At 68.2% G+C, this 55,695-nt stretch carries 51 protein-coding genes and 1 other RNA gene (2 of these 52 running past the window's edge); 38 read left to right on the forward strand and 14 right to left on the reverse strand.

What is annotated here, in order from left to right:
* Positions 1–635, forward strand: partial view of an AlgP family protein gene (locus ACTWJ5_RS01975; protein WP_444437364.1) — the 3' portion only. The gene continues 598 nt to the left of window position 1, outside the view; 635 of the gene's 1,233 nt are visible here — the last part of the coding sequence; the start codon falls outside the window, past its left edge; the stop codon is at positions 633–635.
* Here ACTWJ5_RS01975 and ACTWJ5_RS01980 read toward each other — a convergent pair.
* Entirely contained in the window at positions 632–1,105 is a 474-nt protein-coding gene (locus tag ACTWJ5_RS01980) for a TIGR02444 family protein (protein WP_444437365.1), read from the reverse strand. The two genes, ACTWJ5_RS01975 and ACTWJ5_RS01980, sit on opposite strands and share 4 nt — an antisense overlap.
* Positions 1,106–1,152: 47 nt before the next feature.
* Between ACTWJ5_RS01980 and ACTWJ5_RS01985 the strand changes: the two genes are divergently transcribed.
* From ACTWJ5_RS01985 to ACTWJ5_RS02010, 6 genes are all read left to right on the forward strand, one after another.
* Complete coding sequence (locus tag ACTWJ5_RS01985; protein WP_444437366.1) at positions 1,153–3,066, forward strand: ATP-binding cassette domain-containing protein; 1,914 nt, start codon at positions 1,153–1,155, stop codon at positions 3,064–3,066.
* Positions 3,066–3,626, forward strand: coding sequence for a mechanosensitive ion channel family protein (locus ACTWJ5_RS01990; RefSeq protein WP_074978026.1), 561 nt, complete (start codon positions 3,066–3,068; stop codon positions 3,624–3,626). The genes ACTWJ5_RS01985 and ACTWJ5_RS01990 overlap by 1 nt, the downstream gene beginning before the upstream one ends.
* 39 nt (positions 3,627–3,665) lie before the next feature.
* Positions 3,666–4,424, forward strand: coding sequence for a TerC family protein (locus ACTWJ5_RS01995; RefSeq protein ID WP_074978023.1), 759 nt, complete (start codon positions 3,666–3,668; stop codon positions 4,422–4,424).
* A gap of 366 nt (positions 4,425–4,790) precedes the next feature.
* Positions 4,791–5,420 (forward strand): LysE family transporter, encoded by a 630-nt coding sequence (locus ACTWJ5_RS02000; protein ID WP_249918110.1) that lies wholly within the window; start codon positions 4,791–4,793, stop codon positions 5,418–5,420.
* A gap of 77 nt (positions 5,421–5,497) precedes the next feature.
* Positions 5,498–7,393 (forward strand): FTR1 family protein, encoded by a 1,896-nt coding sequence (locus tag ACTWJ5_RS02005; RefSeq protein ID WP_444437367.1) that lies wholly within the window; start codon positions 5,498–5,500, stop codon positions 7,391–7,393.
* A 68-nt stretch (positions 7,394–7,461) separates the two neighbouring features.
* Positions 7,462–7,914, forward strand: a complete 453-nt coding sequence (locus tag ACTWJ5_RS02010) for a YaiI/YqxD family protein (protein WP_074978018.1) — start codon at positions 7,462–7,464, stop codon at positions 7,912–7,914.
* A 113-nt stretch (positions 7,915–8,027) separates the two neighbouring features.
* Here ACTWJ5_RS02010 and elbB read toward each other — a convergent pair whose 3' ends face one another.
* On the reverse strand, positions 8,028–8,681 hold the full coding sequence (gene elbB / locus ACTWJ5_RS02015; RefSeq protein WP_074978017.1) for an isoprenoid biosynthesis glyoxalase ElbB: 654 nt from the start codon (positions 8,679–8,681) through the stop codon (positions 8,028–8,030).
* A 142-nt stretch (positions 8,682–8,823) separates the two neighbouring features.
* Between elbB and ACTWJ5_RS02020 the strand changes: the two genes are divergently transcribed.
* Positions 8,824–10,062 (forward strand): sterol desaturase family protein, encoded by a 1,239-nt coding sequence (locus ACTWJ5_RS02020; RefSeq protein WP_444437368.1) that lies wholly within the window; start codon positions 8,824–8,826, stop codon positions 10,060–10,062.
* Here ACTWJ5_RS02020 and ACTWJ5_RS02025 read toward each other — a convergent pair whose 3' ends face one another.
* Positions 10,063–10,626, reverse strand: coding sequence for a DedA family protein (locus ACTWJ5_RS02025; RefSeq protein ID WP_099049022.1), 564 nt, complete (start codon positions 10,624–10,626; stop codon positions 10,063–10,065).
* 244 nt (positions 10,627–10,870) lie between these two features.
* Here ACTWJ5_RS02025 and hemB point away from each other — a divergent pair, with 244 nt between their 5' ends.
* Together hemB and ppk1 are read left to right on the forward strand one after the other, a co-directional pair.
* On the forward strand, positions 10,871–11,884 hold the full coding sequence (gene hemB, locus ACTWJ5_RS02030) for a porphobilinogen synthase (protein WP_074978014.1): 1,014 nt from the start codon (positions 10,871–10,873) through the stop codon (positions 11,882–11,884).
* 22 nt (positions 11,885–11,906) lie between these two features.
* Positions 11,907–14,117: a polyphosphate kinase 1 gene (gene ppk1 / locus ACTWJ5_RS02035; protein ID WP_074978012.1), complete on the forward strand. Its 2,211-nt coding sequence runs from the start codon at positions 11,907–11,909 to the stop codon at positions 14,115–14,117.
* 463 nt (positions 14,118–14,580) lie between these two features.
* Here ppk1 and ppx read toward each other — a convergent pair whose 3' ends face one another.
* Positions 14,581–16,083: an exopolyphosphatase gene (gene ppx, locus ACTWJ5_RS02040; protein ID WP_074978009.1), complete on the reverse strand. Its 1,503-nt coding sequence runs from the start codon at positions 16,081–16,083 to the stop codon at positions 14,581–14,583.
* Positions 16,084–16,278: 195 nt separating this feature from the next.
* Here ppx and trxA point away from each other — a divergent pair, with 195 nt between their 5' ends.
* The 4 genes from trxA (at position 16,279) to ACTWJ5_RS02060 (ending at position 20,736) form a co-directional block, all read left to right on the forward strand.
* Positions 16,279–16,605 (forward strand): thioredoxin TrxA, encoded by a 327-nt coding sequence (gene trxA / locus ACTWJ5_RS02045; RefSeq protein WP_009615069.1) that lies wholly within the window; start codon positions 16,279–16,281, stop codon positions 16,603–16,605.
* A gap of 246 nt (positions 16,606–16,851) precedes the next feature.
* On the forward strand, positions 16,852–18,114 hold the full coding sequence (gene rho / locus ACTWJ5_RS02050; protein ID WP_009615070.1) for a transcription termination factor Rho: 1,263 nt from the start codon (positions 16,852–16,854) through the stop codon (positions 18,112–18,114).
* Between the two features lie 116 nt (positions 18,115–18,230).
* On the forward strand, positions 18,231–19,697 hold the full coding sequence (gene ubiD, locus ACTWJ5_RS02055) for a 4-hydroxy-3-polyprenylbenzoate decarboxylase (protein WP_074978007.1): 1,467 nt from the start codon (positions 18,231–18,233) through the stop codon (positions 19,695–19,697).
* 70 nt (positions 19,698–19,767) lie between these two features.
* The gene (locus tag ACTWJ5_RS02060; RefSeq protein WP_043316391.1) at positions 19,768–20,736 is read left to right on the forward strand and encodes a CDP-6-deoxy-delta-3,4-glucoseen reductase; all 969 of its coding nucleotides are present in this window, start codon (positions 19,768–19,770) and stop codon (positions 20,734–20,736) included.
* A 386-nt stretch (positions 20,737–21,122) separates the two neighbouring features.
* Here ACTWJ5_RS02060 and ACTWJ5_RS02065 read toward each other — a convergent pair whose 3' ends face one another.
* Positions 21,123–22,022: a LysR substrate-binding domain-containing protein gene (locus ACTWJ5_RS02065; protein WP_444437369.1), complete on the reverse strand. Its 900-nt coding sequence runs from the start codon at positions 22,020–22,022 to the stop codon at positions 21,123–21,125.
* A 218-nt stretch (positions 22,023–22,240) separates the two neighbouring features.
* Here ACTWJ5_RS02065 and ACTWJ5_RS02070 point away from each other — a divergent pair, with 218 nt between their 5' ends.
* From ACTWJ5_RS02070 to ACTWJ5_RS02100, 7 genes are all read left to right on the forward strand, one after another.
* Complete coding sequence (locus ACTWJ5_RS02070) at positions 22,241–23,359, forward strand: ABC transporter ATP-binding protein (protein ID WP_249918102.1); 1,119 nt, start codon at positions 22,241–22,243, stop codon at positions 23,357–23,359.
* Between the two features lie 10 nt (positions 23,360–23,369).
* Entirely contained in the window at positions 23,370–24,296 is a 927-nt protein-coding gene (locus ACTWJ5_RS02075; RefSeq protein WP_444437370.1) for an ABC transporter permease, read from the forward strand.
* Positions 24,296–25,102: an ABC transporter permease gene (locus ACTWJ5_RS02080; RefSeq protein ID WP_444437371.1), complete on the forward strand. Its 807-nt coding sequence runs from the start codon at positions 24,296–24,298 to the stop codon at positions 25,100–25,102. The genes ACTWJ5_RS02075 and ACTWJ5_RS02080 overlap by 1 nt, the downstream gene beginning before the upstream one ends.
* A gap of 26 nt (positions 25,103–25,128) precedes the next feature.
* Positions 25,129–26,163, forward strand: a complete 1,035-nt coding sequence (locus tag ACTWJ5_RS02085) for an ABC transporter substrate-binding protein (protein WP_444437372.1) — start codon at positions 25,129–25,131, stop codon at positions 26,161–26,163.
* A 156-nt stretch (positions 26,164–26,319) separates the two neighbouring features.
* The gene (locus tag ACTWJ5_RS02090) at positions 26,320–27,777 is read left to right on the forward strand and encodes an amidase (protein ID WP_444437373.1); all 1,458 of its coding nucleotides are present in this window, start codon (positions 26,320–26,322) and stop codon (positions 27,775–27,777) included.
* Between the two features lie 23 nt (positions 27,778–27,800).
* Positions 27,801–29,102, forward strand: a complete 1,302-nt coding sequence (locus tag ACTWJ5_RS02095) for a malonyl-CoA decarboxylase (protein WP_444437374.1) — start codon at positions 27,801–27,803, stop codon at positions 29,100–29,102.
* Positions 29,103–29,110: 8 nt separating this feature from the next.
* On the forward strand, positions 29,111–30,634 hold the full coding sequence (locus ACTWJ5_RS02100) for a malonate--CoA ligase (protein WP_444437375.1): 1,524 nt from the start codon (positions 29,111–29,113) through the stop codon (positions 30,632–30,634).
* Between the two features lie 515 nt (positions 30,635–31,149).
* On the opposite strand, the gene ACTWJ5_RS02105 is transcribed toward ACTWJ5_RS02100, so the two are convergent.
* Complete coding sequence (locus ACTWJ5_RS02105) at positions 31,150–32,130, reverse strand: NADPH:quinone oxidoreductase family protein (RefSeq protein WP_444437376.1); 981 nt, start codon at positions 32,128–32,130, stop codon at positions 31,150–31,152.
* A 157-nt stretch (positions 32,131–32,287) separates the two neighbouring features.
* Here ACTWJ5_RS02105 and ACTWJ5_RS02110 point away from each other — a divergent pair, with 157 nt between their 5' ends.
* The 4 genes from ACTWJ5_RS02110 (at position 32,288) to ACTWJ5_RS02125 (ending at position 37,772) form a co-directional block, all read left to right on the forward strand.
* Positions 32,288–32,692 (forward strand): flagellar basal body-associated protein FliL, encoded by a 405-nt coding sequence (locus ACTWJ5_RS02110; RefSeq protein ID WP_058072639.1) that lies wholly within the window; start codon positions 32,288–32,290, stop codon positions 32,690–32,692.
* Between the two features lie 137 nt (positions 32,693–32,829).
* Complete coding sequence (locus ACTWJ5_RS02115; protein WP_444437377.1) at positions 32,830–33,903, forward strand: HlyD family secretion protein; 1,074 nt, start codon at positions 32,830–32,832, stop codon at positions 33,901–33,903.
* Positions 33,900–36,644 (forward strand): ribosome-associated ATPase/putative transporter RbbA, encoded by a 2,745-nt coding sequence (gene rbbA, locus ACTWJ5_RS02120; protein WP_444437378.1) that lies wholly within the window; start codon positions 33,900–33,902, stop codon positions 36,642–36,644. The genes ACTWJ5_RS02115 and rbbA overlap by 4 nt, the downstream gene beginning before the upstream one ends.
* Before the next feature lie 3 nt (positions 36,645–36,647).
* Positions 36,648–37,772 carry an ABC transporter permease gene (locus ACTWJ5_RS02125; RefSeq protein ID WP_074977977.1) on the forward strand — a complete coding sequence of 375 codons (1,125 nt, stop codon included), beginning with the start codon at positions 36,648–36,650 and terminating at the stop codon, positions 37,770–37,772.
* 374 nt (positions 37,773–38,146) lie between these two features.
* Here ACTWJ5_RS02125 and ACTWJ5_RS02130 read toward each other — a convergent pair whose 3' ends face one another.
* Positions 38,147–38,602 carry an EVE domain-containing protein gene (locus tag ACTWJ5_RS02130; protein ID WP_058072643.1) on the reverse strand — a complete coding sequence of 152 codons (456 nt, stop codon included), beginning with the start codon at positions 38,600–38,602 and terminating at the stop codon, positions 38,147–38,149.
* A gap of 187 nt (positions 38,603–38,789) precedes the next feature.
* Between ACTWJ5_RS02130 and ACTWJ5_RS02135 the strand changes: the two genes are divergently transcribed.
* Positions 38,790–38,921, forward strand: coding sequence for a hypothetical protein (locus ACTWJ5_RS02135; protein WP_009615095.1), 132 nt, complete (start codon positions 38,790–38,792; stop codon positions 38,919–38,921).
* A gap of 34 nt (positions 38,922–38,955) precedes the next feature.
* Here ACTWJ5_RS02135 and ACTWJ5_RS02140 read toward each other — a convergent pair whose 3' ends face one another.
* The 4 genes from ACTWJ5_RS02140 to ACTWJ5_RS02155 form a co-directional block, all read right to left on the reverse strand.
* On the reverse strand, positions 38,956–39,564 hold the full coding sequence (locus tag ACTWJ5_RS02140; RefSeq protein WP_009615097.1) for a 5-formyltetrahydrofolate cyclo-ligase: 609 nt from the start codon (positions 39,562–39,564) through the stop codon (positions 38,956–38,958).
* Between the two features lie 10 nt (positions 39,565–39,574).
* Positions 39,575–39,753: non-coding RNA, 6S RNA (ssrS, locus tag ACTWJ5_RS02145), on the reverse strand.
* 31 nt (positions 39,754–39,784) lie between these two features.
* Positions 39,785–40,099 carry a cell division protein ZapA gene (locus ACTWJ5_RS02150; RefSeq protein ID WP_009615099.1) on the reverse strand — a complete coding sequence of 105 codons (315 nt, stop codon included), beginning with the start codon at positions 40,097–40,099 and terminating at the stop codon, positions 39,785–39,787.
* The gene (locus tag ACTWJ5_RS02155; RefSeq protein ID WP_009615100.1) at positions 40,096–40,305 is read right to left on the reverse strand and encodes a TIGR02449 family protein; all 210 of its coding nucleotides are present in this window, start codon (positions 40,303–40,305) and stop codon (positions 40,096–40,098) included. Before ACTWJ5_RS02155 ends, ACTWJ5_RS02150 begins: the two co-directional genes overlap by 4 nt.
* Before the next feature lie 172 nt (positions 40,306–40,477).
* Between ACTWJ5_RS02155 and ACTWJ5_RS02160 the strand changes: the two genes are divergently transcribed.
* The 10 genes from ACTWJ5_RS02160 to gcvP all read left to right on the forward strand — a co-directional run bounded on the left by ACTWJ5_RS02160 (position 40,478) and on the right by gcvP (position 52,815).
* The gene (locus ACTWJ5_RS02160) at positions 40,478–41,032 is read left to right on the forward strand and encodes a UPF0149 family protein (RefSeq protein WP_061560486.1); all 555 of its coding nucleotides are present in this window, start codon (positions 40,478–40,480) and stop codon (positions 41,030–41,032) included.
* 9 nt (positions 41,033–41,041) lie between these two features.
* A complete protein-coding gene (gene pepP / locus ACTWJ5_RS02165; RefSeq protein WP_444437379.1) occupies positions 41,042–42,376 on the forward strand; it encodes a Xaa-Pro aminopeptidase in 1,335 nt (444 codons plus the stop codon).
* 1 nt (position 42,377) lies between these two features.
* Positions 42,378–43,562, forward strand: coding sequence for a 2-octaprenyl-6-methoxyphenyl hydroxylase (gene ubiH, locus ACTWJ5_RS02170; protein ID WP_444437380.1), 1,185 nt, complete (start codon positions 42,378–42,380; stop codon positions 43,560–43,562).
* 9 nt (positions 43,563–43,571) lie between these two features.
* On the forward strand, positions 43,572–44,054 hold the full coding sequence (locus ACTWJ5_RS02175) for a DUF4442 domain-containing protein (protein WP_074977965.1): 483 nt from the start codon (positions 43,572–43,574) through the stop codon (positions 44,052–44,054).
* Positions 44,055–44,076: 22 nt separating this feature from the next.
* On the forward strand, positions 44,077–45,294 hold the full coding sequence (locus ACTWJ5_RS02180) for a 2-octaprenyl-3-methyl-6-methoxy-1,4-benzoquinol hydroxylase (RefSeq protein ID WP_444437381.1): 1,218 nt from the start codon (positions 44,077–44,079) through the stop codon (positions 45,292–45,294).
* 117 nt (positions 45,295–45,411) lie between these two features.
* Positions 45,412–46,413, forward strand: coding sequence for an extracellular solute-binding protein (locus ACTWJ5_RS02185; protein WP_444437382.1), 1,002 nt, complete (start codon positions 45,412–45,414; stop codon positions 46,411–46,413).
* Positions 46,414–46,594: 181 nt separating this feature from the next.
* Positions 46,595–48,241, forward strand: coding sequence for an ABC transporter permease (locus ACTWJ5_RS02190; RefSeq protein WP_301500528.1), 1,647 nt, complete (start codon positions 46,595–46,597; stop codon positions 48,239–48,241).
* A gap of 73 nt (positions 48,242–48,314) precedes the next feature.
* The gene (gcvT, locus tag ACTWJ5_RS02195; protein ID WP_074977956.1) at positions 48,315–49,397 is read left to right on the forward strand and encodes a glycine cleavage system aminomethyltransferase GcvT; all 1,083 of its coding nucleotides are present in this window, start codon (positions 48,315–48,317) and stop codon (positions 49,395–49,397) included.
* Positions 49,398–49,448: 51 nt separating this feature from the next.
* Complete coding sequence (gene gcvH / locus ACTWJ5_RS02200) at positions 49,449–49,838, forward strand: glycine cleavage system protein GcvH (protein ID WP_009615120.1); 390 nt, start codon at positions 49,449–49,451, stop codon at positions 49,836–49,838.
* 100 nt (positions 49,839–49,938) lie between these two features.
* Positions 49,939–52,815, forward strand: a complete 2,877-nt coding sequence (gene gcvP / locus ACTWJ5_RS02205) for an aminomethyl-transferring glycine dehydrogenase (protein ID WP_444437383.1) — start codon at positions 49,939–49,941, stop codon at positions 52,813–52,815.
* A 631-nt stretch (positions 52,816–53,446) separates the two neighbouring features.
* Here the strand turns inward: gcvP and ACTWJ5_RS02210 are convergent.
* Positions 53,447–53,773, reverse strand: a complete 327-nt coding sequence (locus ACTWJ5_RS02210) for a DUF2388 domain-containing protein (RefSeq protein ID WP_074977952.1) — start codon at positions 53,771–53,773, stop codon at positions 53,447–53,449.
* Positions 53,774–53,894: 121 nt separating this feature from the next.
* Here ACTWJ5_RS02210 and ACTWJ5_RS02215 point away from each other — a divergent pair, with 121 nt between their 5' ends.
* On the forward strand, positions 53,895–54,197 hold the full coding sequence (locus ACTWJ5_RS02215) for a type II toxin-antitoxin system HigB family toxin (RefSeq protein WP_116424725.1): 303 nt from the start codon (positions 53,895–53,897) through the stop codon (positions 54,195–54,197).
* A gap of 6 nt (positions 54,198–54,203) precedes the next feature.
* Positions 54,204–54,569, forward strand: coding sequence for a helix-turn-helix domain-containing protein (locus tag ACTWJ5_RS02220; RefSeq protein WP_074977948.1), 366 nt, complete (start codon positions 54,204–54,206; stop codon positions 54,567–54,569).
* A 69-nt stretch (positions 54,570–54,638) separates the two neighbouring features.
* Here ACTWJ5_RS02220 and ACTWJ5_RS02225 read toward each other — a convergent pair whose 3' ends face one another.
* Complete coding sequence (locus ACTWJ5_RS02225; RefSeq protein WP_444437384.1) at positions 54,639–54,956, reverse strand: DUF2388 domain-containing protein; 318 nt, start codon at positions 54,954–54,956, stop codon at positions 54,639–54,641.
* Positions 54,957–55,056: 100 nt separating this feature from the next.
* Positions 55,057–55,695, reverse strand: partial view of a tetratricopeptide repeat protein gene (locus ACTWJ5_RS02230; RefSeq protein ID WP_444437385.1) — the 3' end only. Its footprint extends 1,731 nt past the window's final position; 639 of the gene's 2,370 nt are visible here — the last part of the coding sequence; its start codon lies off the right edge, out of view; it ends in the stop codon at positions 55,057–55,059.

Consider the following 55,695-nt stretch of genomic DNA (forward strand, 5'->3'; position numbering starts at 1 on the left):
CTGCGAAGCCCGCCGCTAAACCGGCTGCCAAAGCTGCCGCTGCGAAGCCCGCCGCGAAGCCGGCTGCCAAAGCTGCTGCCGCGAAGCCCGCCGCCAAGCCGGCTGCCAAAGCTGCTGCTGCGAAGCCTGCCGCCAAGCCGGCTGCTAAAACTGCTGCTGCGAAGCCCGCCGCCAAACCGGCTGCCAAGGCTGCCGCCGCGAAGCCCGCCGCCAAACCGGCTGCCAAGCCCGCTGCTGCGAAGCCCGCCGCCAAACCGGCTGCCAAGCCTGCCGCTGCGAAGCCTGCTGCCAAACCGGCCGCCAAGCCTGCTGCTGCGAAGCCTGCCGCCAAACCGGCTGCCAAGCCCGCCGCTGTGAAGCCTGCTGCCAAACCGGCCGCCAAGCCTGCTGCTGCGAAGCCCGCCGCCAAACCGGCTGCCAAGCCTGCCGCTGCGAAGCCTGCTGCCAAACCGGCCGCCAAGCCCGCCGCTGCGAAACCCGCGGCCAAGCCCGCCGTCGCCGCCAAGCCTGCAGCTCCGGCCGCTACCCCGGCTGCTCCCGCTGCCCCGGCCGCGTCGACCGCTCCGGTCGCCAGTGCCGCACCGGCTCCGGTAGCGCCGAGCGCTCCGACCGCCACTCCGAGCAGCGCTTCCTAAGACGCCGCTCGCGAAGCCGCCGCGGTGCGCAGCTGTTGCAGCGCACTGCGGCGAGCCTTCCCTGCCTCGCCGGCGCAGCCCTGCAGCCAGGCGTCCAGTTCGTCCCTTCCCGCTTCCGTCCAGTCCAGTCCCGCTTCCGCCAGCCGTTCCAGTTGCAGGCGTTCGGCGCGCAGCTCCAGCGTTTTCAGGGTTTCCCGCAATTCCTCCAGGTGGGCGTCGTTCCGTGCCGCGGTCTTCCACTGCTGGCGTAGCGTCCGCAGCGGCTTCACCACCTCGCGTTGCCAGTTGGCGGAGGCCTTCGCCAGGGTATCCAGGCGTTGTCCGGAGCAGGCCCGGCCACAGGCGGCGAACCAGGCCCCGGCCAGCAGCAGGCAGACGTCGGCGCCGGCTTCCTGCAAGTCCAGGCAGGCCGCCTCGACGCCCGGCTGCGCATAGAGGTCGAGGGCAAACGACCAGATATCTTCTGTCATAGGGCTCCCACAGCGGTTGCGCGGCGAAGCTGATAAACTCCGCCGCCATGATTCGACTACAAAATCTTACGCTACAGCGTGGCCCCCAGCGCTTGCTGGAAGGTGCCGAACTGACCTTGCATGCTGGCCAGAAAGTCGGCCTGATCGGCGCCAACGGCGCCGGCAAGTCGAGCCTGTTCGCCCTGCTGCGTGGCCAGCTCGGCCAGGACGCCGGCGACTACCGGATTCCCGCCGACTGGCGCATCGCGCACATGCGCCAGGAGGTGGACACCCTCGAGCGCCAGGCCGTGGACTACGTCCTCGACGGCGACGTGCGCCTGCGCGAGATCCAGGCGCAGCTGGCCGCCGCCGAGAACGCCCATGACGGCGCCGCCGTGGCGCGCCTGCACACCGAACTGGACAACGCCGACGGCTACACCGCCGACGCGCGGGCGCGCAAGCTGCTGGCCGGCCTGGGCTTCACCGCCGAGCAGATGGAGCGCCGCGTCGGCGACTTCTCCGGCGGCTGGCGGATGCGCCTGAACCTGGCCCAGGCACTGATGTGCCCGTCCGAGCTGCTGCTGCTCGACGAACCCACCAACCACCTCGACCTCGACGCCATCCTCTGGCTGGAGGAGTGGCTGAAGGGCTACCCGGGCACGCTCATCCTCATTTCCCACGACCGCGATTTCCTCGACGCCGTGGTCGACCACGTGGCGCACCTCGAACAGCGCAAGCTGACGCTCTACCGCGGCGGCTACTCGGCCTTCGAGCGCACCCGCGCCGAGCGCCTGGCGCAACAGCAGCAGGCCTACGAGAAGCAGCAGGCGCAGCGCGCCCACATGGAAAAGTACATCGCCCGCTTCCGCGCCCAAGCCACCAAGGCGCGCCAGGCACAGAGCCGCATCAAGGCCCTGGAACGCCTGGAGGAGCTGGCCCCGGCCCATGTCGACTCGCCGTTCGACTTCGTCTTCCGCGAGTCGGACAAGATTTCCAGCCCGCTGCTGGACCTGTCCGAGGCGCGCCTGGGCTACGGCGAGAAGACGGTGCTGGAGAAGGTCAAGCTGCAACTGGTGCCCGGCGCGCGCATCGGCCTGCTGGGCCCCAACGGCGCCGGCAAGTCGACCCTGATCAAGACCCTTTCCGGCGACCTGCCGCTACTGGCCGGGCACCTGGCGCGCGGCGAGAACCTCGCCATCGGCTACTTCGCCCAGCACCAGCTCGACTCGCTGGACGCCAAGGCCAGCCCGCTGCTGCACCTGCAGCGCATCGCCCCGGGCGAGCGCGAGCAGATCCTGCGCGACTTCCTCGGCGGCTTCGACTTCCGCGGCGCGCGCTGCGACGAGCCGGTGCTGAATTTCTCCGGCGGCGAGAAAGCGCGCCTGGCGCTGGCCCTGATCGCCTGGCAGAAGCCCAACCTGCTGCTGCTGGACGAGCCGACCAACCACCTCGACCTGGAGATGCGCCTGGCCCTGACCATGGCCCTGCAGGAATTCTCCGGGGCGGTGGTGGTGGTGTCCCACGACCGTCACCTGCTCAAGAGCACCACCGACCAGTTCCTGCTGGTGGCCGACGGCCGCGTGCAGGACTTCGACGGCGACCTCGACGACTATGCCCGCTGGCTGGTGGATTTCCGCGCGCGCCAGGCGCCGGTCGCCAATGCCGGCGCAGCGTCTGTCGAGAAGACCGACAAGCGCGCCCAGCGCCAGGCCGCCGCCGCATTGCGCCAGCAGCTGGCGCCGCACAAGCGCGAGGCGGACAAGCTGGAGAAGGACCTGGGCGGCATCCACGACAAGCTCGCCGCGCTGGAGGAAAAGCTCGGCGACAGCGCCCTCTACGAGAACGCGCGCAAGGACGAACTGCGTGACCTGCTGGCCCGGCAGGCGAGCCTGAAAGCCCGCGAGGCCGAGGTCGAGGAAGCCTGGCTGGTGGCCCTGGAAACCCTGGAGAACCTCCAGGCCCAGCTCGAAGGGGCCGAGTGATGGAAGACCTGCCGCTGCTCGTCGCCTGGAGCGATCCGTTGCTGCGCGGCCTGCAGATCATCCTCATCCTGCTGCTGGCCTGGGTGCTGCAGCGCATGGTGGCGCGCGGGCTGAACCGCCTGGCCCTGCGCTACCCGATCCCCCACGAACTGCTGCTGCCGCTGCGTGGCGGCCTGCGCTGGCTGATCATGGGCTCGGCGCTGATGATGGTGCTGGAGCGCCTGGGGGTTTCCGCCCAGGTGCTGTGGACCGCGCTGACCGGCTTCGTCGCGGTCGCCGCGGTGGCCTTCTTCGCCATCTGGAGCGTGCTCTCCAACCTGTTCTGCGCGGTGCTGATCTTCACCGTCGGGCCGTTCCGCCTGGGCGACCTGGTGGAGGTCATCGAGTCGGCCGACAAGCCCGGCGTGAAGGGCCGCGTCAGCGCCATCAACCTGCTCTACACCACCCTCGAGGAAACCTTCGAGGACGGCACCAGCGCCCTGCTGCAGGTGCCCAATAGCCTGTTCTTCCAGAAGGCCATCCGGCGCTGGAAAGGGCCCGGGCTGAGCAGCGGAAGATAACAACCACAACCCCTGTTCCCACACGGATACCCACGCACTATGGAATGGCTCGCTAGCCCTGAAATCTGGGTTGCCTTTCTGACCCTGACCGCCCTGGAGATCGTCCTGGGCATCGACAACATCATCTTCATCTCCATCCTGGTCAGCCGCCTGCCGGCGGCGCAGCAGCCCAAGGCGCGGTTCTTCGGCCTGGCGCTGGCGATGGGTACGCGGATTCTCCTGCTGCTGTCGATCACCTGGGTGATGCGCCTGACCGCCGACCTCTTCGAGGTGTTCGGCCAGGGCGTTTCCGGGCGCGACCTGATCCTGTTCTTCGGCGGCCTGTTCCTGCTGTTCAAGAGCACCATGGAGATCTACCACAGCCTGGAAGGCGCCGAGGAAGGCGGGCAGGGCAGCGCCAAGAGCCGCGGCTTCATGGCGGTGATCGTGCAGATCGCGATCATCGACATCATCTTCTCCCTGGACTCGGTGATCACCGCCGTGGGCCTGGTGCAGAACGTACCGGTGATGATCGCCGCCATCGTCATCTCGGTCGGCGTGATGATGCTCGCCGCCGGCACCATCAGCGACTTCATCGACAAGCACCCGTCGCTGAAGATGCTGGCGCTGTCGTTCCTCATCGTGGTCGGCACCGTGCTGGTGGCCGAGGCCTTCGAGGTCCACGTGCCCAAGGGCTACGTCTACTTCGCCATGGCCTTCTCGCTGGCGGTGGAAGCCCTCAACATCCGCCTGCGCGGCGCCCTGGCGCGCAAGCGCGGCGAAGAGCCGGTGAAACTGCGCAAGGACCTGCCGAGCTGATCGGCCGGCTCCGCGCCGGGCTTCCTCCACACCTGTAGGAGCGGGCCCTGCCCGCGATTCGCGCGCAGGGCGCGCTCCTACAGGGGAATGCCGGAGGTATCGGCGCGATTCGCGGATGAGATCCACTCCTACGTTGTTTTCTGGGTTATTCCCCTTCGGGCCAGCGCAAGCGCTGTTCGCGATGGAGCCGCGTCCCGCGTTCGCGGGAATGACGGGATTAAGATTCGTGTTTTCCGACGTCATTCCCGCGAACGCGGGAACCCAATAGACAGTCGCTCCTACGGACTTCGTCGGCGCCCTACACGGCAACGTGCGACTCGGGCACACTGGTTACCCGTAACAAGATTTTTCGCCACGAGGTCCACCATGCTCGCCAGTACCTGGTTCGCCTTCTTCATCGCCTGCTGGGTGATCAGCCTGTCGCCCGGCGCCGGGGCCATCGCCTCGATGTCCTGCGGCCTGCAGTACGGCTTCTGGCGCGGCTACTGGAACGCCCTGGGCCTGCAGATCGGCCTGGCCCTGCAGATCGCCGTGGTCGCCGCCGGCGTCGGCGCGCTGCTGGCCACCTCGGCGCTGGCCTTCAGCGTCATCAAGTGGTTCGGCGTGGTCTACCTGGCCTACCTCGCCTGGCGCCAGTGGAGCGCCGCCCCGCAGGTGATGCAGGCCGACGCCGAGCGCCCCATCGGCCGCCCGCTGAGCCTGGTGCTGCGCGGCTTCCTGGTCAACGCCAGCAACCCCAAGGCGGTGATCTTCATGCTCGCCGTGCTGCCGCAGTTCGTCGACCCGCACCGGCCGATGGCGATGCAGTACGTGATCATGGGCGCGACCATGATCTGCGTCGACCTGATCGTCATGGCCGGCTACACCGGGCTGGCCGCGCGGGTGCTGCGCGCGCTGCGTTCGCCGCGCCAGCAACGGCTGATGAACCGCACCTTCGCCAGCCTGTTCCTCGGCGCCGCCGCGCTGCTGGCCACCGTCCGCCGCGCCCCGGTGTGAAGCCGACGGGCGCCGCCTAGGCGCCCGAATGGTGGCGGAGTAGTATTGGCGCCCTCCATTCTCATTCGCCTTCCGCCATGCGCCTTCCAAAGCTTCTCATCTGGCTGCTGCCGCTGCTTTGCGGCGCCAGCCTTACGGCCCTGGCCGATGTGCCGGTCGACCCCTCCCAGGCCCTGCACCTGCTGAGCTACCTGGCTGCCGACTACCCGCCGACGGTGAACGCCGGGCAGGTGCTCGACGCCGCCGAATACAAGGAGCAACTGGAGTTCGCCGGCCAGCTGCAGGCGTTGCTGCTGGCCCTGCCGGCGCGCCCCGAGCGGGCCGACCTGGAGCGCGAGGTGGCCGGCCTGCGCCGTGCCATCGAGCAGCGCCAGCCCGGCGCCCTGGTGGCGCAGCAGGCGCGGCACCTGGAAGCGCGCCTGGCGGACGTCTACCAGGTGGTGCAGACCCCCGCCATCACTCCCGACCCGGCCCGCGGCGCGCCCCTCTTCGCCCAGCAGTGCTCGATCTGCCACGGTGACACCGGCAAGGGCGACGGCCCGGCGGGCATCGGCCTGCAGCCGCCGCCGGCCGACCTCACGGCCCGCGCGCGCCTGGACCAGCTGAGCCTCTACGACCTGCGCACGGTGATCGGCCTGGGCATCGCCGGCACCGACATGCCGGCCTTCGCCGACCAGCTGGACGAGCGCCAGCGCTGGGACCTGGCCGCCTACGTGGCTGGCCTGAGCGCCGCCGAGGCCCAGCCCGACGGCGCCCATGCCTACCCGCTGGCGAGCCTGGCCACCCAGACCCCGGCCGAAGTGGCCGCCCGTGACGGTGATGCCGCCGCGCAGAGCTTCCGCGCCCTGCGCGCCCACCCGCCGCTGGAGCACCGCGGCCCGGCGCAACTGATCGACTACACCGCCGCCACCCTGGACAAGAGCTTCGCCATATACCGCCAGGGCGACCACGACCAGGCCTACGACCTCTCGGTCGCAGCCTACCTGGAAGGCTTCGAGCTGGTGGAAAGCTCGCTGGACAACGTCGACGCCACCCTGCGCAAGGCCACCGAGAAAGAACTCATGGCCTACCGCCAGACGCTGCGCGACGGCCTGCCCGAAGCCCAGGTGGCGCAGCAGCTGGAGCGTGCCAAGGGCAAGCTCGGCGAGGCCGCCAAGGCGCTGAGCGGCGACTCCCTGAGCAGCACCATCAGCTTCGTCTCGGCCCTGCTGATCCTGCTGCGCGAGGGCGTGGAAGCCATCCTGGTGCTCGCCGCCATCCTCGCCTTCCTGCGCAACACCGGGCAGGAAGCCGCCACCCGCGGCGTGCACGTCGGCTGGGGCCTGGCCTTCGTCGCCGGCTTCGCCACCTGGGCGCTGGCGGCCTACGTGATCGACATCGGCGGCGCCCAGCGCGAGCTGATGGAGGGCTTCACCTCGCTGTTCGCCTGCGTGATGGTGCTCTGGCTCGGCGTGTGGATGCACGACCGCCGCCACGCCGCGGCCTGGCAGGACTACATCCGCAGCAGCCTGGTGGGCGGCGGCGGGCGCTTCGGCTTCGCCGTGCTGGCGTTCTTCTCGGTGTACCGCGAGCTGTTCGAGGTCATCCTGTTCTACGAAACCCTCTGGCTGCAGGCCGGCCCGGCCGGGCACAGCGCGGTCATCGCCGGCGCCGGCTGCGCGGTGGTGCTGCTGATCGGCCTGGCCTGGGTGATCCTGCGCGGCTCGGCGAAACTGCCGCTGAAGCTGTTCTTCACCGTCAACGCCGCGCTGCTCTGCGCGCTCTCGGTGGTCTTCGCCGGGCACGGCGTGGTGGCCCTGCAGGAAGCCGGGGTGATCGGCACCCGCCCGGTGCCCTTCTTCGACTTCGACTGGCTGGGCATCAAGGCCGACGCCTACTCGCTGTCGGCCCAGGCCCTGGCGCTGCTGGCGGTGGCCGTGCTCTACGGGCGCAGCCTGCTGGCGGAGAAACGCAAGGCCGCGGCGCTGCCCTGAGGCGGCGCGCGGCAAACCCCGACGGCCAGTGCGATACTGGCCGTCGTCATTTTCGGGAAACGAGTCCGATGCGTATCTGGATCGATGCCGACGCCTGCCCGCGCGCGGCGAAGGAACTGGTGGCGAAGTTCGCCCTGAAGCGCAAGCTGGAAGTGGTGATGGTCGCCGGCCAGCCGGTGGCCAAGCCGCCGTTCGCCTGCGTCAGCCTGGTGGTGGTGCCCAGCGGCATGGACGCCGCCGACGATTACCTGGTGGAGCAGGCCGAGCCGGGCGACCTGGTGATCTGCAGCGACGTGCCGCTGGCCGACCGCCTGGTGAAGAAGGGCGTGGACGCCCTGGACCCGCGCGGCCGCGAGTTCGACGCGAAGAACATGGGCGAGCGCCTGGCCATGCGCAACCTGCTCACCGACCTGCGCGACCAGGGGCAGATGGGCGGCGGCCAGGCGCCTTATGGCGACAAGGATCGGCAGGCTTTCGCCAATGCGCTGGATCGGTTGTTGACGCGGTTGAGCAGAAGCTAAAAGAGACGCTGGAAGCTTGAAGCCGAAAGCTAGAAGCCGTACGACTTCCAGCCTCCAGCCTCCAGCCTCCAGCCTCCAGCCTCCAGCCTCCAGCCTCCAGCTCCAAGCCTGCCTTAGGCCAACTCCAGCACCCGATCCACCAGCTTGTTGATCCCGCTGGCCGCCTCGGCGATGTTCTGCGCCAGCATGTAGGCCGGGGTGGTCACCAGCTTGTGGCGGCTGTCCTCGACTATCTCGTCCACCGGGCAGTCGACGTGCTTGGCGCCCATGCGGGTGAGGGCGGCGGCGGTGTCGGCGTCGCAGCCGATGGTGCATTCGATGCCCGGGCCGTAGATGCGCTCGGCCATGGCCGGGGCGATGCAGATCAGGCCCACCGGCTTGTGCGCGGCGGCGAAGGCCTTGGCCAGGGCCAGCACGTCCGACTCGACCTCGCACTGGTCGCCCTCGAAGGCGAAGTTGGACAGGTTCTTCGCTGCGCCGAAGCCGCCGGGGACGATGAGCGCGTCGAAGTCCTCGACCTTCGCCTCGCGCACGTCCTTGATCTCGCCGCGGGCGATGCGCGCGGATTCCACCAGCACGTTGCGGCTCTCCGGCATTTCCTCGCCGGTGAGGTGGTTGACCACGTGGTGCTGGGCGATGTCCGGGGCGAAGCACTGCACCTGCGCGCCGCGCTGGGACAGGCGCAGCAGGGTGATCACGCTTTCGTGGATCTCGGCGCCGTCGTAGACGCCGCAGCCGGAGAGGATGACGGCAACTTTCTTGTGCATGCAGGTACTCCTGGTTCGGGGTTGGCCGGTGGCGGCGACGTGGCTGTCGCCATATGCCGGCCGGGTTGTCACCGGCGGCCGTTGTAGCCGGGCGCCAGAGGACTAGGATCGGTATCCATAAGCATAACGATTCGGTCGCGCCATGAACTACATCCTCTTCGCGGTGCCGTTCTTCTTCCTGCTGATCGCGCTGGAGCTGTTGGCCGACCGCTGGCGCGGCACCTCCACCTATCGCCTGAGCGACGCCCTGAACAGCCTCAGCGCCGGGGTGCTGTCCACCACCAGCGGCCTGCTGACCAAGGGCATCGGCCTGGTCACCTACGTGTTCGCCTGGCAGCACCTGGCGCTCTTCGAGCTGTCCGCGCAAAGCGCCTGGGTCTGGGTGTTCGCCTTCGTCTTCTACGACTTCTGCTACTACTGGAACCACCGCCTGGGCCACGAGCGCAGCATCCTCTGGGCGGCCCACGCGGTGCACCACCAGAGCGAGGAATACAACCTCAGCACGGCGCTGCGGCAGACCAGCACGGGCTTCCTGTTCGGCTGGATCTTCTACCTGCCGATGGCTGTGGCCGGGGTGCCGCCGCTGGTGTTCGTCAGCGTGGCGGCGCTTAACCTGCTCTACCAGTTCTGGGTGCACACCCGGCACATTCCCAAGCTGGGCTGGTTCGAATGGTTCTTCGTCAGCCCGTCGAACCACCGCGTGCACCATGCGCAGAACCCCGTCTACATGGACCGTAACTACGGTGGCGTGTTCATCCTCTGGGACCGCCTGTTCGGCACCTTCCAGGAAGAGCTGGACGAGGAGCCGGTGGTGTTCGGCGTGACCGTGCCGCTGGCCAGCTGGAACCCGCTGTGGGCCAACCTGCAGGTCTATGCCGCGCTGTGGAACGACGCACGGCGGGCGGGCAACTGGTGGGACAAGCTGCGCATCTGGTTCATGCGCACCGGCTGGCGCCCGGCCGACGTGGCGGCGCGCTATCCGCTGCAGAAGCCCGACCTGGCCGCCTTCCGCAAGTTCGAGGTGGCGCTGTCCCGCGGCCGGCAGTGGTACGCGACCGTGCAGTTCGCCGGCTACGTGGTCGGCGGCACTTTGCTGTTGGGGCTGGGGGAGGGCTGGGCGTTGCCGGCGCTGTTGCTGGGCTGGGCGTGGATGGCCTGCGGCCTGTTCGTCATCGGCGCCTGGCTGGAGAACCGCGCCTGGGCGTCGCGGCTGGAAGGGCTGCGCCTGCTGCTGAACCTGCCCTGGGTGGCGATCACCGCCGCAGCGGCCGGCCTGGCGTTGCCGGGGTGGGCACTGGCGCTGCTGGGCGCCCATGCCGCCCTCAGCCTGCTGGCGCTGTGGGGCCTGCGCCACGAGGGGCGACAGGCGCAGCCGGCCTGATCAGTTGCCGTTGCGGCTGTTCTTGATGCGCCGGTGCAGCCACAGCAGCAGGCCGATGGCGAGCAGGCCGCCGAGGACCATGAGTTCGTACTTCTTGATGTTGCCCAGCACGCCTTCGAGCACGCTGCCGAAGTAGTACGCCGCCGAGCCGAGCGCGCTGGCCCAGACGATGGCGCCCAGGCCGTTGAGCAGCAGGTAGCGGCCCGGCGGGTAGCCGGACAGGCCGATGGCCACCGGCATCACCGTGCGCAGGCCGTAGACGAAGCGGAAGCTCAGCACCCACAGGTCCGGGCGCCGCCGCACGTGCTCCAGGGCGCGGTCGCCGAGCTTCTGCCAGCGCGGCTTGCGCGCCAGCAGCTTGCGCCCGTGGCGGCGGCCGAGGAAGTACCAGAGCTGGTCGCCCGCGTAGCTGCCGAGGAAGGCCACGGCGATCACGTATTCGAGCTGCATGTAGCCGCGGAAGGCAAGGAAGCCGGCCAGCACCAGAATGGTCTCGCCCTCGAAGAAGGTGCCGAGGAACAGGGCCACATAGCCGAAATCCTGCAGGAATTGTTGGAGCATTATCGAGGCAACGCAGCAAAATGAACGCGCAGCCTAACGCGGTTGTCGTCCGGGGGGAAGGCACCTGCTGGCGGCTTGCTGGCCTTTGCATGGCCCGGGCCGCCTACTTTGGTCGTATGCTGCGGCTTCGGGCCCCTGCGACCAGTTGCCGCGACCCTGGGTCACTGTTACCCCTTGTTACCAATCGGTCATAATCCCGGACTATAACTGTCACACTGTGCCTGTTGTCCGGGCCTTGGAGTACGCCGTGAGCTTCATTTCCGCCGAACGTGCCTTCCCCTTCACCCGCCTGCGCCGCAACCGCCGCGACGAGTTCTCCCGTCGCCTGGTGCGCGAGAACGTGCTGAGCGTCGACGACCTCATCCTTCCGGTGTTCGTCCTCGACGGCAAGAACCAGCGCGAGGCCATCGCCTCGATGCCGGGCGTCGAGCGCCTGTCCATCGACCTGCTGCTGGAGGAAGCCGAGCAACTGGTGGAACTGGGCATCCCGGCGCTGGCGCTGTTCCCGGTCACGCCGCTGGAGAAGAAGTCCCTCGACGGCGCCGAGGCCTACAACCCCGAGGGCATCGCCCAGCGCGCCACCCGCGCCCTGCGCGAGCGCTTCCCGGAGCTGGGCATCATCACCGACGTGGCCCTGGACCCGTTCACCAGCCACGGCCAGGACGGCATCCTCGACGAGAACGGCTACGTGATGAACGACGAGTCGGTGGACGTGCTGGTCAAGCAGGCGCTGTCCCACGCCGAGGCCGGCGCCCAGGTGGTGGCTCCGTCGGACATGATGGACGGCCGCGTCGGCGCCATCCGCGAGGCGCTGGAGTCCACCGGGCACACCAACGTGCGCATCATGGCCTATTCGGCCAAGTACGCCAGCGCCTACTACGGCCCGTTCCGCGACGCGGTCGGCTCCGCCGCCAACCTCGGCAAGGGCAGCAAGGCCACCTACCAGATGGACCCGGGCAACAGCGACGAGGCGCTGCACGAGATCGCCGCCGACCTCGCCGAAGGCGCCGACATGATCATGGTCAAGCCGGGCATGCCCTACCTGGACATCGTCCGCCGGGCCAAGGACGAATTCCGCGCGCCGACCTTCGTCTACCAGGTCAGCGGCGAATACGCGATGCACATGGCGGCCATCGAGAATGGCTGGCTCAGCGAGGCGGTGATTCTCGAATCGCTGCTGGCCTTCAAGCGCGCCGGCGCTGATGGCATCCTGACCTACTTCGCCAAACGTGCGGCAGAACAACTGAAAAGGGGGCGCTGACGCCCCCGCGACGAGACTTGCGATGAATACCGAAGGCCAGAACGCTACCGACCTGATCGAAACCGAAGTGACTGTCAGCGAGACCCTGGAGACCGTCGAGGTCCCCGTGGTCGCCGAACCCCCCGTGGAGGCGCCCGCCGCCCCGGCGGTGGCGGTGAACGTCGACGACAGCGCCCTCTACATTCATCGCGAGCTGTCGCAGCTGCAGTTCAACATCCGCGTGCTGGAGCAGGCGCTGGACGAGTCCTACCCGCTGCTCGAACGCCTGAAGTTCCTGCTGATCTTCTCCAGCAACCTCGACGAGTTCTTCGAGATCCGCGTCGCCGGGCTGAAGAAGCAGATCACCTTCGCCCGCGAGCAGGCCGGCGCCGACGGCCTGCTGCCGCACCAGGCCCTGGCGCGGATCAGCGAGCAGGTACACGAGCAGGTCGGCCGCCAGTACGCCATCCTCAACGACATCCTGTTGCCGGAGCTGGCCAAGCACGGCGTGCGCTTCATCCGCCGGCGCTACTGGACGCCGAAGATCAAGGCCTGGGTGCGGCGCTTCTTCCGCGACGAGATCGCCCCGATCATCACCCCCATCGGTCTCGACCCGACCCACCCGTTCCCGCTGCTGGTGAACAAGAGCCTGAACTTCGTGGTCGAGCTGGAGGGGATGGACGCCTTCGGCCGCGACTCCGGCCTTGCGATCATCCCGGCGCCGCGCTCGCTGCCGCGGATCATCCGCCTGCCCGAGGACGTGGCCGGGGAGGGCGACAACTACGTGTTCCTCTCCTCGATGATCCACGCCCACGCCGACGACCTGTTCTCCGGCATGAAGGTCAAGGGCTGCTACCAGTTCCGCCTGACGCGTAACGCCGACCTCTCGGTGGACGCCGAGGACGTCGAGGACCTGGCCCGCGCGCTGCGCGGCGAGCTGTTCTCGCGGCGCTACGGCGACGCCGTGCGCCTGGAGGTGGTGGACACCTGCCCGGCGCACCTGTCCAACTACCTGCTCAAGCAGTTCGGCCTGGCCGAGAGCGAGCTGTACAAGGTCAGCGGCCCGGTCAACCTGACCCGCCTGTTCAGCGTCACCGGCCTGGCCAGCCATCCGGAGCTGCAGTACCCGCCGTTCACCCCGACCATTCCGAAGCTGCTGCAGAAGAAGGAGAACATGTTCGGCGTGCTGGCCAAGCTGGACGTGCTGCTGATGCACCCCTTCGAGTCCTTCACCCCGGTGGTCGACCTGCTGCGCCAGGCCGCCAAGGACCCGAACGTACTGGCCATCAAGCAGACCCTGTACCGTTCCGGTGCCAACTCGGAAATCGTCGACGCCTTGGTGGAGGCGGCGCGCAACGGCAAGGAGGTCACCGCGGTGATCGAGCTGCGCGCGCGCTTCGACGAGGAATCCAACCTGCAACTGGCCAGCCGCCTGCAGCAGGCCGGCGCGGTGGTGATCTACGGCGTGGTCGGCTTCAAGACCCACGCCAAGATGATGCTCATCCTCCGCCGCGAGGATGGCGAGCTGCGCCGCTACGCGCACCTGGGCACCGGCAACTACCACGCCGGCAACGCCCGCCTGTACACCGACTACAGCCTGCTCACCGCCGACGTGGCGCTGTGCGAGGACCTGCACAAGCTGTTCAACCAGCTGATCGGCATGGGCAAGACGCTGCGCATGAAGAAGCTGCTGCACGCGCCCTTCACGCTGAAGAAGAACCTGCTGGAGATGATCAACCGCGAGGCGGCCCAGGCTGCCGAAGGCAAGCCGGCGCACATCATGGCCAAGGTCAACTCGCTGACCGACCCGAAGGTCATCCGCGCCCTGTACAAGGCCAGCCAGGCGGGGGTGAAGATCGACCTGGTGGTGCGCGGCATGTGCTGCCTGCGCCCGGGCGTGCCGGGGGTGTCGCACAATATCCAGGTGCGCTCGATCATCGGCCGCTTCCTCGAGCACAGCCGCATCTACTACTTCCTCAACGGCGGCGACGAGAAGCTCTACCTCTCCAGCGCCGACTGGATGGAGCGCAACCTCGACATGCGCGTGGAGACCTGCTTCCCGGTGGAAGGCAAGAAGCTGGTGCAGCGGGTGAAGAAGGAGCTGGAGCTGTACCTGGCCGACAATACCCAGGCCTGGGTGCTGCAGCCCGATGGCAGCTACCAGCGCCTGAACCCCACCGGCAACCAGAACCCGCGCAACGCCCAGGCCATGCTGCTGGAGCGCCTGTGCACGCCGGTGATCAGCGCGCGCTGAGCCGCCCCGTCCCCGAGAAGCCCCGCCGCGCAAGCGCCGGGGCTTTTTCATGGGTTCATCACCCTTGTAGGAGCGAGCTTGCTCGCGAACCCGGGTCCGCAGCGGGGGGCGGTTCGCGAGCAAGCTCGCTCCTACGAAAAGCGATTGCGCGGCAGGACGCGCTCCGGCATTGGGCGCGGCGTGAGGCGTTTCGTAGGAGCGGATCTCATCCGCGAATCGCGCCGGAGGTTGCGGCTATCGCGGAGAAGCTCCGCTCCTACGGTCCAGGTTGGTGCGGCTTCTTGTAGGAGCGGGCCCTGCCCGCGATTCGCGCGCAGGGCGCGCTCCTACAGGGGAATGGCGGGGGTGGGGCCGTGGCCGTCGTAGGATGGGTTGAGCGAAGCGATACCCATATCACCAGCACCGCATGGGTTTCGCAGGCTCAACCCATCCTACGAAGAGCGCCTCGGCGCAGTCGGCTCCCTCAGCTCACGCTCAGCTGGTACCCCACGCGCTGCAGCCAGCCGGCTTCCTGTTCGAAGTCGGCCTGGGTCAGCGGGTTGGCTTCCAGCCAACCCTTGGGGAAGCGCACTTCCAGGCTCTTCGAACCCACCTTGAGGGTGACGTCCGGCATTTCCTGGGTGCCGCGGATGTGGTGGAAGAGGATGGCGAAGCGCAGCACGATGCACAGGCGGATCAGCTTGTCGCCCTCAGGGCCCAGCTCGGCGAAGCGGTCCGCCGGGATGTTGCGGCGATGGCCGCGCACCAGCAGCGCCAGCACCTGCTGGTCCTCGCGGGAGAAGCCGGCCAGGTCCGAGTGCTCGATCAGGTAGGCGCCGTGCTTGTGGTAGTGGTAGTGAGCGATGTCCAGGCCCAGCTCGTGGGTGCGCGCGGCCCAGCCGAGCAGCTCGCGGTGCCAGTCGTCCTGCAGGCTCCAGGGTTCGGCCACCTGCTCCAGCGCCTGGAGGGCCTTGGCCTCGACGCGGGCGGCCTGGTCGAGGTCGACGTGGTAGCGCTCGATCAGCGCGCTGATGGTGCGCTCGCGCACGTCTTCATGGTGATGACGGCCGAGCAGGTCGTAGAGCACGCCTTCGCGCAGGGCGCCTTCGGAGTGGTGCATCTGCTTGAGGTCGAGCGCGTCGAACAGCGCTTCGACGATGGCCAGGCCGGCCGGGAAGATCGGTCGGCGGTCCGGCTTGATGCCGTCCAGGTCGAGCTTGTCCACGTCGCCCAGTTTCAGCACCTTGCGCTTGAGCCAGGCCAGGCCGTCGGGGTTGATCTCGCCGTTGCCGTGGCCGCCGGCCTGGATCGCCAGGCCCACCGCGCGGATGGTGCCGGAGGCGCCGAGGGCCTCGTCCCAGCCCAGGCGGCGCAGGCTGTTCTCGATGCCCATCAGCTCCAGGCGCGCCGAGGTGTAGGCCTGGGCGTAGCGGGCCGGGGTGATCTTGCCGTCCTTGAAATAGCGCTGGGTGTAGCTGACGCAGCCCATCTGCAGGCTCTCGCGCAACTGCGATTCGAAGCGCTGGCCGATGATGAACTCGGTGCTGCCGCCGCCGATGTCGGCCACCAGGCGGCGCCCGGTGGTGTCCGGCAGGGTGTGCGAGACGCCCAGGTAGATCAGGCGCGCTTCCTCGCGGCCGGAGATGACTTCCACCGGGTGACCGAGGATTTCCTCGGCGCGGCGGGTGAATTCGTTGCGGTTGCGCGCCTCGCGCAGGGCGTTGGTGCCGACCACCCGCACCGAGCCTGGCGGCATGCCGTTGATCAGCTGGGCGAAGCGCCGCAGGCAATCCAGACCGCGCTGCATCGCCTCTTCGTTGAGCAGGCGGTCCTCGCCGATGCCGGCGGCCAGCTGGACCTTCTCGCCGAGCCGCTCGAGGATGCGGATCTCGCCATGATCGGCCTTGGCCAGGACCATGTGGAAGCTGTTGGAGCCCAGGTCCAGGGCGGCGATCAGCGGGAAGGTCTTGGCGGGGGTATGGGGCATCTTGAAAAAGGTCCGTTTGTTAACCCCGACATCCTGCCACGATAGCCCTTCGGTGCCAACGAACGCCGGGCCGTCGATCGGTTTCGCCGGGGCCGGCGATAGCGACACTCAATCGCCTGCGCCTTTCGGAAGGCGGCCAAGGCGGGCTATGATGGGCCCACTTTTTTTCGCATCCGATTCCCACGGAGAGATTTCATGAGCGAACATATCGTCAGCGTTACCGATGCCAGCTTCGAGCAGGACGTGCTGAAGGCCGATGGTCCTGTGCTGGTGGACTACTGGGCCGAGTGGTGCGGTCCGTGCAAGATGATCGCGCCGGTACTGGACGAGATCGCCAAGGACTATCAGGGCAAGCTGAAAGTCTGCAAGCTGAACATCGACGAGAACCAGGAAACCCCGCCGAAGTACGGCGTGCGCGGTATCCCGACGCTGATGCTGTTCAAGGGCGGCAACGTCGAGGCCACCAAGGTCGGCGCCCTGTCCAAGTCGCAACTGGCGGCCTTCCTCGACAGCAACATCTGAGTCGCGACAGCCCCCGGAAAAGCCCCGCACGACGCGGGGCTTTTTTCATTCCGTCCCCTAGACGCCCCTTGGCGCGGGTGTTACATTCGGGCCTGCAACGTTGTTTTACGTTGTCCCCTGCAAGCCGTCGCCGACGCACTTCCTATTCGAATTTCCAAGCGATCCTGTCGTCACTCTGCGGCACGGCATTAACGAGCTCACATGCTTGTTTCCCCTTTCCTCATATCTATCTAACACCTCCTTCTTATGAATCTGACCGAACTCAAGCAAAAGCCGATTACCGAATTGCTGGAAATGTCCGATGCCATGGGCCTGGAAAACATGGCCCGTTCGCGCAAGCAGGACATCATCTTCGCGCTGCTGAAGAAGCACGCGAAGAGCGGCGAGGAAATCTCCGGTGACGGCGTGCTGGAGATTCTCCAGGACGGCTTCGGCTTCCTGCGCTCCGCCGACTCCTCGTACCTGGCCGGTCCGGACGACATCTACGTCTCGCCCAGCCAGATCCGCCGCTTCAACCTGCGCACCGGGGACACCATCGTCGGCAAGATTCGCCCGCCGAAGGAAGGTGAGCGTTACTTCGCCCTGCTCAAGGTCGATTCGATCAACTTCGATCGTCCGGAGAACGCGAAGAACAAGATCCTGTTCGAGAACCTGACCCCGCTGTTCCCGACCAAGCGCCTGACCATGGAAGCCGGCAACGGCTCCACCGAGGACCTCACCGGCCGGGTGATCGACCTCTGCTCGCCGATCGGCAAGGGCCAGCGCGGCCTGATCGTCGCACCGCCGAAAGCCGGCAAGACCATCATGCTGCAGAACATCGCGGCCAACATTGCCCGCAACAATCCCGAGTGCCACCTGATCGTCCTGCTGATCGACGAGCGCCCGGAAGAAGTGACCGAGATGCAGCGCACCGTGCGCGGCGAAGTGGTCGCCTCCACCTTCGACGAACCGCCGACCCGCCACGTGCAGGTCGCCGAGATGGTGATCGAGAAGGCCAAGCGCCTGGTCGAGCACAAGAAGGACGTGATCATCCTGCTCGACTCCATCACCCGCCTGGCGCGTGCCTACAACACCGTGATCCCCAGCTCCGGCAAGGTGCTCACCGGTGGTGTCGACGCCCACGCCCTGGAGAAGCCCAAACGCTTCTTCGGCGCCGCGCGCAACATCGAGGAAGGCGGCTCGCTGACCATCCTCGCCACCGCGCTGATCGAGACCGGCTCGAAGATGGACGAGGTGATCTACGAGGAATTCAAGGGTACCGGCAACTCGGAACTCATCCTCGATCGTCGCATCTCCGAGAAGCGCGTGTTCCCGGCGATCAACATCAACCGCTCGGGCACCCGCCGCGAAGAGCTGCTGACCGGCGAGGAGGAGCTGCAGCGCATGTGGATCCTGCGCAAGATCCTGCACCCGATGGACGAGATCGCCGCCGTCGAGTTCCTGCTGGACAAGCTCAAGCAGACCAAGACCAACGACGAGTTCTTCGACTCGATGAAGCGCAGCAAGTAAGCGCCGCTGGTTGATCGCTGCAAGCCACGAGGCTGGGGAAACCCGGCCTTCGTGTTTCTGCGAAGTGGTGTTAAAGGCTAAACTGTCGCATCTTCGCCTACGCCATCGAGACTTCCATGCAGTATCGCGACCTGCGCGAGTTCATCGCCGCCCTGGAGCAGCGCGGCCAGCTCAAGCGCATCCAGGTGCCGGTGTCCCCGGTGCTGGAAATGACCGAGGTGTGCGACCGCACCCTGCGGGCCAAGGGCCCGGCCCTGCTGTTCGAGAAACCCACCGGCTTCGACGTGCCCGTGCTCGGCAACCTGTTCGGCACCCCCGAGCGCGTGGCCCTGGGCATGGGCGCCGAGGACGTCTCCGAGCTGCGCGAGATCGGCAAGCTGCTGGCCTTCCTCAAGGAGCCGGAGCCGCCCAAGGGCCTGAAGGACGCCTGGAGCAAGCTGCCGATCTTCAAGAAGGTCATCAGCATGGCGCCCAAGGTGCTCAAGGACGCGCCCTGCCAGGAAGTCATCGAAGAGGGCGAGGCGGTCGACCTGGGCAAGCTGCCGGTGCAGACCTGCTGGCCCGGCGACGTCGCGCCGCTGATCACCTGGGGCCTGACAGTCACCCGCGGGCCGAACAAGGAACGGCAGAACCTCGGCATCTACCGCCAGCAGGTGATCGGCCGCAACAAGGTCATCATGCGCTGGCTCAGCCACCGCGGCGGCGCCCTGGACTACCGCGAGTGGTGCCAGAAGCACCCGGACCAGCCCTACCCGGTGGCCGTGGCCCTGGGCGCGGACCCGGCGACCATCCTCGGCGCCGTGACGCCGGTGCCCGACACCCTCTCCGAATACGCTTTCGCCGGCCTGCTGCGCGGCCACCGCACCGAACTGGTGAAGTGCATCGGCAGCGACCTGCAGGTGCCGGCCAGCGCCGAGATCGTCCTGGAAGGGGTGATCCACCCCGGCGAGATGGCCGACGAAGGCCCCTACGGCGACCACACCGGTTACTACAACGAGGTGGACCGCTTCCCGGTGTTCACCGTCGAGCGCATCACCCGCCGCCAGAAGCCGATCTACCACAGCACCTACACCGGCCGCCCGCCGGACGAGCCGGCGATCCTCGGGGTGGCGCTGAACGAAGTCTTCGTGCCGATCCTGCAGAAGCAGTTCCCGGAGATCACCGACTTCTACCTGCCGCCCGAAGGCTGCTCGTACCGCATGGCGGTGGTGACCATGAAGAAGCAGTACCCCGGCCACGCCAAGCGCGTCATGCTGGGTGTGTGGTCGTTCCTGCGACAGTTCATGTACACCAAGTTCGTCATAGTCACGGACGATGACATCAACGCGCGGGACTGGAACGACGTGATCTGGGCGATAACCACGCGCATGGACCCCAAGCGCGACACGGTGATGATCGACAACACGCCGATCGACTACCTCGACTTCGCCTCGCCGATCTCCGGCCTGGGCTCGAAGATGGGCCTGGACGCCACCCACAAGTGGCCCGGCGAGACCAGCCGCGAATGGGGCCGCGCCATCGTCAAGGACGAGGCGGTGAGCCGCCGCGTCGACGAAATCTGGGCCAGCCTGGGGATCGATTGATGCGCACGGCCCTTCGTAGGAGCGAGCTTGCTCGCGAATTCGCCGCACGGATGAAGACGGAGGCGAAGCGATGCGTGTGACCCTGCAACCCTCCGGCGCCCAGCTCGAACTGCGCCCGGGCGAGCGCATCCTCGACGGCGCGCGGCGCCTGGGCTACGACTGCCCGCAGAGCTGCCGCAACGGCAACTGCCACGTCTGCGCCGCGCTGCTGGTGGAAGGCAGCGTGCGCCAGGACGGCGAGGTGCGCGACCATGGCGAACTCTTCACCTGCCTGGCCGAGCCCCTGGAAGACTGCGTGCTGCACTGGGACGGCGTGCTCGCCCCGGGTGAACTGCCGCTGCGCAAGCTGGCCTGCCAGCTGACGCTGTGCGAGGCGGTGGGCGGCGACGTCTGGCGCGTGCGCCTGCGCGCCCCGGCCGGCAAACCGCCGCGCTACCACGCCGGGCAATACCTGCTGATCGAGCGCGAGGACGGCAACGACTCGGCCTTCTCCCTGGCCTCGGCGCCCCATGAGGGCCGCGACCTGGAGCTGCACATCCTGGCGCGGGAGAACAGCGCCATCGAACTGCTCGGGCAATTGCAGCGCGAACGCATCGCCCGCGTGCAACTGCCCTTCGGCGATGCTCACCTGGCCGAACTGCCCGAAGGCCCGCTGGTGCTGATCGCCGCCGGCACCGGCATGGCGCAGATGCACAGCCTGATCGAGCACTGCCGCGCCCAGGGCTTTGCCCACCCGGTGCACCTGTACTGGGGCGTGCGCCGGCCCGAGGACTTCTACGCGCTGCCGCACTGGGACGAGTGGAAGGGCCTGGCCAACCTGCACCTGCACAAGGTGGTCAGCGACCTATGCGGCTGGCAGGGCCGCTGCGGCCTGCTGCACGAGGCGGTGTGCGAGGACTTCCCCGACCTGGGCAGCCTGACCGTCTACGCCAGCGGCTCGCCGGCGATGGTCTACGCCACCCTCGACGCCCTGGTGGCCGCCGGCATGGACGCCCACCAGATGCGCGCCGACGTCTTCGCCTACGCGCCACGCGATTAAGGCAAGCGGGCCCTGCCCGCGATTCGCGCGCAGGGCGCGCTCCTACATGGGGGCACGGTGCTGGCCGGCGAGGCTTCTCGTAGGAGCGAGCTTGCTCGCGAACCGCATGGCACCGCGTTTGTTCGCGAGCAAGCTCGCTCCTACAAAAAACAGTTCGGCGCGGCCTTCAGGGAAATACCGTCGTAGGATGGCGTTGAGCGAAGCGATACCCATCACCGCGGCAGCATGGGTTTCGCACAGGCTCAACCCATCCTACGGGACTGCTCCCTCATGGGCCGGGTTTCGGGCCCACCCATCGCGGACGGAGTCCGCTCCTACGACGGTGTTTCCCCGGAGCGTAGGAGCGGACTCCGTTCGCGATTTCCGAGGAGAGTAGGGCGGACGCCCTACGGCAACGCCGAAGGAAACTCCGCGGCAAGGGTTTGCGCCAGCCAATCGCCGAACCACTCGATATCGGCGCTGCTCGGCCCCGGCGGGATCAGCAGCTGGTAGCTCTCCAGGCGCACCTGATTGTGCAGCGGCCGCACCAGCGCGCCGGATTCCAGCTCCTTGCGCACCAGCACGTCGTTGGCCAGGGCGATGCCGGCGCCGGCCTCGGCCATGGACAGCGCGTGGTCGTTGCTGACGTAGAGCACGTCGGGGCTGACGCGGATGTCCAACTGGTTGGCGGCGAACCAGGCGTTCCACCATTCGCCGTCGTGGACGTGGATCAGATCGTGGCGCACCAGCTCCTCGGCGCTGTCCAGCGGGCCATGAGTGGCGAGGTAGGCCGGCGAGCACACCGGGAACACCTGCGGGTGCAGCAGCGTGGCCTGGCTCTGCGGATACTGCCCGGGCATGCCGTAGGCGATGCCCAGGTCGGCGCTGTTGCCGTCCACCTCGGTGAAGGTCGGGTTCGGTTCGATCGCCACCTTCAGCCCCGGGCGCTGCTGGCGCAGGGTTTCCAGATGCGGCATCAACCAGCGCTTGGCGAAGGCCGGCACCACCAGGATCTTCAGCCAGCGCGCCGAGCCGCCGGGCACCAGTTCGAGGCTGGCCTCGGCGATCTGCTGCAGGGCCGTGGATATCTTCGCGTAGTAGCGCTGCCCGGCCGGCGTCAGGCTGACCCCGCGCGGCGTGCGCTCCAGCAGCTGCACGCCCAGCCAGTCCTCCAGCAGGCGCACGTGGCGGCCGATGGCCGGCTGGGTGACGTGCAGCGCCCTGGAGGCGGCGACGTAGCTGCCCAGGCGCGCGGCCGCTTCGAAGGCGCGCACGGCGTTGAGCGGCGGCAAGCGGGGGAGTGACATGAGGGTGGGTCTCGTGCGTTGTTAAATTATTTAATATCGAATGTAAGAAAATTGAGCTTTTTGCTCAACCGCAATCTGGCCACACTCGACCCCAGCAGCCTCACCACAAAACCAGCCGGTCACCGGCACACGCTGCAGCGCTTTCCCCATTCCTGCCACAACAAATACAAGCCTCCGCGCGCACCGCGCCAGCGGGGGAGGGAACCGGAGGTACATCCATGAGTGCCCTGCACAGCCTGCAGACGGCCGCCGTCTCCATCCGTTCGGTGCGCAAGGTCTACGGCGACCCCGACAGCGGCCCGGTGGCGCTGAAGAGCGTCGACCTGGACATCCGCGACAACGAATTCTTCACCCTGCTCGGGCCCTCCGGCTGCGGCAAGACCACCCTGCTGCGGATGATCGCCGGCTTCGAGTTCCCCACCGCCGGGGAAATCCTCCTCTACGGCGAGAACATCGCCGACCGCGCGCCCTACGATCGCCCGGTCAACACCGTGTTCCAGCATTACGCGCTGTTCCCGCACATGACCATCGCCGAGAACCTGGCCTTCGGCCTGGAGTCCCATCCCATGGGCCAGCGCCTGGGCAAGGCGGCCGTCGCCGAGCGGGTGCGCGAGATGCTCGCCCTGGTGCAGATGGAACGCTTCGCCGAGCGCCGCCCGACGCAGCTCTCCGGCGGCCAGCAGCAGCGCGTGGCCCTGGCCCGCGCGCTGGCCCCGCACCCCAAGGTGCTGCTGCTCGACGAGCCGCTCTCGGCCCTGGACCTGAAGCTGCGCCAGGCCATGCGCGAGGAGCTCAAGACGATCCAGGCCAAGACCGGGATCACCTTCATCTTCGTCACCCACGACCAGGAAGAAGCCCTGACCATGTCCGACCGCATCGCCGTGCTGGCCAATGGCGAGGTGCAGCAGGTCGGCCGGCCGACGGACATCTACGAGCAGCCGCGCAACCGCTTCGTCGCCGACTTCATCGGCGAGACCAACTTCCTCCCGGCGCAGGTCGCCGAGCTGGCCGGCGAGCAGGCGCTGTTCCGTATCCCCGGCGGCCAGACGCTGCGCGCGGCGGGCCGCGAGGGCCTGCGCGAAGGCGCCGAGGTGACCCTGTCGATCCGCCCCGAGCGCCTGCGCCTGGTCGGCGCCGACACCCCGGATGCCACGCCCTGCACCCTGGCCGAACAGGTCTACCTGGGCACCGACCTGCAGTACCAGGTGCAGCTGGCCGACGGCACCCGCCTGCGCGTGCGCACGCCCAACAGCGCCGGGCAGAGCCAGCGCTTCGCCGCCGGCGAGCGCCTGGGCCTGCAGTTCGACCGCGACAGCGCCAGCGTGCTGCTGGACTGAGGAACCCGCCATGACCACTCTCACCGTACGCCCCGGCAACGCCCTGGAGCGGCGCCGGGCCCTGGCCGGCCTGCTCGGCGTGTCGCCGGCGCTGCTGGCGATCGGCCTGTTCCTGGTGGTGCCGATCCTCATCGTCGGCGCCTACTCGCTGATGCAGGCCAACCCCTACGGCGGCGTCAATCACGTGTTCAGCAGCGACGCCTACGTCTCGCTGCTGTTCGAACGCCAGCTGGACGACAGCCTGGCCTTCGCCGACTCCTACCTGATCATCGCCCTGCGCTCGCTGGGCATCGCCGCCGCCACCACCGCCATCACCCTGCTGGTGGGCTTCCCGGTGGCGGTCTGGCTGGCCATGCAGCCGGCGCGGCGGCGCGGCCTGCTGATCTTCCTGATCACCGTGCCGTTCTGGGCCAACCTGCTGATCCGCACCTACGCCTGGATCCTGCTGCTGCGCGGCACCGGGGTGATCAACAACGGCCTCATGGGCCTGGGCCTGATCCACCAGCCGCTGCCGCTGCTGTACAACGACGGCGCGGTGCTGCTGGGCCTGGTCTACACCTACGCGCCCTTCGTGGTGCTGCCGATCTACTCGACCCTGGAGAAGATGGACATGCGTCTGCTGGAAGCCGCCCAGGACCTCTACGCCGGGCGCCTGCGCACCCTGCGCAAGGTGGTGCTGCCGATCGCCCGGCCGGGCATCCTGGCCGGCGCCATCCTCACCTTCGTGCCCTGCCTGGGCGCGATGATCGCCCCGGAACTGCTCGGTGGCGGCACCAAGATGATGCTCGGCAACCTGATCTTCCGGCAGTTCGCCGACGCCCGTAACTGGCCCTTCGGCGCCGCCCTGTCGCTGGTGCTGATGGCGGCGGTGATGCTCGCCCTGACCTTCTACGCGATGCGCGCCGAGCGCCTGCGCGTGGCCCGGGGAGGTGTGTGATGCTGAGTCTGTTGCGCAAGCGCCGTCTCGGCGTGCAGGACTTCCCCGGCTTCGGCGGTTTCAGCCTGCTGTTCTACCTCTACCTGTACGCGCCCATCGTGGTGCTGGTGATCTACTCGTTCAACGCCAACCAGTCCGCCACCGTGTGGACCGGCTTCAGCCTCGACTGGTACCGCGCCGCCTTTGCCAACCAGGCGCTGCGCAGCGCCGCCGGCAACAGCCTGCTGATCGCCGTGTGCGCCAGCATGATCGCCACCGCGATCGCCACCCTGGCCGCGCTGGGCACCTCGCGCGGGGCCAAGTTCAAGGGCATGCGCCTGTCCATGGGCGCCATCATGCTGCCGCTGGTGCTGCCGGAGATCGTCGTCGGCGTGGCCACCCTGGCGCTGTTCTCCAGCCTCGGCGTGTCGCTGGGCTATGGCAACCTGATCATCGCCCACACGGTGTTCTGCATTCCCTTCGCCTATCTGCCGATCCGCGCCCGCCTGGAGGACATGGACCTGTCCCTGGAGCAGGCCGCCGCCGACCTCTACGCCGGGCCCTGGCGGACCTTCCGCAAGGTCACCCTGCCGCTGCTGATGCCGGGGATCTTCTCCGGGCTGATGCTGGCCTTCATCGTCTCGCTGGATAACTTCGTGATCTCGATGATGGTCTCCCAGGCCGGCACCACCACCTTGCCGATCTTCATCTTCGGCCTGCTGCGGATGGGCGTCACGCCCGACGTCAATGCGGTGTCGACGCTGATCCTCGGGGTTTCCGTGTTCTTCGTCAGCCTTTCCTTCCTGCTCGGCAAAGCCAAAGCCTGAGCGCCACGCCACAACCGGGAGTCAACATGAGCAAGTCGATCGCAGTCATCGCCGCCACCCTGTCGCTGAGCCTGGCCGGCGCGGCCCACGCCGCCGGACAGGTCAACGTCATCAGCTGGAGCGGCTACTTCTCGCCGCAGATCCTGGAGAAGTTCGAGAAGCAGACCGGCATCAAGGTCACGGTGGATTCCTATGATTCCAACGAGACGCTGCTGGCCAAGCTCAAGCAGGGCGGCAGCGGCTACGACGTGGCCATCCCCTCGCACCAGTTCGTGCCGATCCTGGTCCACGAGAACCTGCTGGAGCGCTTCGACCCGATCAAGCAGCCGTACTACGCGAACATCGAGGACAACCTGCAGAAGCCCACCTGGGACCCGGAAGGCGGCTACTCGGTGCCCTTCATCTGGGGCACCACCAGCGTGGTCTACGACACCGCCACCTACAAGGGCCTGGCCGACAGCTACTCGCTGCTGTTCCAGCCGCCGCAGGAGCTGCAGGGCAAGATCAACATGCTCGACTCGGTCAACGAGGTGATGGACACCGCCAGCCTGTACCTGGGCGTGCCGCTGTGCAGCGAGGACCCGAAACAGGTGCAGCAGGTGCTGAACCTGCTCAAGGCGCAGAAGCCCTTCGTCAAGACCTACAGCTCCAAGGCCGGCTCGGTGCGCGAGAACCTCGCTTCCGGCGAGACCTCCATGTCGCTGTTCTGGGGCGGCTCGTCGCTGCGCGCCCGGGAGATGAAGCCGAGCCTGAAGTACCTCTACCCCAAGGAAGGCGTGATGGCCTGGGTGGACAACCTGGTGATCCCCAAGGGCAGCAAGAATCCTGACGCCGCCCGCCAGTTCATCGCCTTCATGAGCCAGCCGGAGAACTCGGCGATCACCCAGAACTTCCTCAAGCACCAGAGCCCGATCAAGGGCACCGACGCCTTCCTCGACCCGAGCCTGAAGGATGCGCCGGAGCTGCACATCCCCGAGGGCACCAAGGTGGTCTTCAGCAAGACCTGCGGTGAAGGCGCCATCCGCCTGGCCGACCGCCTGTGGACCAACCTGATGCGCTGAGGCCGGTTGTTCGGCCCCCGCGTTCGCGGGGGTGACGGGGTGGGGCAGGGCGCCGCGAGGCGCCGTGGCTTCGCTCACCCCGTCAAAAGTCGCATCTGCACAAACATCGTTCCGTCATTCCCGCGAACGCGGGAACCCAGAGAAAGGCCGCGTCACATGAGCCAGAACCCGAATATCAGCCCCCTCGTCCAGCTCCAGGCCCATGAACTGGCGCAGCTCATCCGCCTGCGCCAGGTCTCCTGCCGCGAGGTGATGGGCGACTACCTGGCGCACATCGAGCGCTTCAACCCGGCGGTCAACGCCCTGGTCAGCCTGCAACCGGCCGAGGCGCTGCTGGCCCAGGCCGACGAGCGCGACGCAGAACTGGCCCGCGGCGAATACCGCGGCTGGATGCACGGCCTGCCCCACGCCATCAAGGACCTGTCGCTGACCAAGGGCATCCGCACCACCCTGGGTTCGCCGCTGTACCGCGACTACGTGCCCGAGCGCGACGGCATCATGGTCGAGCGCATCCGCGCCGCCGGCGCCATCCTCATCGGCAAGAGCAACACCCCGGAATTCGGCCTCGGCTCGCAGAGCTACAACCCGCTGTTCGGCGCCACCGGCTGCGCCTACGACCCCAGCCGCACCGCCGGCGGCAGCAGTGGCGGCGCGGCGGCGGCCCTGGCCATGCAACTGGTGCCGGTGGCCGACGGCAGCGACATGATGGGCTCGCTGCGCAACCCGGCGGCGTTCAACAACATCGTCGGCTTCCGCCCGTCCCAGGGCCGCGTGCCCTTCGACGACGCCGCCGACCTGTTCTTCGACCAGCTCGGCTACGAAGGCCCCATGGGCCGCAGCGTGCGCGACGTGGCCCTGCTGCTGTCGGTGCAGGCTGGCAGCGACGCCCGCGCGCCGCTGTCCATCGCCGAATCCGGCAAGGCCTTCGCCGGCCCGCTGGAGCGCGACTTCAAGGGCGCGCGCCTGGGCTGGCTGGGCGACCTCGGCGGCCACCTGGCCATGGAGCGCGGCGTGCTGGAGCTGTGCCAGCGCTCGTTCGCCGACTTCCAGGCCATCGGCTGCGAGGTCGAATCCTGCGAGCTGGGCTTCTCCGCCGAACGCCTGTGGGACTGCTGGCGCACCCTGCGCCACTGGTTCGTCGCCGGCTCCCTCGGTGCCGCCTACGCCGACCCGGCCAAGCGCGAACTGCTCAAGCCGGAAGCGCACTGGGAAGTGGAGAACGGCCTGCGCCTGTCGGCCATGGATGTTTACCAGGCGACGGTGGCGCGCAGCGACTGGTACCGCGCCATCCAGCGCCTGTTCGAACGCTACGACTACCTGCTGCTGCCCAGCGCCCAGGTGTTCCCCTTCGACAAGAACCTGCATTGGCCGAAGGAAGTCGCCGGCCGCGCCATGGACACCTACCACCGCTGGATGGAAGTGGTGATCCCCGCCACCCTGTCCGGCTGCCCTGTTGCCAACGTGCCGGTAGGCTTCAATGAACAGGGCCTGCCCATGGGCCTGCAGATCATCGGCCGGCACCAGGCCGACATGGCCGTGCTGCAACTGGCCCATGCCTACGAGCAGGCCACCCAATGGTACCGGCGTTGCCCGCCGCCGCTGCTGGCGCAGTGAGGCGCGCCGAAGAAGGAGGTTCGATGAACGTCAGCTTCTTCCAGGAACTGCTGCAGAGCATCAGCGAACGTGGCCGCCAGCTGCTGGAATCCCGCGAGCCGGCGCCGATCAGCGCCGCCTCGCTGGTGGAGGCCAGCCGCCGGCTGCTCTCCGGCCACGGCGAGGCTTCCGGCGTGGCCCTGGCGCGCCAGGTGCTGTGTGCCTACCGTGACTGCCCGGCGGAGCAGCAGAAAGCCTTCTTCGACAACCTGCTGAACGACTTCGCGCCGCCCCGCGAGGCCCTGGCCGAAGCCTGCCGGCGCTACCTGGAGAACCCCGGCGCCGAGCAGGTCACCGCGCTGTTCGAAGCCTGCGAGCCGCCGCGCCAGGAGCTGTTCCGCCGCCTCAACCAGGCCCCTGGCGGCACTGCCGAGCTGATCGCCATGCGTCGCCGGCTGCTGCAGGAACTCAAGGCGCGGCCGCAACTGGCCGCGGTGGACCATGACCTGCAGCACCTGCTGGCCTCCTGGTTCAACCGTGGCTTCCTGGTGCTGCGGCGCATCGACTGGTCGACGCCGGCGGCGATCCTGGAAAAGATCATCCGCTACGAGGCGGTGCACGCCATCAAGGACTGGGATGACCTGCGCAGCCGCCTGCAACCGGCCGACCGCCGCTGCTTCGCGTTCTTCCACCCGGCCTTGCCGGAGGAGCCGCTGATCTTCGTCGAGGTGGCGCTGACCCGCCAGATGCCCGCCGCCATCGCGGAAATCCTCGAACAACCCGGCGAGGCCGCCGAGGCGCCGGACACCGCGGTGTTCTACTCCATCAGCAACTGCCAGGAGGGCCTGCGTGGCATCTCCTTCGGCAACTTCCTGATCAAGCAGGTGGTGGAGGAACTGGCTCGCGAAGTGCCGGGCCTCAAGCAGTACGTCACCCTCTCACCGGTGCCCGGCTTGCGCCGCTGGCTGGACAGCCGCGCCGAAGAACCTCAAGTCGCCGAATGCCTGAAGGCGCTCAAGCCCGACGCGCCGCCACCGCCACGCCTGGAGCAGCCGCTGCTGGCGCTGGCCGCCGAATACTTCCTGCAGGCCAAGAACGCCCAGGGCCAGCCGCTGGACCCGGTGGCGCGCTTCCACCTGGGCAACGGCGCCCGCCTGGAACGCCTGAACTGGCGCGGCGACCTCTCCGCCGGCGGCCTGCGCCAGGCCGCCGGGCTGATGGTCAACTACCGCTACGAATTGCGTCAGATCGAGAAAAACCACGAAGCCTACGCCAACCAGGGCACGGTGATCGCCGCCAACGAGGTCAAGCGACATCTCCCCCCACCGGCCAAGCCACGCCGCTAGGAACCGCCATGAACCAGAGCCTTTTCGCCGCTGTCGGCGAGCACCTGCCCGAAGACCTGAACAAACCCTTCCTCCGCACCCCGGACGGCGGCGGCTACAGCTACGCCGAAATGCTGCGCAGCAGCGCGCAGTTCGCCCACGCCCTGGTGGAGCTCGGCGTACAGCCGGGCGACCGCGTCGCCGTGCAGGTGGACAAGAGCCCCGAGGCGGTCATGCTCTACCTCGGCACCCTGCGCGCCGGCGCGGTCTACCTGCCGCTGAACAGCGGCTACACCAGCGACGAGCTGAGCTACTTCCTCGGCGACGCCGAGCCTTCGCTGTTCGTCTGTACCCCGGCCTTCGAGGAACAGGCCAGGGCACTGGCGCAGCAATGCGGCGTGGCCCGCGTGGCGAGCCTCGGCCAGCGCTGCGAAGGCAGCCTGATGCCCCATGTGGAAGGCAAGCCGGGGCGCTTCCTGGACATCGAGTGCAGCGCCGACGACCTCGCCGCCATCCTCTACACCTCCGGCACCACCGGGCGCTCCAAGGGCGCCATGATCAGCCACGGCAACCTGGTCTCCAACGCCCGCGCGCTGGTCGAGGCCTGGGCCATCGGCAGCGAGGACTGGCTGCTGCACGCGCTGCCGATCTTCCACATCCACGGCCTGTTCGTGGCCATCAACAGCCTGCTGATGGCCGGCGGCTCGCTGCTGTACGTGGACAAGTTCGACGCCGCGCAGGTGTTGCGTCTGCTGCCGCAGGTGAACCTGCTGATGGGCGTACCGACCTTCTACACCCGTCTGCTCGACCAGGCCGGCCTGACCCGCGAGGCGGTGGCGCATATGCGCCTGTTCGTCTCCGGCTCCGCACCGCTCACCGCCGAGACGCACAAGGCCTTCCACGAACGCACCGGGGTGGCCATCCTGGAGCGCTACGGCATGACCGAGACCGGCATGAACACCTCCAACCCGCTGAATGGCGAACGCATCGCCGGCACCGTCGGCTTCCCGCTGCCGGGCGTGGAACTGCGCATCACCGACCCGGGCGAGAAAGAGGCGAAGCTGCTGCCGCAGGGCGAGCCGGGGATGATCGAAGTGCGCGGCGCCAACGTGTTCCGCGGCTACTGGCGCATGCCCGAGAAGACTGCCGAGGAACTGCGTGGCGACGGCTTCTTCATGACCGGCGACATCGGCTTCATCGACGACAAGGGCTACGTGCAGATCGTCGGCCGCAGCAAGGACATGATCATCAGCGGCGGCTACAACGTGTACCCGAAGGAGCTGGAACAACTCATCGACACCCTGCCGGGCGTGGCCGAATCGGCGGTGATAGGCGTGCCGCACCGCGACTTCGGCGAAGGCGTGACGGCGGTGGTGGTGGCCAAGCCCGGCGAGGCGCCGAGCGAAGCGGACATCCTGGCCGGCCTGGACGGTCATCTGGCGCGCTACAAGCAGCCCAAGCGGGTGGTGTTCGTGGACGCGCTGCCGCGCAATGTGATGGGGAAGGTGCAGAAGAACCAGCTGCGCGAGCGCTTCAAGCAGTTGTACGCCTGAACGTAGGGCGGATAACCGTTCGCGGTTATCCGCCGATGGTCCCAGCGCGATAATGGCTTTTCGTAGGAGCGAGGGGGACGCCTAGTTCTTGCTCGCGAACAGCGCTCGCCGGTGAACGCGGTGTATTGGATGGACTCCGCAACCCTCTCCCCAGCCCTCTCCCTGAAGGGAGAGGGGGCTAGTCCGTGCCGAGAAAAGTACGGTTTCTGCCGGAGACACCATGGTTGCCGGCTAACTCCAAAACACCCGCATCTGCCCAACGGTCCCCTCTCCCTTCAGGGAGAGGGTTAGGGAGAGGGAGCGAGGCCCATCCTCCACACCGCTACATCAGGCCGAACACCCTCACCGTTGGCTCCGGAGCCGAGGCCGACGGCGGATAACGGCTTTTCGTAGGAGCGAGCTTGCTCGCGAACGGGGGCCTGTCGGTGGCGCTCGGTGTTCATCCCGAAGAGCCCCCTCTCCCTTCAGGGAGAGGGTTAGGGAGAGGGAGCGGACTCTCCCCAAACACCATCACATCAGGCGCGCACCTGCACCACCACCTTCCCAACAGCCCTACGCTGCCCCAGGTGATCGATCGCCTCCCCAGCCTTCTCCAACGAATAGGTCTGCGAAACCAACGGCTTCAACTTGCCCTCCGCAAACCACTGGAACAGCTGCTGGAAGTTCGCCGCATTGTCCTGCGGCTGGCGCTGGGCGAAGGCGCCCCAGAACACGCCCACCAGCGAGGCGCCCTTGAGTAGCGGCAGGTTGGCCGGCAGCGAGGGGATGGTGCCGCTGGCGAAGCCCACCACCAGCAGGCGGCCGTTCCAGGCGATGCTGCGGAAGGCTTCCTCGAACAGCTCGCCGCCCACCGGGTCGTAGATCACGTCCACGCCCTGGCCGCCGGTGATTTCCTTGAGCTTGTCCTTCAGGCTGCCTTCGCTGTAGTTGACCAGCACGTCGGCGCCGGCGGCCTTGGCCACTTCCAGCTTGGCGTCGCTGCTGGCCGCGGCTATCACTTTCGCACCCATGGCCTTGCCGATTTCCACTGCCGCCAGGCCGACGCCGCCGGAGGCGCCGAGCACCAGCAGGGTTTCGCCCGGCTGCAGGTTGCCGCGCTGCTTCAGCGCGTGCATCGAGGTGCCGTAGGTCATGCCGAAGGCGGCGGCGGTGGTGAAGTCCATGCCCGCCGGGATCGGCATCACGTTATAGGCGCCCACCGCCACCTGCTCGGCGAAGCTGCCCCAGCCGGTCAGGGCGATGACGCGGTCGCCGGGCTTCACGTGGCTGACCTTCTCGCCCACCGCCGCGACCACGCCGGCGGCCTCGCCGCCCGGGGCGAAGGGGAAGGGCGGCTTGAACTGGTACTTGCCCTCGATGATCAGGGTGTCGGGGAAGTTCACTCCGGCGGCGTGGACGTCCAGCAGCACTTCGTTCTTCTTCGGCTCGGGGCTGGCGACTTCTTCCAGCACCAGGGTTTCGGCGGGGCCGAAGGCTTTGCACAGCAAGGCTTTCATCGGAGGTACTCCTTTCGTGTAATGCCCGGCAGTGTAGGAGTGACGGGGCGGGGGGCAAATCAGTATGGTCCCGGCTTATGCCCGTGCATAACCGCCGGGCTTGGGCCGCGCGCCCGGTATGGCTATGCTTGCCGGCATCGTGCATGGAGAAGTCGCCTTGAAAGCCCTGATCGCCCTGTCGCTGGCCCTGTTCCTCAGCCCCCTGATGGCTTCCGAGGAGGCCAAGCCGGAAGACGCCAACAAACCGCTGTTCGTCGACCTCACCCCGGCCCTGGTGGGCAACTACGGCAGCGGCCCGAAACTGAAGTACTACAAGGCCGACATCGCCCTGAAGGTCACCGGCAAGGAGGCCGAGGAGAAGGTCGAGCACCACGAGCCGCTGATCCGCAACCAGCTGATCATGCTGTTCGCCCAGCAGACCGACGAAACCCTCGGCAGCGTCGAGGCCAAGGAAAAACTGCGCCAGGAGGCGCTCAAGCAGGTACAGACGGTCCTCAAAGAAGAGGAAGGGAAGCCACTGGTGGACGATCTGCTGTTCAACAACCTGATCGTGCAGCCCTGACAAGGCACAGGTATCGCGTGTTTTCGCCCGCTATCCAGGTCTTTTCGGGCGGCTCTGACCTGTATCAAGGCCTTTTCCCCTCCCTTCGCTGAAGATCCCTACAAGATCGCTCTGATGAGCGTTGACCAGGGGGTACGATGAAGGGAAATTCGAAACGCTGGCTGTTCCGTGGCGGCGTGCTCGCGGCCTGTGCCGTGATCGCCGCGCTGGCCTGGCAGACGCTCAAGCCCAACGGCCTGGGCGGAGGCTTCGCCAGCGGCAATGGACGCATCGAGGCCACCGAGGTGGACGTAGCCACCAAGCTGCCCGGCCGCGTGGCCGAGATCAAGGTGGACGAGGGCGACTTCGTCAAGACCGGCGAAGTGGTCGCGCGCATGGACACCCAGGTGCTGGAAGCGCAGCTGGCCCAGGCCCAGGCCGAGGTGCGCCGGGCGCAGAATGCCAAGCTCACCGCCGAATCCGTGGTGACCCAGCGCAACAGCGAGAAGAGCACCGCCGAGGCAGTGGTGGCCCAGCGCCAGGCCGAACTCACCGCCGCGCAGAAGCGCTTCACCCGCACCGAACAACTGGTCAGGCGCAACGCCCTGCCGCAGCAGCAACTGGACGACGACCGCGCCGTGCTGCAGAGCGCCCAGGCCGCGCTGTCAGCCGCGCGTTCCCAGGTGGTCTCGGCCCAGGCCGCCATCGAGGCCGGGCGTTCCCAGGTGATCGAGGCGCAATCGGCCATCGAGGCGGCCACCGCCAGCGTCGCCCGCCTGCAGGCCGACATCGACGACAGCCTGCTGCGCGCCCCCCGCGACGGCCGCGTGCAGTACCGTGTGGCGCAGCCCGGCGAGGTGCTGGCCGCCGGCGGCAAGCTGCTCAACATGGTCGACCTGACCGACGTCTACATGACCTTTTTCCTGCCCTCGGCCCAGGCCGGCCGCGTGGAGCTTGGCCAGGAAGTGCACCTGGTGATAGACGCGGTGCCGCAGTACGTGATCCCGGCCAAGGTCTCCTACGTCGCCAGCGTCGCCCAGTTCACGCCCAAGACCGTGGAAACCGCCAACGAGCGCGAGAAGCTGATGTTCCGGGTCAAGGCGCGCCTGGACCCGGCGCTGCTGGAGAAGTACATCACCTACGTGAAGACCGGCGTGCCCGGCATGGCCTACCTGCGCCTGGACCCTGAGGCGCAATGGCCGGACAACCTGCAGATCAAGGTTCCGCAATGAGCGCCCCGCACGCCGCGGTGGCCAGCCTGGCCGGCGTGTCGCTGCGCTATGGGCAGACCCGCGCGGTGGACGACGTGACGCTGGACATCCCGGCCAACCGCATGGTCGGCCTGATCGGCCCGGACGGCGTCGGCAAGTCCAGCCTGCTGGCGCTGATCGCTGGCGCGCGCAAGCTGCAGGACGGCCAGGTGCACGTGCTCGGCGGCGACATGCGCGACGCCCGCCACCGCCGCGCAGTCTGCCCGCGCATCGCCTACATGCCCCAGGGCCTGGGCAAGAACCTCTACCCGACGCTCTCGGTGTTCGAGAACGTCGACTTCTTCGGCCGCCTGTTCGGCCACGACAAGGCCGAGCGCGAGCGGCGCATCGCCGACCTGCTGCACAGCACCGGCCTTGCGCCCTTCGCCGAGCGCCCGGCGGGCAAGCTCTCCGGCGGCATGAAGCAGAAGCTCGGGCTGTGCTGCGCGCTGATCCACGACCCCGACCTGCTGATCCTCGACGAGCCCACCACCGGCGTCGACCCGCTGTCGCGCAACCAGTTCTGGGAGCTGATCGGGCGCATCCGCGCCGGCCGCCAGGGCATGAGCGTGCTGGTGGCCACCGCCTACATGGAGGAGGCCGAGCGCTTCGACACCCTGGTGGCGATGGACGAGGGCAAGGTGCTGGCCACCGGCACCCCCGCCGAGCTGCGCGAGCACACCGCCACGCAAAGCCTGGAGGCGGCCTTCGTCGCGCTGTTGCCCGAGCGCAAGCGCGCCGGCCACCATCAACTGGTGATCCCGCCGCGCCAGCACAGCGAGGGCGCGCCGCAGATCGCCATCGAGGCCGAGGGGCTGACCTGCCGCTTCGGCGACTTCGTCGCGGTGGACCACGTCAGCTTCCGCATCGAGCGTGGGGAAATCTTCGGCTTCCTCGGCTCCAACGGCTGCGGCAAGTCCACCACCATGAAGATGCTCACCGGCCTGCTGCCGGCCAGCGAGGGCAGCTGCGCGCTGTTCGGCCAGCCGGTGAACGCCAAGGACATGGCCACCCGCCGCCGAGTGGGCTACATGTCCCAGGCCTTCTCGCTGTACGCCGAGCTGACGGTGCTGCAGAACCTGGAACTGCACGCCAAGCTGTTCCACCTGCCGAGCGAGCAGATAGGCCCGCGGGTGGAGGAAATGCTCGCCCGCTTCGACCTCGGCAAGGTCCGCGACGAGCTGCCCGACAGCCTGCCGCTGGGCATCCGCCAGCGTCTGTCGCTGGCCGTTGCGGTGATCCACAAGCCGGAAATCCTCATCCTCGACGAGCCCACCTCGGGCGTCGACCCGGTGGCCCGCGACGGCTTCTGGCAGCTGATGGTCGAGCTGTCGCGGCGCGACGGGGTGACCATCTTCATCTCCACCCACTTCATGAACGAGGCCCAGCGCTGCGACCGCATCTCGCTGATGCACGCCGGCAAGGTGCTGGACAGCGACACCCCGCAGGGCCTGATCGACAAGCGCGGCCTGCCGACCCTGGAGGCGACCTTCATCGCCTACCTGGAGGAGGCCGCCGGCAGCGCTGCGCCGCCGCCCGAGCCGCAGGCTCCGGCCAGCACCGTCGACGAACAGGTGCCGCACAAGCCGCAGCGCCAGCGTTTCAGCCCGCTGCGCCTGTTCAGCTATGCGCGGCGCGAATCCATGGAACTGCGCCGCGACCCCATCCGCCTGACCCTGGCGCTGCTGGGTACGGCGCTGCTGATGTTCATCATCGGCTACGGCATCAACATGGACGTCGAGGACCTGTCCTACGCCGTGCTCGACCGCGACCAGACCACCACCAGCCAGGCCTACGCGCTGAACATCGCCGGCTCGCGCTACTTCGTCGAGCACCCGGCGATCCGCGACCCTGACGACCTCGACCGGCGCCTGCGCAGCGGCGAGCTGAGCCTGGCGCTGGAGATCCCGCCGCACTTCGGCCGCGACCTCAAGCGCGGCGACGACCCGGCCATCGGCGTGTGGATCGACGGCGCCATGCCCACCCGCGCCAGCACCGTGCAGGGCTACGTGCAGGGCCTGCACGGCAGCTACCTGGCCGAGCTGGCCCGGCAGAGCGGCAGCGCCGAGGCCAGCGCGGCGGCCAGCACCGAGGTGCGCTACCGCTACAACCCCGACGTGGAGAGCCTCAAGGCCATGGTCCCGGCGGTGATCCCGCTGCTGCTGATCATGATCCCGGCGATGCTCACCGCCCTGGGCGTGGTGCGCGAGAAGGAACTGGGCTCGATCACCAACCTCTACGTCACCCCGGTGACGCGCCTGGAGTTCCTGCTCGGCAAGCAGTTGCCCTATATCGGCATGGGCATGGTCAACTTCGTGCTGATGCTGGCCATGGCGGTGCTGCTGTTCCGCGTGCCGCTCAAGGGCAGCCTGCTGGCGCTGAGCCTCGGCGCGCTGCTGTACGTGATCACCAGCACCGGCCTCGGCCTGCTGCTGTCGACCTTCATGAAGAGCCAGATCGCCGCGGTGTTCGGCACCGCCATCGCCACCATGATCCCGGCCATCCAGTTCGCCGGGCTGATCCACCCGGTGTCTTCGCTGGAGGGCGCAGCGGCGCTGATCGGCAGGCTCTACCCGACCTCGCACTTCCTGATCATCAGCCGCGGCACCTTCTCCAAGGCCCTGGGCCTGAGCGACCTGTGGCTCTACTACCTGCCGCTGCTGGCGGCCATCGGCGTGCTGACGCTGCTCAGCGTGCTCCTGTTGAAGAAGCAGGAGGACTGAGCGATGAAGAAACTGGCGAACATCTTCAACCTGGGCGTCAAGGAATTCCGCAGCCTCGGCCGCGACTACGCGATGCTGATCCTGATCGCCTGGGCCTTCACCCTGGGCGTCTACAGCTCCGCCACCGGCGTGCCGGAAACCCTGCACCACGCGCCCATCGCGGTGGTCGACGAGGACCAGTCGCAGCTCTCCTCGCGGATCATCAACGCCTTCCAGGCACCGTACTTCCGCACGCCGGAAATGATCGGCCACGCGCAGATGGACCGCGGCATGGACACCGGCCTGTACACCTTCACCCTGGACATCCCGCCGGACTTCCAGCGCGACGTGCTGGCCGGCCGCCAACCGGCGGTGCAGGTCAACGTCGACGCCACCCAGACCGCCCAGGCCTTCTCCGGCGCCGGCTACATCCAGAACATCATCGCCACCGAGGTGCGCGAGTTCGTCAGCCGTTACCGCAGCGAGCCGGGCATGCCGGCGGAGCTGGCGGTACGCATGGAGTTCAACCCGAACCTGACCCAGGCCTGGTTCGGCGCGGTGATGGAGGTGATCAACCAGATCACCATGCTGTCGATCATCCTCACCGGCGCGGCGCTGATCCGCGAGCGCGAGCACGGCACCGTCGAGCACCTGCTGGTGATGCCGCTGACCGCCTTCGAGATCATGCTGGCCAAGGTCTGGTCCATGGGCGTGGTGGTGCTGGCGGCGGCCGCGCTGTCGCTGCAACTGGTGGTGCGCGGCTGGCTGGACGTACCGATCAGCGGCTCGCTGGCGCTGTTCCTGCTGGGCGCGGCATTGCACCTGTTCGCCACCACCTCGATGGGCATCTTCCTCGGCACCGTGGCGCGCTCGATGCCGCAGCTGGGCCTGTTGGTGATCCTCACCCTGATGCCGCTGCAGATCCTCTCCGGCGGCACCACGCCGCGCGAGAGCATGCCGGAGCTGGTGCAGAACATCATGCTGTTCGCCCCGACCACCCACTTCGTCAGCCTGGCCCAGGCCATCCTGTTCCGCGGCGCCGGGCTGGCCATCGTCTGGCCGCAGTTGCTGGCGATCATTGGTATCGGCGCGGCGTTTTTCTGCGGGGCGTTGTGGCGGTTCCGCAGGACTATTTCGCAGATGGCTTGATGTGGGGGGGCTTGCTCGTGAATTGGGGGGCTGCCGGTTGGTGCGGTGTATTGGATGGATTCCGCAACCCTCTCCCCAGCCCTCGGCTGCGCGCCCCGCCCTGAAGGGAGAGGGGGCTTGTCCGTGCCGAGAGAGGGACTGGTTTCAGCTGGAAACCTTCGGTGTTGCCGGCTAACTCCAGAACATCCGTGTCTGCCCAACGGTCCCCTCTCCCTTCAGGGAGAGGGTTAGGGAGAGGGCGCTCTTCGGGGTGAACACCAAGCGGTCACCGGCAAACACTGTTCGCGAGCAAGAACTAGGCGTCCCCCTCGCTCCTACGAAGAGCATCCCCACCGAGCCATCATCCCCAATCCACCCGACGACCGGCCTGCGTCCTAGCGCCGCGCCAACCCAAGAATGATCTTCCACTGCTCCTCGCTCACCGGCATCACCGACAAACGGCTGCCGCGCTGCACCAGGGCCAGTTCCTCCAGCCCTGCGGCAGCCCTGATGGCAGCCAGCGGCAGCACTTCCCTGAACGCCTCCACGAAGCTCACGTCCCGCGCGCTCCAGGGGTTCTTCTCGGCGCTGGCCTTGGCGTCGTGGTAGGGGCTCTGCGGGTCCAGCGCCGTGGGATCGGGGTAGGCCTCGCCCTCGATGCGGGCGATGCCGGCCACGCCCGGCTGCGGGCAGCTGGAGTGGTAGAAGAAGAACAGGTCGCCGGGCTGCATGCTGCGCACGAAGTTGCGTGCCTGGTAGTTGCGCACGCCATCCCAGCGCGCCTTGCCCAGGCGCTGCAGGTCATGGATCGACAGTTCGTCGGGTTCGGATTTCATCAGCCAGTGCGGCATGACTCTTGCTCCAGTTTCGCCGTTTTTGTGGGAAGCGACTGACTCCGACGACTGGACCAGGCATGGAATTGCGAGACGCTTTCCATTGTCGGAGAATGCCGCCGTTTTTCAGCTTGGCACGCGCCGGACGGACCAAAAACCACCGCCGGCCATCGTTGACAGTTTGCCTGGAAGGGGGAGGCAATCGATGAAGCGTAAGCCCGATCTGTTGTGGGTGCTGGTGATTCTTTTCGGCCTGGGCGTTGTCACCACCGGTTACACCCAGAGCCTGTGGGATCGCCAGGGCGAGGTCCCGGTCCAGGTGACCAAACAGCCCTGATCCACCCCGCCTGGCGCCGCAGGGAACGCGGCGCCTATGCGAGCGCGCCGTACCAGCCGGCGTCGCTGACGATGCCCTGCAGCGGCACATCCCAGCTGGCCAGGTCCAGCCTGTCCACCTTCTGGCATTCGTGCGCCAGGCCCAAAAGTGTCGGTTTGCGCCAGATTTTGCGCCTGCCCAGGTACGCCAGGGTGCGGTCGTAGAAACCCTTGCCCATGCCCAGGCGTCCGCCCCGTTCGTCGAAACCCACCAGCGGCAGCAGCACCAGGTCCAGCGCCCAGGGCTCGCGTTGGCGGCCGCGGTCCGGCAGCGGCTCGGCGATGCCGTAGCGGTTTTTCCGCCAGCGCTCACCGTTGCCGACGCGCTGGAAGGTCATGTGGGTGTGCGGCCAGCGGCTGAGCACCGGCAGGTAGGTGGCCTTGCCGCGTTTCTGCGCGGCCTTGAGCAGCGGGCGCGGGTCGATCTCGCCGTCGGCGGGCAGGTACAGGGCGATGTGGCGGGCGCGGCGGAACAGCGGATGTTGCGCCATGCGGCGTTGCAGGTCGCGGGCGGCCTGGCGTTGCTGTTGCGCGGTGAGCTTGCGGCGGGCCTGGCGCAGCAGGCGGCGCAGGGCGGCGCGGGAAAGGTCTTGGGCGTGGATCATGGTAGGAGGAAAGCTCCCCGGACATGCCGCTGTCGGGTTAGCCCTTGAACCCGAAAGTTCAAGGTGGCGGTTGCAGTAGGCTTTAAGGCTTTCCGTCGTGCGGACATGCACACCAGCCCAACTGGCAACCTCCGTTGTTGCGATTATCGGCTCAGGGACATCACCGACTGGCCAACACACCAGGGAGCGTGGCCAGTATACCCCAGGGTTTTCTCCGGGGTCAGTCTTCCCGCCCGGGCTGATCGGTGGTAAGGGCGCGGTCCACGCGCTCGAGCAGTTCGCGCACGCGCTCGCGGGTGCTGCTGTGCTCGTTGTCCATGCGCTCCTGCTTGTGCAGCAGGTCGTGGGTGATGTTCAGCGCGGCCATCACGGCGACGCGGTCGGCGCCGATGACCTTCCCGCTCGAGCGGATCTCGCGCATCTTGCTGTCCAGGTAGCGCGCGGCGCTTTCCAGGTTGACGCGCTCCTCGGCGGGGCACGTGATGCAGTATTCCTTGTCGAGAATCTGCACGTTCAGGGTGTTCGTCTGGCTCATGAGTCCTGCTCCAGGGCTTTCAGGCGCAAAATCATCGCTTCGACCTTGTGGCGCGCCAATTCGTTCTTCTCGATCAGATGAGCGCGCTCTTCGCGCCAACTCTTCTCGTTGGCCCGCAGCAGCCGGTTCTCCGCCTTGAGCTGTTCCAGGCGCTGGAGCAGGAGGTCGAATTTGGCGATCAGCGTTTGCAGGTCGGCGTCTTCCATGGGCTCTCGCTTGGGCAAGGGGATGACCGGAAACTATACAAGGTACGGCACCGCACGGGGTTGCCCGACATGCCGTCGCATGGTCTGACCGCGCCCGGCGGTGCTAGGATAGCCACTCTCATTCTATGCATAGCGCCTGGTGGCGCCTAGCGTCGATATTCAGGTCCCGCGCATGTCCACAGTAAATTCCGCCTACACCGCTTTCGCCAACCTGCTCGCCGAGGCGGCTCTGCCGATCTCCCCGGCGGAACTGCACGGCCACCTGCTCGGGCGCGTCTGCGCCGGCGCCGGCTTCGACCAGGGCGAGTGGCTGCAGGCCGCTTCCGAACTGCTCGGCGGCGAACTCAGCGAACGCCTGCAGGCGGCCCTGGGCGGCCTGCTGGGCATGGTCCAGCAGGACCTGAGCGCCGGCGAGATGGCCGTGGTGCTGATGCTGCCCAACGACGACGCCCCGCTGGCCGAGCGCGCCCAGGCCCTGGGCCAGTGGTGCCAGGGCTTCCTCGCCGGCTTTGGCCTGGCGCTGCGCCAGGCCAGCCTGTCCGACGAGGCCGACGAAGTGCTCCAGGACATCGCCGCCATCGCCCAGGTCCAGGGCCAGCTGGAAGAGTCCGAGGACGGCGAGACGGACTACATGGAAGTCCAGGAATACCTGCGGGTCGCCCCGCTGCTGCTGTTCTCCGAATTCGGCAAGGTGCCGGCGCCGGCCGACAAACCCTCCCTGCACTGAGGTAGCTGCATGATCCGTATCGCCAAACCGGAATACGCCCGTCGGCGCAAGGCGCTGATGGCGCAGATGGAGCCCAACAGCATCGCCATCCTGCCCGCGGCGCCGATGTACATCCGCAACCGCGACGTCGAGCACGTCTACCGCCAGGACAGCGACTTCCAGTACCTCACCGGTTTCCCCGAGCCGGAAGCGGTGATGGTGCTGATCCCCGGCCGCGAGCACGGTGAGTACGTACTGTTCTGCCGCGAGCGCGACCCCGAGCGTGAACTCTGGGACGGCCTGCGCGCCGGCCAGGACGGCGCGATCAGGGACTTCGGCGCCGACGACGCCTTCCCCATTGGCGACATCGACGACATCCTCCCCGGCCTGATCGAGGGCCGCGACCGCGTCTACTACGCGCTGGGCGCCAACCCCGAGTTCGACCGCCGGCTGATGGACTGGATCAACGTGATCCGCTCCAAGGCCCGCCAGGGCGCGCAGCCGCCGAACGAGTTCGTCGCCCTCGACCACCTGCTGCACGACCTGCGCCTGTACAAGAGCGCCGGCGAAGTGAAGGTGATGCGCTACGCCGCCGAGGTTTCCTGCGGCGCCCATATCCGCGCCATGCAGGCCTGCCGGCCGGGGCTCTACGAATACCACCTGGAGGCGGAGCTGGAATACGCCTTCCGCCTGGGCGGGGCGAAGATGCCGGCCTACGGCTCGATCGTCGCCACCGGGCGCAACGCCTGCATCCTGCACTACCGGGAGAACGACGTGCAGATCAAGGACGGCGACCTGATCCTGATCGACGCCGGCTGCGAGATCGACTGCTACGCCAGCGACATCACCCGCACCTTCCCGGCCAACGGCGTGTTCAGCCCCGAGCAGAAGGTCATCTACGAGCTGGTGCTGGAGGCCAACATGGCCGCCTTCGACTACATCGCCCCCGGCCGCCACTGGAACGAGGCCCACGAGGCCACCGTGCGCGTGATCACCGCCGGCCTGGTGAAGCTCGGCCTGCTCAAGGGCGACGTCGACGAACTGATCGCCAGCGAAGCCTACAAGGCCTTCTACATGCACCGCGCCGGCCACTGGCTGGGCATGGACGTGCACGACGTCGGCGAATACCGCGTCGGCGGCGAATGGCGCGTGCTCGAGCCGGGCATGTCGATGACCGTCGAGCCGGGCATCTACATCGCCCCGGACAACACCGACGTGCCGAAGAAATGGCGCGGCATCGGCGTGCGCATCGAGGACGACGTGGTGGTGACCAGGAGCGGTTGCGAAGTGCTGACCAACGGCGTGCCCAAGACCGTCGCCGCGATCGAGGCGCTGATGGCCGAAGCCAAGGCCCAGGCGGCCTGAGATGCAACGCGCGAACCTGGCGATCATCGGCGGCGGCCTGGTCGGCGCCAGCCTGGCGCTGATCCTGCAGGCCGGCGCCCGCGAGCGCGGCTGGCGCATCGTGCTCATCGAGCCGTTCGCCCCCGGCGACGCCTATCAGCCCAGCTATGACGCCCGCTCCTCGGCGCTGTCCTTCGGCAGCCGGCAGATCTACGAACGCCTCGACCTGTGGCAGCGCATCGCCCAGCGCGGCGAGCCGATCAGCCAGATCCACGTGTCCGACCGCGGGCGCTTCGGCTCCGCGCGCCTGACCGCAATGGAGGAGGGTGTGCCGGCGCTGGGCTACGTGGTGGAGAACGCCTGGCTCGGCCAGTGCCTGTGGCAGGCCCTGGACCACGAAGTGGTGAGCTGGCGCTGCCCGGCCGAAGTGCGCCGCATGCAGGCGCTGGACGACGGCTACCGGCTGACCCTGGACGACGACTCGATCCTGGACTGCGACCTCGCCGTGCTCGCCGACGGCGGCCGCTCCGGCCTGCGCGAGCAACTGGGCATCGGCGTGCGCGAGGCGCCCTACGGGCAGACCGCGCTGATCGCCAACGTCAGCCCCAGCGAGGAACACCGCGGCCAGGCCTTCGAACGCTTCACCGAACACGGGCCCATGGCCCTGCTGCCGCTGCCGGACAACCGCTGCGCGCTGGTCTGGACGCGCCCGCCGCGCGACGCCGAGCGCCTGCGCGAGCTGCCCGAGCGGCAGTTCCTCGACGAACTGCAGGCAGCCTTCGGTTACCGCCTGGGTGGCTTCCGCCAGGTCGGCGCGCGCTACTGCTACCCGCTGACCCTCAGCGAGGCCGAGGAACAGGTGCGCCCGCACCTGGTGGTGCTCGGCAACGCCGCGCACAGCCTGCACCCCATCGCCGGGCAGGGCTTCAACCTGTCGCTGCGCGATGCCCAGGCCCTGGCCGACCAGTTGCTCGGCGCCGGCGCCGCGCCCGGCGACTTCGCCGTGCTGCAGCGCTACCTGGAAGGCCAGCGCCTGGACCAGCAGATGACCGTCGGCTTCTCCGACCGCGTCACCCGCCTGTTCTCCAACGCCCAGCCGCTGCTGGCCACCGGGCGCAACCTGGGCCTGCTCGGCCTCGACCTGCTGCCGCCGGCCAAGCGCTGGTTCGCCCGCCAGGCCATGGGCCTGGGCGCGCGGCCGGTCTAGGGAGCGGCGATGTCCTCAGGCAAGATGGCCCGCCGCGCCCGCCTGCTGCGCTTCGGCCTCAACCTCTACCCGCCCTACATCGGCGCCGGCGTGCGGGTGCGCCACATCGCCCCGGACTTCCGCGAGGTGCGGGTGAAGATGGTGCTCTCGTGGTTCAACCGCAACTACGTCGGCACCCAGTTCGGCGGCAGCCTGTACAGCATGACCGACCCCTTCTTCATGCTCATGCTGATGGAGAACCTGGGGCGCGACTACATCGTCTGGGACAAGGCCGCCAACATCGAATTCATCACCCCGGGCAAGGGGCCGGTGTACGCCGAGTTCCGCATCGACCAGCAACTGCTGGACGAAGTCCGGGCGCAGACCGCCGACGGCGGCAAGTGCCTGCCCAAGCTGCACGCCGAGGTGCGCGACGGCGAGGGCACGCTGGTCGCGCGGGTGCAGAAGACCCTCTACATCAGGCTCAAGCCGCGCCTGCGCAAGGCCGGCTGACGACATGGAAAAAGGAATGCAGATGCACGCGGATCTGGTGATTGTCGGGGCGGGGATGGTCGGCAGCGCGCTGGCCCTGGCGTTGCAGGGCAGCGGCCTGGAAATCCTGCTGCTCGACGGCTCGCCGCTGAGCGTGAAGCCCTTCGACCGCGCGGCGCGCTTCGAGCCGCGGGTCAGCGCCCTGTCCGAGGCCAGCCGGCGCATCCTCCAGCGCCTGCACGCCTGGGACGGCATTCTCGCGCGGCGCGCCGAGCCCTATCGCGAGATGCACGTGTGGGACGGCTCCGGCACCGGCCAGGTGCACTTCAGCGCGGCCAGCGTGCATGCCGAGGTGCTCGGCCACATCGTCGAGAACCGCGTGGTGCAGGACGCCCTGCTGGAGCGCCTGCACGACACCACCCTCGGCCTGCTGCCCGGCGCGCGCCTGGAGCAGCTGCGCCACTCCGGCGACGACTGGCTGCTGACCCTGGCCGACGGCCGGCAGATCCGCACGCCGCTGGTGGTCGCCGCCGACGGCGCCAACTCCGCCGTGCGCCGCCTGGCCGGCTGCACCACCCGCGAGTGGGACTACCTGCACCACGCCATCGTCACCAGCGTGCGCTGCGAAAAACCGCACCAGGCCACCGCCTGGCAGCGCTTCACCGACGACGGCCCGCTGGCCTTCCTGCCGCTGTCCCGCGAGGGCGACAGGCACTGGTGCTCGATCGTCTGGTCGACCACCCCGGAACAGGCCGAACGCCTGATGGCGCTGGACGACGACGGCTTCCGCGAAGCCCTCGGCCGGGCCTTCGAGCATTGCCTGGGCGGCATCGAGCAGGTCGACCCGCGCCTGTGCATCCCGCTGCGCCAGCGCCACGCCAAGCGCTACGTGGAACCGGGCCTGGCGCTGATCGGCGACGCCGCGCACACCATCCACCCGCTGGCCGGGCAGGGCGTCAACCTGGGCTTCCTCGACGCCGCGGTGCTGGCCGAGGTGCTGATGCACGCCCACGCCCGTGGCGAGCGCATCGCCGACGAGCGCGTGCTGAGCCGTTTCGAGCGCCGGCGGATGCCGCACAACCTGGCGATGATGGCGGCGATGGAAGGCTTCCAGCGCCTGTTCCAGGCCGACCCGCTGCCGGTGCGCTGGCTGCGCAACGCCGGCCTGCGCCTGGTCGACCGCCACCACGAGGCCAAGGGCCTGTTCGTCCGCCAGGCGCTGGGGCTGTCCGGCGACCTGCCGACGCTGGCGAGGGTCTGAGGCGCCGCGACTCCGTGTCGCGGCGTGGTGAAACACCCGGTCACAAAGGTCGGCTCCGGGGCTAAATGAGGTTCCTTATCATCTGGAACCTCATTCCGCTACCCAGGAGCCGCCAGCATGTCGGTACGCAAAGGCCTTCTCGCTTCCCTCGCCCTCACCGCACTGGCCGGCACCGCCCAGGCCGCCGACGAGGTGGTGGTCTACTCCTCGCGCATCGACGAGCTGATCAAGCCGGTGTTCGACGCCTACACCAAGAAGACCGGCGTGCAGGTCAAGTTCATCACCGACAAGGAAGCGCCGCTGATGGCGCGGATCAAGGCCGAGGGCGCCAACACCCCGGCCGACCTGCTGCTCACCGTGGACGCCGGCAACCTCTGGCAGGCCGAGAAGATGGGCATCCTGCAGCCGTTCGACTCGCCGACCCTCGACGCCAACATCCCCCCGCAGTACCGCTCCGGCACCGACAGCTGGACCGGCCTGTCGCTGCGCGCGCGGACCATCGCCTACTCCACCCAGCGGGTGAAGCCTGAGGAGCTGAGCACCTACGAGGCCCTGGCCGACAAGCAGTGGGAAGGCCGCCTGTGCCTGCGCACGGCGAAGAAGGTCTACAACCAGTCGCTGACCGCCACCCTGATCGAGACCCACGGCGAGCAGAAGACCGAGCAGATCCTCAAGGGCTGGGTGGGCAACCTGGCCACCGACGTGTTCTCCGACGACACCGCGCTGCTCCAGGCCATCGCCGCCGGCCAGTGCGACGTCGGCCTCGTCAACACCTACTACTACGGGCGCCTGCACAAGCAGAAGCCGGACCTGCCGATCAAGCTGTTCTGGCCGAACCAGGGCGACCGCGGCGTGCACGTCAACCTCTCGGGCATCGGCCTGACCAGGCACGCGCCGCACCCCGAGCAGGCCAAGGCCCTGGTGGAATGGATGACCGGCCCCGACGCCCAGGCGCTGTTCGCCTCGCTGAACCAGGAATTCCCGGCCAACCCGAAGGTCGCGCCCTCGGAGGAAGTGGCGGCCTGGGGCAGCTTCAAGGCCGACAGCATCCCGGTGGAAGTCGCCGGCAAGCGCCAGGCCGAAGCCATCAAGCTGATGGACCGGGCGGGTTGGAACTGATGGCGGCAGGCGGCAGGCTACAGGCTGCCGGCCAGAGCGACGGGGCCCCTTGTAGGAGCGAGCTTGCTCGCGAACCCGGGCCGCGTGCCGGGGCGTTCGCGAGCAAGCTCGCTCCTACGAAAAGCCCATCCCCCGCTCTTCGCCGGCAGCCTGCCGCTTGTAGCCTGCAGCCCGAATAACCATGTCCCGCCGCTGGTACCCCATCACCTTCTCCATCGCCGCCCTGGTGGCGTTGCCGCTCGTCGTGCTGGCGCTGAGCTGGGGCGAGGTCGACACGGAAATCTGGGCGCACCTGTGGGACACCCAGCTGCCGCGCCTGCTGGGCAACAGCCTGGTGCTGGTGCTTGGCGTCGGCATCGGCGTGACCCTGCTGGGCACCAGCCTGGCCTGGCTCACCGCGCTCTGCGAGTTCCCCGGGCGGCGCTGGCTGGACTGGGCGCTGATGCTGCCCTTCGCCATCCCGGCCTACGTGCTGGCGTTCGTCTTCGTCGGCCTGCTGGACTTCGCCGGGCCCTTGCAGACGCTGCTGCGCGAATGGTTCGGCAGCGGCCTGCGGCTGCCCCGGGTGCGTTCCACCGGCGGGGTGATCCTGGTCCTGGTGCTGGTCTTCTACCCCTACGTCTACCTGCTGGCGCGCGGCGCCTTCCTGGCCCAGGGCCGCGGCCTCACCGAGGCGGCGCGGGTGCTCGGGCTGTCGCCCTGGCAGGCCTTCTGGCGAGTGGCGCTGCCCATGGCGCGGCCGGCCATCGGCGCCGGCCTGGCGCTGGCGATCATGGAGACCCTGGCCGACTTTGGCGCCGTCTCGGTGTTCAACTTCGACACCTTCACCACCGCCATCTACAAGACCTGGTACGGCTTCTACAGCCTGTCCAGCGCCACCCAGCTGGCCAGCCTGCTGCTGCTCGGGGTGTTCCTGGTGGTGCTCGGCGAGCGCCATAGCCGCGGCCGCGTCGTGGCCGGCAGCGAGAAGCCGCGCACCGCGCCGCTGTACCGCCTGCGCGGGTTCAAGGCCTTCGCCGCCAGCGCCTGGTGCGGCCTGGTGTTCGCCTGTGCCTTCGCCATTCCCCTGGCGCAGCTGCTGGCCTGGTGCTGGCAGCGCGGCCGCTTCGACCTCGACGAGCGCTACTGGGGCCTGCTCTGGCACAGTCTCGGCCTGGGCGCCACGGCGGCGGCGCTGTGCGTGGTGGTCGGCCTGCTGCTGGCCTTCGCCCGCCGGCAGACGCCGGCGAAGCCGGTGCGCACCGCGGTGGGCCTGGCCAACCTCGGCTACGCGGTGCCCGGCTCGGTGCTGGCGGTGGCGATCATGCTGGCCTTCAGCTGGCTGGACAACCACTGGGTGATCCCGCTCTCCAGCGCCTTGGGCGGCGCCGGCAAGCCGTTGCTGCTGGGCAGCCTGGGGGCGCTGTTGCTGGCCTACCTGATCCGCTTCCTGGCGGTGGCCGAGGGGCCGCTGGAAAGCACCCTGATGCGCATCCGCCCGTCCTTCGCCGAGGCTTCGCGCAGCCTCGGCGTGGCGGGGCCGGCGCTGTTCGCCCGCGTCTACCTGCCGCTGCTGGCGCCGGGGCTGATGAGCGCCGCGCTGCTGGTGTTCGTCGACGTATTGAAGGAAATGCCGGCTACCCTGCTGATGCGTCCCTTCGGCTGGGACACCCTGGCCGTGCGCGTCTTCGAGATGACCAGCGAGGGCGAATGGGCCCGCGCCGCGCTGCCGGCGCTGAGCCTGGTGCTGGCCGGGCTGCTGCCGGTGGTGCTGCTGATCCGCCGTTCCGCAGCCAGCGCGGCGGGGCGCGACTCGACCGTCGGCCGAGGTGTCCAGGCACCGGCCTAGCGGCTACAATGCGCCGGTTTCGTGCGGGCCGCCCTCGCGCTCCGCATCCGCCATTCCCGGAAGGAGAACACCCATGGGACAGCGCACCCCGCTCTACGACCTGCATGTCGCCCTCGGCGCGAAAATCGTCGATTTCGGCGGTTGGGACATGCCCCTGCACTATGGTTCGCAGGTCGAAGAGCACCACCAGGTCCGCCGTGACTGCGGCGTGTTCGACGTCTCCCACATGACCGTGGTCGACGTCACCGGCCCGCAGTCCAGGGAATACCTGCAACGCCTGCTCGCCAACGACGTCGAGCGCCTGCAGGTGCCCGGCAAGGCGCTGTACAGCGGCATGCTCAACGAGCGCGGCGGGGTGGTCGACGACCTCATCGTCTACCTGGGCGTGTACGGCTACCGCGTGGTGGTCAACGCCGCCACCCGCGAGAAGGACCTGGCCTGGATGCAGGCCCACACCGAGGGCTTCGAGGTCCAGCTGCAGGCGCGCCCGGACCTGGCCATGCTGGCCGTCCAGGGCCCCAACGCGCGGGACAAGACCGCCGAGCTGGTGAGCCCCTCCCGCGCCACCCTGATCCGCGAACTCAAGCCGTTCCAGGGCAAGGCCGACGGCGACTGGTTCATCGCCCGCACCGGCTACACCGGCGAGGACGGCCTGGAGATCATGCTGCCGGCCGCCGAGGCGCCGGGCTTCCTCAACGAACTGGTGGGCGCCGGCATTTCCCCCGCCGGCCTGGGCGCGCGCGACACCCTGCGCCTGGAAGCCGGGATGAACCTCTACGGTCAGGACATGGACGAGGAGGTCTCGCCCCTGGCCGCCAACATGGGCTGGACCGTCGCCTGGGAGCCGGCCGGGCGCGACTTCATCGGCCGCCAGGCCCTGGAGGCCCAGCGCGCCGCCGGCGACCAGCCGAAGCTGGTCGGCCTGGTGCTGGAGGAGCGCGGCGTGCTGCGCGCCCACCAGGTGGTGCGGGTGGCCGGCATCGGCGAGGGCGAGATCACCAGCGGCAGCTTCTCCCCGACCCTCGGCAAGTCCATCGCCCTGGCCCGCCTGCCGGCGGCCACCGGCGACCGCGCCGAGGTGGAAATCCGTGGCAAGTGGTACCCGGTGCGCGTCGTTCAGCCGAATTTCGTGCGTCATGGCAAGGCCCTGATCTAAATTGCATAGGCGACCCGTCGTCGCCGCTGCCCCGTCCCCGAGGAAAACAAGATGAGCAACATTCCCGCCGACCTGCGTTACGCCGCCAGCCACGAGTGGGCGCGCCTGGAAGCCGACGGTACCGTCACCGTGGGCATCTCCGACCATGCCCAGGAAGCCCTGGGCGACGTGGTCTTCGTCGAGCTGCCGGAGCTCGGCAAGCAACTCAACGCTGGCCAGGAAGCCGGCGTGGTGGAATCGGTCAAGGCCGCCTCCGACATCTACGCCCCGGTCGGTGGCGAGGTGATCGCCATCAACGAGGTCCTGGCCGACACCCCCGAGGAAGTCAACAACGACCCCTACGGCTCCTGGTTCTTCAAGCTCAAGCCGAGCAACCCGGCCGAGCTGGACAAGCTGCTCGACGCCGCCGGCTACCAGGCCGCCTGCGACGCGGACGCCTGATCGCCGCGCCGAACCCGCAAGGCCCCGCTCAGTCGGGGCCTTGTTCTTCCTGCCTGGCCTATCCTGTGTGGATCGTGCATTCCCGATCGAGGTCCAGGCCATGTCGAAAAGCCCTTCGCTGTCCCAGCTGAACCAGCCCGATGCCTTCCTGCGCCGCCACCTCGGCCCCGACGAGGCGGAGCGACGGACGATGCTCGAGGCCCTGGGTGTCGCCAGCCTCGACGACCTGATCGTGCAGACGGTGCCGCCGGCCATCCGCCTGAACCGCCCGCTGGAGCTGCCGGCGGCGCTGGACGAGCAGGGCGCCCTGGCCAGGCTGCGCGGCTATGCGCAGCAGAACCAGCTGTGGACCAGCCTGATCGGCACCGGCTACTACGGCACCGTCACGCCCACGGTGATCCTCCGCAACGTGCTGGAGAACCCCGGCTGGTACACCGCCTACACCCCCTACCAGCCGGAGATCGCCCAGGGCCGCCTGGAGGCGCTGCTGAACTTCCAGCAGCTGACCATCGACCTCACCGGCCTGGACCTGGCCAGCGCCTCGCTGCTCGACGAGGCCACCGCCGCCGCCGAGGCCATGGCCCTGGCCAAGCGCGTGGCCAAGGCCAAGAGCAACCTGTTCTTCGTCGACGTGAACTGCCACCCGCAGACCATTTCCGTGGTGCGCACCCGCGCCGAGGCCTTCGGCTTCGACCTGGTGCTGGACGAACTGGACAACCTGGGCCAGCACGCCGTGTTCGGCGCGCTGCTGCAGTACCCGGACAGCCGCGGCGAGGTCCGCGACCTGCGCCCGCTGATCGATGCCCTGCACGCCCGGCAGGCCATCGCCTGCGTCGCCGCCGACCTGCTCAGCCTGCTGCTGCTGACGCCGCCGGGCGAACTGGGCGCCGACGTGGTGCTCGGCAGCGCCCAGCGCTTCGGCGTGCCCATGGGCTACGGCGGGCCCCACGCAGCCTTCTTCGCCACCCGCGACGAATTCAAGCGGGCCATGCCGGGGCGGATCATCGGCGTATCCCGCGATGCCCGCGGCAACACCGCGCTGCGCATGGCGCTGCAGACCCGCGAGCAGCACATCCGCCGCGAGAAGGCCAACTCCAACGTCTGCACCTCGCAGGTGCTGCTGGCCAACATCGCCAGCCTCTACGCCGTCTACCACGGCCCCGAGGGCCTCAAGCGCATCGCCCAGCGCGTGCACCGGCTCACCGCCATCCTCGCCGCCGGGCTGTTCGCCAAGGGCCTCAAGCGCGTCAATGCGCACTTCTTCGACACCCTGACCCTGGAGGTGGGCGCGCAGCAGGCGGCCATCCTCGAACGCGCCCGCGCGGCGCGCTACAACCTGCGCATCGTCGGCGAGGACCGCCTGGGCGTCAGCCTGGACGAAACCTGCAGCGCCGAAACCGTCGCCACGCTGTTCGACATCTTCCTCGGCGCCGGCCACGGCCTGAGCATCGCCGTGCTGGATGCCGGCGACCTCTCCGACGGCATCCCCGGCACCCTGCAGCGCCGCTCCGGCTACCTGGGCCACCCGGTGTTCAACCGCCACCACAGCGAAACCGAGATGCTGCGCTACCTGCGCCAGCTCGAAGGCAAGGACCTGGCGCTGAACCAGGCGATGATCCCGCTGGGCTCCTGCACCATGAAGCTCAACGCCACCAGCGAGATGATCCCCATCACCTGGCCGGAGTTCGCCAACCTGCACCCCTTCGTGCCGCGCGAGCAGGCCGAGGGCTACCGGCTGATGATCGACGAGCTGGAGAGCTGGCTGCGCGTCATCACCGGCTTCGACGCCATCTGTATGCAGCCCAACTCCGGGGCCCAGGGCGAGTACGCCGGGCTGCTGGCGATCCGCAAGTACCACGAGAGCCGCGGCGAGGGGCACCGCAACGTCTGCCTGATCCCGTCCTCGGCCCACGGCACCAACCCGGCCTCGGCGATCATGGCGAGCATGCGCGTGGTGATAGTCGAGTGCGACAAGGGCGGCAACGTCGACCTGGAAGACCTCAAGCTCAAGGCCGCCGAGGCCGGCGCCCAGCTGGCCTGCCTGATGATCACCTACCCCTCGACCCACGGCGTGTACGAGGAGGGCATCCGCGAGATCTGCGAGGTTATCCACAGCCACGGCGGCCAGGTCTACATGGACGGCGCCAACCTCAACGCCCAGGTCGGCCTGGCGCGGCCGGCGGACATCGGCGCCGACGTGTCGCACATGAACCTGCACAAGACCTTCTGCATCCCCCACGGCGGTGGCGGCCCGGGCATGGGCCCGATCGGCGTGAAGAAACACCTGGCGCCGTTCGTCGCCAACCACCCGGTGATCCGCATCGAAGGCCCCAACCCGTTGAACGACGCGGTCAGCGCCGCGCCCTGGGGCAGCGCCAGCATCCTGCCGATCAGCTGGATGTATATCGCCATGATGGGCCCGCAGCTGGCCGACGCCACCGAGGTGGCCATCCTCAGTGCCAACTACCTGGCCCAGCGCCTGGACGGTGCCTTCCCGGTGCTCTACCGCGGGCGCAACGAGCGCGTGGCCCACGAATGCATCCTCGACCTGCGGCCGCTCAAGGCGCAGACCGGGATCAGCGAGGAGGACGTGGCCAAGCGCCTGATGGACTACGGCTTCCACGCCCCGACCATGTCCTTCCCGGTGCCCGGCACGCTGATGGTGGAGCCCACCGAGAGCGAGTCGCTGCACGAGCTGGACCGCTTCGTCGAGGCGATGCTGAGCATCCGCGCGGAAATCGCCAAGGTGGAAACCGGCGAATGGCCGGCCGAGGACAACCCGCTCAAGCGCGCCCCGCACACCCTGGCCGACGTCACCGGCCCCTGGGAGCGGCCCTACGGCATAGCTGAGGCGGTGACCCCCAGCGAGCACACCCGCGCCTTCAAGTACTGGCCGGCGGTGAACCGGGTGGACAACGTGTTCGGCGACCGCAACCTGTTCTGCGCCTGCGTGCCGGTGGACGAGTACCGGGAGTGAAGGGGCAAGCGTCCCGAGGCTTTTCGTAGGAGCGAGCTTGCTCGCGAACGGACACCGCCGCGGGGCTCGTTCGCGAGCAAGCTCGCTCCTACAGGGCCGTAGCCCATGGGCGCTGGTGTTCCAGCCGGCGGCGGATAACGCTTCGCGTTATTCGCCCTACGGTTCGGGCGGGTTGTAGCTCCGTAGGATGGCGTTGAGCGCAGCGATACCCATCGCCACAACCGCATGGGTTTCGCAAGCTCGACCCATCCTACGGTCTGGATGAGATCCGCTCCTACGAAATACCGAGCCCCCTGTAGGAGCGGGCCCTGCCCGCGATTCGCGCGCAAGGCGCGCTCCTACAAAGGCACGGTGTGGAGGCAAACCGTAGGATGGCGTTGAGCGCAGCGATACCCATCGCCACGGCCGCATGGGGTTCGCAAGTTCGACCCATCCTACGGTCTGGATGAGATCCGCTTCTACGAAATGCCGAACCCCCTGTAGGAGCGGGCCCTGCCCGCGATTCGCGCGCAAGGCGCGCTCCTACAAGGGCACGGTGTGGAGGCAAACCGTAGGATGGCGTTGAGCGCAGCGATACCCATCGCCACGGCCGCATGAGTTTCGCAAGCTCAACCCATCCTACGAAGCGCCGTCACTGCGCCACGCCGTCCTGGCTCATCAGGATGGCATTGGCCAGCTCCATGTCGCTGCGTTGCTGCAGTTCCGGATGATCGCTGCGCAGGCGCTGCAATGCGGCCTCCAGGTACGGGCCGCGGATGGCGCCGTCGCTGGCCACGTAGCTGCCGGCGTCGTCGCGGGCGGCGAGGATCAGCTTGTGGTCGTGCTTGAAGGTCAGGTAGGTCGAGGCGGTGGTGGCCCCGGAGGAGATGATGTCGCGCCAGAAGCTGTCGGCCATGGCCGGGGCCAGGGGAAGCAGGGCGAAGACAGCCAGGATGCCGGTCAATTTGAACATGCGCATGGGAGTTGCTCCTCCGTAGGTCCGCATACCTTTCTGAGCGCTCGGCGCTACCAGGGGTTCCGGTTATCTGGATGACCGGTTCGCGGTTGCGTCAGTCCCGTCTTGGGACTAGCATGTGCCGATGAAAATCATCGCCATCGGCAACCTGCGCGATTTCTGGACGGCCCATCCGGACGCGGAGCAACCGCTCAAGGCCTGGATCGATGAAGCCAAGGCCGCGACCTGGAGCCAGCCGGGCGACATCAAGGCCAGGTATGCCAGCGCGAGCATCCTCAAGAGCCGTCGGGTGGTGTTCAACATCAAGGGCAACGACTATCGACTGATCGTCGCGGTTGCCTACCGGTTCGGCGCGGTCTACATCAAGTTCATCGGCACGCACGCGCAGTACGATGCCGTCGACGCGAATACCGTCGAGATGGAGTGAGAGAGCATGCACATCCGACCTATCCATACGCACGAGGACTACAAGGCCAGCCTCAAGGAACTGTCCGTCTACTTCGATGACGAGCCGGAGCCCGGCACCCCCGAGGGGGATCGTTTCGAAGTGCTGTTGACGCTGGTCGAGGCCTATGAGGCCAAGCACTACCCGGTCGAGGCGCCGCACCCCATCGAGGCCATCAAGTTCCGCATGGAGCAGGGCGGCCTGACCGTCAAGGACCTGGTGCCCTCGATTGGCCAGCCCAACCGCGTCTATGAGGTGCTGTCCGGCAAGCGCAGCCTGACGCTGCCGATGATCCGCAAGCTGCATCGCAACCTGGGGATTCCCGCCGAGAGTCTGATCGCCGAGTACGCCTGAGGCGAGCGCATCGAAAAGCCCGCTGCCCCGTGAGGAGCTGCGGGCTTTTGCGTGTCCGGGGAGTGCCGTTCAGCGTTCGCCGGCCAGCAATGCACTGGCCAGCTCCATGTCGCTGCGTTGCTGCAACTGCGGATAATCGCTGCGCAGCCGCTGCAGCTCGGCTTCCAGCCAGGGGCCGCGGATGGCGCCGGCGCTGGCGACGAAGCTGCCGGCGTCCTCGGCCAGCGGGCTGACCAGTTTGTGGTCGTCGCGGCTGGTGAGGTAGCTGGAGGCGGTGGTGGCGCCGGTGGACAGCACGCCGCGCCAGAAGCCGGCGTCTTCGGCCTGGGCGGCGGCGAAGGGGAGGGTGGACAGGGCGACGGCCAGGGCCGCTCCGGGGATACGCATGGGTGCTCCTTGGGTGACTGCGTTCGCGTCCCCTCAGAGTGCGTGCCCGCCGGCGAGTTCCGGAGCGCCTGGTGGAATCAGGCGCTTCCGAGCGGCGCCGTCATTCTCCCTTCAGCGCCGGGTCGTCGGGGTTCTGCTGTTCCAGCTCGGCCAGTTGCATCTGCACCTTCTCCAACTGGCCGATCTCGCGCAGGTAGGCGATCAGCGCCAGGCGCGCGTCGCGGTTGGCCGGGTGGCGTTGCAGCAGTTGCTCCAGCTGGCGGCAGGCGGCGTCGGCCTGGCCGGTGTCGTGCAGGCCGATGGCCAGGATGTAGCGGAACTGGGCGCTGTCCGGGGCCAGGCGCACCGCTTCCTGCAGCTCCTTGAGCGCCGCGTCGCGCTGGCCCTGGCGGATCAGCGCCAGGCCCAGGGCATGGTGCAGCAGGCCGGACTGCGGGTGGCGCTTGAGCGCGCCGTCCAGCAGCTGGCGGGCTTCGTCGGGGCGCTGGCGGGCTTCCAGCCACTGGTAGAGGCTGACCAGCGCCGGCAAGAAGTCGGGGTCGCGCACCAGGGCCGCGCGCAGCGCCGGTTCCACTTCGGCGTCGCGGCCGGTGACCTGGTAGAGCATGGCGCGGTTGAGGTTGGGCTCGGCGCGCTCGGCCAGGCTCAGCTGGACCTCCTCGTATTCCTTCAGGCCCTTGGCCAGCGGCGCCTGCAACCCGGCGCGCACCTCCGGCGGCAGTTGCGCCAGTTGCCAGGT

The sequence above is a fragment of the Pseudomonas sp. A6 genome (assembly GCF_052367875.1).
Taxonomy (GTDB): Bacteria; Pseudomonadota; Gammaproteobacteria; order Pseudomonadales; family Pseudomonadaceae; genus Pseudomonas; species Pseudomonas citronellolis.

Coding starts and splice junctions, on each gene's coding strand:
- ACTWJ5_RS02215 (WP_116424725.1), top strand. CDS start 53,895: ATGAAAATCATCGCCATCGGCAACCTGCGCGATTTCTGGACGGCCCAT.
- ppx (WP_074978009.1), bottom strand. CDS start 16,083: ATGCCCCATACCCCCGCCAAGACCTTCCCGCTGATCGCCGCCCTGGAC.
- ACTWJ5_RS02115 (WP_444437377.1), top strand. CDS start 32,830: ATGAAGGGAAATTCGAAACGCTGGCTGTTCCGTGGCGGCGTGCTCGCG.
- ACTWJ5_RS01995 (WP_074978023.1), top strand. CDS start 3,666: ATGGAATGGCTCGCTAGCCCTGAAATCTGGGTTGCCTTTCTGACCCTG.
- ppk1 (WP_074978012.1), top strand. CDS start 11,907: ATGAATACCGAAGGCCAGAACGCTACCGACCTGATCGAAACCGAAGTG.
- ACTWJ5_RS02105 (WP_444437376.1), bottom strand. CDS start 32,130: ATGAAAGCCTTGCTGTGCAAAGCCTTCGGCCCCGCCGAAACCCTGGTG.
- trxA (WP_009615069.1), top strand. CDS start 16,279: ATGAGCGAACATATCGTCAGCGTTACCGATGCCAGCTTCGAGCAGGAC.
- ACTWJ5_RS02175 (WP_074977965.1), top strand. CDS start 43,572: ATGTCCTCAGGCAAGATGGCCCGCCGCGCCCGCCTGCTGCGCTTCGGC.
- ACTWJ5_RS02100 (WP_444437375.1), top strand. CDS start 29,111: ATGAACCAGAGCCTTTTCGCCGCTGTCGGCGAGCACCTGCCCGAAGAC.
- ACTWJ5_RS02065 (WP_444437369.1), bottom strand. CDS start 22,022: ATGTCACTCCCCCGCTTGCCGCCGCTCAACGCCGTGCGCGCCTTCGAA.
- ACTWJ5_RS02020 (WP_444437368.1), top strand. CDS start 8,824: ATGAACTACATCCTCTTCGCGGTGCCGTTCTTCTTCCTGCTGATCGCG.
- ACTWJ5_RS02010 (WP_074978018.1), top strand. CDS start 7,462: ATGCGTATCTGGATCGATGCCGACGCCTGCCCGCGCGCGGCGAAGGAA.
- gcvP (WP_444437383.1), top strand. CDS start 49,939: ATGTCGAAAAGCCCTTCGCTGTCCCAGCTGAACCAGCCCGATGCCTTC.
- ACTWJ5_RS02140 (WP_009615097.1), bottom strand. CDS start 39,564: ATGATCCACGCCCAAGACCTTTCCCGCGCCGCCCTGCGCCGCCTGCTG.
- ACTWJ5_RS02135 (WP_009615095.1), top strand. CDS start 38,790: ATGAAGCGTAAGCCCGATCTGTTGTGGGTGCTGGTGATTCTTTTCGGC.
- ACTWJ5_RS02060 (WP_043316391.1), top strand. CDS start 19,768: ATGCGTGTGACCCTGCAACCCTCCGGCGCCCAGCTCGAACTGCGCCCG.
- ACTWJ5_RS02075 (WP_444437370.1), top strand. CDS start 23,370: ATGACCACTCTCACCGTACGCCCCGGCAACGCCCTGGAGCGGCGCCGG.
- rho (WP_009615070.1), top strand. CDS start 16,852: ATGAATCTGACCGAACTCAAGCAAAAGCCGATTACCGAATTGCTGGAA.
- ACTWJ5_RS02000 (WP_249918110.1), top strand. CDS start 4,791: ATGCTCGCCAGTACCTGGTTCGCCTTCTTCATCGCCTGCTGGGTGATC.
- rbbA (WP_444437378.1), top strand. CDS start 33,900: ATGAGCGCCCCGCACGCCGCGGTGGCCAGCCTGGCCGGCGTGTCGCTG.
- ACTWJ5_RS02125 (WP_074977977.1), top strand. CDS start 36,648: ATGAAGAAACTGGCGAACATCTTCAACCTGGGCGTCAAGGAATTCCGC.
- elbB (WP_074978017.1), bottom strand. CDS start 8,681: ATGCACAAGAAAGTTGCCGTCATCCTCTCCGGCTGCGGCGTCTACGAC.
- ACTWJ5_RS02090 (WP_444437373.1), top strand. CDS start 26,320: ATGAGCCAGAACCCGAATATCAGCCCCCTCGTCCAGCTCCAGGCCCAT.
- ACTWJ5_RS02070 (WP_249918102.1), top strand. CDS start 22,241: ATGAGTGCCCTGCACAGCCTGCAGACGGCCGCCGTCTCCATCCGTTCG.
- ACTWJ5_RS02160 (WP_061560486.1), top strand. CDS start 40,478: ATGTCCACAGTAAATTCCGCCTACACCGCTTTCGCCAACCTGCTCGCC.
- ACTWJ5_RS02180 (WP_444437381.1), top strand. CDS start 44,077: ATGCACGCGGATCTGGTGATTGTCGGGGCGGGGATGGTCGGCAGCGCG.
- ACTWJ5_RS02225 (WP_444437384.1), bottom strand. CDS start 54,956: ATGCGTATCCCCGGAGCGGCCCTGGCCGTCGCCCTGTCCACCCTCCCC.
- ACTWJ5_RS02210 (WP_074977952.1), bottom strand. CDS start 53,773: ATGCGCATGTTCAAATTGACCGGCATCCTGGCTGTCTTCGCCCTGCTT.
- ACTWJ5_RS02095 (WP_444437374.1), top strand. CDS start 27,801: ATGAACGTCAGCTTCTTCCAGGAACTGCTGCAGAGCATCAGCGAACGT.
- ACTWJ5_RS02190 (WP_301500528.1), top strand. CDS start 46,595: ATGTCCCGCCGCTGGTACCCCATCACCTTCTCCATCGCCGCCCTGGTG.
- ACTWJ5_RS02220 (WP_074977948.1), top strand. CDS start 54,204: ATGCACATCCGACCTATCCATACGCACGAGGACTACAAGGCCAGCCTC.
- gcvT (WP_074977956.1), top strand. CDS start 48,315: ATGGGACAGCGCACCCCGCTCTACGACCTGCATGTCGCCCTCGGCGCG.
- ubiH (WP_444437380.1), top strand. CDS start 42,378: ATGCAACGCGCGAACCTGGCGATCATCGGCGGCGGCCTGGTCGGCGCC.
- gcvH (WP_009615120.1), top strand. CDS start 49,449: ATGAGCAACATTCCCGCCGACCTGCGTTACGCCGCCAGCCACGAGTGG.
- ACTWJ5_RS02150 (WP_009615099.1), bottom strand. CDS start 40,099: ATGAGCCAGACGAACACCCTGAACGTGCAGATTCTCGACAAGGAATAC.
- ACTWJ5_RS02130 (WP_058072643.1), bottom strand. CDS start 38,602: ATGCCGCACTGGCTGATGAAATCCGAACCCGACGAACTGTCGATCCAT.
- ACTWJ5_RS02185 (WP_444437382.1), top strand. CDS start 45,412: ATGTCGGTACGCAAAGGCCTTCTCGCTTCCCTCGCCCTCACCGCACTG.
- ubiD (WP_074978007.1), top strand. CDS start 18,231: ATGCAGTATCGCGACCTGCGCGAGTTCATCGCCGCCCTGGAGCAGCGC.
- ACTWJ5_RS01990 (WP_074978026.1), top strand. CDS start 3,066: ATGGAAGACCTGCCGCTGCTCGTCGCCTGGAGCGATCCGTTGCTGCGC.
- ACTWJ5_RS02155 (WP_009615100.1), bottom strand. CDS start 40,305: ATGGAAGACGCCGACCTGCAAACGCTGATCGCCAAATTCGACCTCCTG.
- ACTWJ5_RS02085 (WP_444437372.1), top strand. CDS start 25,129: ATGAGCAAGTCGATCGCAGTCATCGCCGCCACCCTGTCGCTGAGCCTG.
- ACTWJ5_RS01985 (WP_444437366.1), top strand. CDS start 1,153: ATGATTCGACTACAAAATCTTACGCTACAGCGTGGCCCCCAGCGCTTG.
- ACTWJ5_RS02005 (WP_444437367.1), top strand. CDS start 5,498: ATGCGCCTTCCAAAGCTTCTCATCTGGCTGCTGCCGCTGCTTTGCGGC.
- ACTWJ5_RS02080 (WP_444437371.1), top strand. CDS start 24,296: ATGCTGAGTCTGTTGCGCAAGCGCCGTCTCGGCGTGCAGGACTTCCCC.
- pepP (WP_444437379.1), top strand. CDS start 41,042: ATGATCCGTATCGCCAAACCGGAATACGCCCGTCGGCGCAAGGCGCTG.
- ACTWJ5_RS01980 (WP_444437365.1), bottom strand. CDS start 1,105: ATGACAGAAGATATCTGGTCGTTTGCCCTCGACCTCTATGCGCAGCCG.